The organism is Pedobacter ginsengisoli (genome assembly GCF_002736205.1).
GTDB lineage: Bacteria > Bacteroidota > Bacteroidia > Sphingobacteriales > Sphingobacteriaceae > Pedobacter > Pedobacter ginsengisoli_A.
In genome coordinates this window covers 4,037,003-4,094,673 of record NZ_CP024091.1, presented here as the reverse complement: position 1 = coordinate 4,094,673, position 57,671 = coordinate 4,037,003, and the positions used below count along the sequence as shown (strand labels likewise).

General features: G+C 36.6%; 51 protein-coding genes and 1 pseudogene (2 of these 52 running past the window's edge). 41 read left to right on the top strand and 11 right to left on the bottom strand.

What is annotated here, in order from left to right; translation table 11 throughout:
* The 30 genes and pseudogenes from CPT03_RS23165 to CPT03_RS16675 all read left to right on the top strand — a co-directional run.
* Positions 1-211, top strand: the 3' end of a protein-coding gene (locus CPT03_RS23165) for a hypothetical protein (protein ID WP_245869869.1). 437 nt of this gene lie to the left of the window's left edge; the window shows 211 of its 648 coding nt (coding positions 438-648); the start codon falls outside the window, past its left edge; it ends in the stop codon at positions 209-211.
* The gene (locus CPT03_RS16815; RefSeq protein ID WP_099439920.1) at positions 211-771 is read left to right on the top strand and encodes a hypothetical protein; all 561 of its coding nucleotides are present in this window, start codon (positions 211-213) and stop codon (positions 769-771) included. Before CPT03_RS23165 ends, CPT03_RS16815 begins: the two co-directional genes overlap by 1 nt.
* 219 nt (positions 772-990) lie before the next feature.
* Positions 991-2,073: a hypothetical protein gene (locus tag CPT03_RS16810; RefSeq protein WP_245869868.1), complete on the top strand. Its 1,083-nt coding sequence runs from the start codon at positions 991-993 to the stop codon at positions 2,071-2,073.
* Positions 2,074-2,107: 34 nt separating this feature from the next.
* Positions 2,108-2,965: a tail fiber protein gene (locus CPT03_RS16805; protein WP_099439919.1), complete on the top strand. Its 858-nt coding sequence runs from the start codon at positions 2,108-2,110 to the stop codon at positions 2,963-2,965.
* 312 nt (positions 2,966-3,277) lie between these two features.
* Positions 3,278-3,598, top strand: a complete 321-nt coding sequence (locus tag CPT03_RS16800) for a hypothetical protein (RefSeq protein WP_157766482.1) — start codon at positions 3,278-3,280, stop codon at positions 3,596-3,598.
* A gap of 33 nt (positions 3,599-3,631) precedes the next feature.
* Positions 3,632-4,330: a hypothetical protein gene (locus tag CPT03_RS16795; protein WP_099439917.1), complete on the top strand. Its 699-nt coding sequence runs from the start codon at positions 3,632-3,634 to the stop codon at positions 4,328-4,330.
* A 180-nt stretch (positions 4,331-4,510) separates the two neighbouring features.
* On the top strand, positions 4,511-5,647 hold the full coding sequence (gene gmd / locus CPT03_RS16790) for a GDP-mannose 4,6-dehydratase (protein ID WP_099439916.1): 1,137 nt from the start codon (positions 4,511-4,513) through the stop codon (positions 5,645-5,647).
* A 26-nt stretch (positions 5,648-5,673) separates the two neighbouring features.
* Positions 5,674-8,244 (top strand): SLBB domain-containing protein, encoded by a 2,571-nt coding sequence (locus CPT03_RS16785; RefSeq protein ID WP_099439915.1) that lies wholly within the window; start codon positions 5,674-5,676, stop codon positions 8,242-8,244.
* Positions 8,245-8,280: 36 nt separating this feature from the next.
* Positions 8,281-9,348: a lipopolysaccharide biosynthesis protein gene (locus tag CPT03_RS16780; RefSeq protein WP_099439914.1), complete on the top strand. Its 1,068-nt coding sequence runs from the start codon at positions 8,281-8,283 to the stop codon at positions 9,346-9,348.
* A gap of 21 nt (positions 9,349-9,369) precedes the next feature.
* Entirely contained in the window at positions 9,370-10,386 is a 1,017-nt protein-coding gene (pseB, locus tag CPT03_RS16775) for a UDP-N-acetylglucosamine 4,6-dehydratase (inverting) (RefSeq protein WP_099439913.1), read from the top strand.
* Positions 10,386-11,573 (top strand): UDP-4-amino-4,6-dideoxy-N-acetyl-beta-L-altrosamine transaminase, encoded by a 1,188-nt coding sequence (gene pseC / locus CPT03_RS16770; protein WP_099439912.1) that lies wholly within the window; start codon positions 10,386-10,388, stop codon positions 11,571-11,573. The genes pseB and pseC overlap by 1 nt, the downstream gene beginning before the upstream one ends.
* Complete coding sequence (gene pseF, locus CPT03_RS16765) at positions 11,566-12,264, top strand: pseudaminic acid cytidylyltransferase (RefSeq protein WP_099439911.1); 699 nt, start codon at positions 11,566-11,568, stop codon at positions 12,262-12,264. Before pseC ends, pseF begins: the two co-directional genes overlap by 8 nt.
* Positions 12,257-13,447, top strand: coding sequence for an acetyl-CoA carboxylase biotin carboxylase subunit family protein (locus CPT03_RS16760; RefSeq protein ID WP_099439910.1), 1,191 nt, complete (start codon positions 12,257-12,259; stop codon positions 13,445-13,447). Before pseF ends, CPT03_RS16760 begins: the two co-directional genes overlap by 8 nt.
* A gap of 5 nt (positions 13,448-13,452) precedes the next feature.
* A complete protein-coding gene (locus tag CPT03_RS16755) occupies positions 13,453-14,136 on the top strand; it encodes a class I SAM-dependent methyltransferase (protein WP_099439909.1) in 684 nt (227 codons plus the stop codon).
* Complete coding sequence (locus tag CPT03_RS16750) at positions 14,117-15,064, top strand: hypothetical protein (protein ID WP_157766481.1); 948 nt, start codon at positions 14,117-14,119, stop codon at positions 15,062-15,064. Before CPT03_RS16755 ends, CPT03_RS16750 begins: the two co-directional genes overlap by 20 nt.
* Positions 15,061-16,101, top strand: coding sequence for a pseudaminic acid synthase (pseI, locus tag CPT03_RS16745; RefSeq protein ID WP_099439907.1), 1,041 nt, complete (start codon positions 15,061-15,063; stop codon positions 16,099-16,101). The genes CPT03_RS16750 and pseI overlap by 4 nt, the downstream gene beginning before the upstream one ends.
* Positions 16,102-16,487: 386 nt before the next feature.
* A pseudogene (locus CPT03_RS23400) lies at positions 16,488-16,658 on the top strand (DapH/DapD/GlmU-related protein); the annotation flags it as partial.
* A 119-nt stretch (positions 16,659-16,777) separates the two neighbouring features.
* Positions 16,778-18,160, top strand: a complete 1,383-nt coding sequence (locus CPT03_RS16735) for a hypothetical protein (RefSeq protein WP_157766480.1) — start codon at positions 16,778-16,780, stop codon at positions 18,158-18,160.
* 80 nt (positions 18,161-18,240) lie between these two features.
* Complete coding sequence (locus CPT03_RS16730) at positions 18,241-19,320, top strand: polysialyltransferase family glycosyltransferase (RefSeq protein ID WP_099439904.1); 1,080 nt, start codon at positions 18,241-18,243, stop codon at positions 19,318-19,320.
* Positions 19,310-20,293 (top strand): hypothetical protein, encoded by a 984-nt coding sequence (locus CPT03_RS16725; RefSeq protein WP_099439903.1) that lies wholly within the window; start codon positions 19,310-19,312, stop codon positions 20,291-20,293. Before CPT03_RS16730 ends, CPT03_RS16725 begins: the two co-directional genes overlap by 11 nt.
* Positions 20,294-20,296: 3 nt before the next feature.
* Positions 20,297-21,505, top strand: coding sequence for an O-antigen polymerase (locus tag CPT03_RS16720; protein WP_099439902.1), 1,209 nt, complete (start codon positions 20,297-20,299; stop codon positions 21,503-21,505).
* 84 nt (positions 21,506-21,589) lie between these two features.
* Positions 21,590-22,198: an acyltransferase gene (locus CPT03_RS16715; protein ID WP_157766479.1), complete on the top strand. Its 609-nt coding sequence runs from the start codon at positions 21,590-21,592 to the stop codon at positions 22,196-22,198.
* A 35-nt stretch (positions 22,199-22,233) separates the two neighbouring features.
* Complete coding sequence (locus tag CPT03_RS16710) at positions 22,234-23,043, top strand: glycosyltransferase family 2 protein (protein WP_099439900.1); 810 nt, start codon at positions 22,234-22,236, stop codon at positions 23,041-23,043.
* Positions 23,040-23,612, top strand: coding sequence for an acyltransferase (locus tag CPT03_RS16705; RefSeq protein ID WP_099439899.1), 573 nt, complete (start codon positions 23,040-23,042; stop codon positions 23,610-23,612). Before CPT03_RS16710 ends, CPT03_RS16705 begins: the two co-directional genes overlap by 4 nt.
* Before the next feature lie 14 nt (positions 23,613-23,626).
* Positions 23,627-24,763 carry an NAD-dependent epimerase/dehydratase family protein gene (locus tag CPT03_RS16700; RefSeq protein ID WP_099439898.1) on the top strand — a complete coding sequence of 379 codons (1,137 nt, stop codon included), beginning with the start codon at positions 23,627-23,629 and terminating at the stop codon, positions 24,761-24,763.
* Positions 24,763-25,755: a lipopolysaccharide biosynthesis protein gene (locus CPT03_RS16695; protein WP_157766478.1), complete on the top strand. Its 993-nt coding sequence runs from the start codon at positions 24,763-24,765 to the stop codon at positions 25,753-25,755. The genes CPT03_RS16700 and CPT03_RS16695 overlap by 1 nt, the downstream gene beginning before the upstream one ends.
* Before the next feature lie 121 nt (positions 25,756-25,876).
* Positions 25,877-27,025, top strand: a complete 1,149-nt coding sequence (locus CPT03_RS16690; RefSeq protein WP_099439896.1) for an MraY family glycosyltransferase — start codon at positions 25,877-25,879, stop codon at positions 27,023-27,025.
* Positions 27,026-27,146: 121 nt separating this feature from the next.
* The gene (locus CPT03_RS16685) at positions 27,147-27,785 is read left to right on the top strand and encodes a hypothetical protein (protein WP_157766477.1); all 639 of its coding nucleotides are present in this window, start codon (positions 27,147-27,149) and stop codon (positions 27,783-27,785) included.
* The gene (locus tag CPT03_RS16680) at positions 27,782-29,455 is read left to right on the top strand and encodes a capsule assembly Wzi family protein (protein WP_099439894.1); all 1,674 of its coding nucleotides are present in this window, start codon (positions 27,782-27,784) and stop codon (positions 29,453-29,455) included. Before CPT03_RS16685 ends, CPT03_RS16680 begins: the two co-directional genes overlap by 4 nt.
* A gap of 11 nt (positions 29,456-29,466) precedes the next feature.
* Positions 29,467-31,158: a capsule assembly Wzi family protein gene (locus CPT03_RS16675; protein ID WP_099439893.1), complete on the top strand. Its 1,692-nt coding sequence runs from the start codon at positions 29,467-29,469 to the stop codon at positions 31,156-31,158.
* On the opposite strand, the gene CPT03_RS16670 is transcribed toward CPT03_RS16675, so the two are convergent.
* From CPT03_RS16670 to CPT03_RS16635, 8 genes are read right to left on the bottom strand one after another with little or no spacing between them, the layout of a single operon-like run.
* The gene (locus tag CPT03_RS16670; RefSeq protein ID WP_099439892.1) at positions 31,159-32,202 is read right to left on the bottom strand and encodes a hypothetical protein; all 1,044 of its coding nucleotides are present in this window, start codon (positions 32,200-32,202) and stop codon (positions 31,159-31,161) included.
* Between the two features lies 1 nt (position 32,203).
* Positions 32,204-34,540 (bottom strand): SLBB domain-containing protein, encoded by a 2,337-nt coding sequence (locus CPT03_RS16665; RefSeq protein ID WP_099439891.1) that lies wholly within the window; start codon positions 34,538-34,540, stop codon positions 32,204-32,206.
* A gap of 40 nt (positions 34,541-34,580) precedes the next feature.
* Positions 34,581-36,242 carry a capsule assembly Wzi family protein gene (locus tag CPT03_RS16660; RefSeq protein WP_099439890.1) on the bottom strand — a complete coding sequence of 554 codons (1,662 nt, stop codon included), beginning with the start codon at positions 36,240-36,242 and terminating at the stop codon, positions 34,581-34,583.
* Between the two features lie 11 nt (positions 36,243-36,253).
* The gene (locus tag CPT03_RS16655; protein WP_099439889.1) at positions 36,254-37,363 is read right to left on the bottom strand and encodes a DUF1972 domain-containing protein; all 1,110 of its coding nucleotides are present in this window, start codon (positions 37,361-37,363) and stop codon (positions 36,254-36,256) included.
* Between the two features lie 16 nt (positions 37,364-37,379).
* Positions 37,380-38,576: a glycosyltransferase family 4 protein gene (locus tag CPT03_RS16650; protein ID WP_099439888.1), complete on the bottom strand. Its 1,197-nt coding sequence runs from the start codon at positions 38,574-38,576 to the stop codon at positions 37,380-37,382.
* 2 nt (positions 38,577-38,578) lie between these two features.
* Positions 38,579-39,271 (bottom strand): acyltransferase, encoded by a 693-nt coding sequence (locus CPT03_RS23300; RefSeq protein ID WP_099439887.1) that lies wholly within the window; start codon positions 39,269-39,271, stop codon positions 38,579-38,581.
* A 40-nt stretch (positions 39,272-39,311) separates the two neighbouring features.
* Positions 39,312-40,424 (bottom strand): glycosyltransferase family 4 protein, encoded by a 1,113-nt coding sequence (locus CPT03_RS16640; RefSeq protein ID WP_099439886.1) that lies wholly within the window; start codon positions 40,422-40,424, stop codon positions 39,312-39,314.
* Positions 40,417-41,775: a hypothetical protein gene (locus tag CPT03_RS16635; RefSeq protein WP_157766476.1), complete on the bottom strand. Its 1,359-nt coding sequence runs from the start codon at positions 41,773-41,775 to the stop codon at positions 40,417-40,419. The genes CPT03_RS16640 and CPT03_RS16635 overlap by 8 nt, the downstream gene beginning before the upstream one ends.
* A 113-nt stretch (positions 41,776-41,888) precedes the next feature.
* On the opposite strand from CPT03_RS16635, the gene CPT03_RS16630 reads away from it, so the two are divergent.
* The 4 genes from CPT03_RS16630 to CPT03_RS16615 are packed head-to-tail and all read left to right on the top strand — an operon-like array spanning position 41,889 to position 45,171.
* Positions 41,889-42,674, top strand: a complete 786-nt coding sequence (locus CPT03_RS16630) for a sugar phosphate nucleotidyltransferase (RefSeq protein ID WP_099439884.1) — start codon at positions 41,889-41,891, stop codon at positions 42,672-42,674.
* Positions 42,675-42,683: 9 nt separating this feature from the next.
* On the top strand, positions 42,684-43,691 hold the full coding sequence (locus CPT03_RS16625; RefSeq protein ID WP_099439883.1) for an NAD-dependent epimerase/dehydratase family protein: 1,008 nt from the start codon (positions 42,684-42,686) through the stop codon (positions 43,689-43,691).
* Positions 43,688-44,233, top strand: a complete 546-nt coding sequence (rfbC, locus tag CPT03_RS16620) for a dTDP-4-dehydrorhamnose 3,5-epimerase (RefSeq protein ID WP_099439882.1) — start codon at positions 43,688-43,690, stop codon at positions 44,231-44,233. Before CPT03_RS16625 ends, rfbC begins: the two co-directional genes overlap by 4 nt.
* Before the next feature lie 2 nt (positions 44,234-44,235).
* A complete protein-coding gene (locus CPT03_RS16615) occupies positions 44,236-45,171 on the top strand; it encodes an NAD-dependent epimerase/dehydratase family protein (RefSeq protein WP_099439881.1) in 936 nt (311 codons plus the stop codon).
* On the opposite strand, the gene CPT03_RS16610 is transcribed toward CPT03_RS16615, so the two are convergent.
* Positions 45,168-46,121: a glycosyltransferase family 2 protein gene (locus CPT03_RS16610; RefSeq protein WP_099439880.1), complete on the bottom strand. Its 954-nt coding sequence runs from the start codon at positions 46,119-46,121 to the stop codon at positions 45,168-45,170. The two genes, CPT03_RS16615 and CPT03_RS16610, sit on opposite strands and share 4 nt — an antisense overlap.
* Positions 46,099-47,373 (bottom strand): lipopolysaccharide biosynthesis protein, encoded by a 1,275-nt coding sequence (locus CPT03_RS16605; protein WP_157766475.1) that lies wholly within the window; start codon positions 47,371-47,373, stop codon positions 46,099-46,101. Before CPT03_RS16605 ends, CPT03_RS16610 begins: the two co-directional genes overlap by 23 nt.
* A gap of 144 nt (positions 47,374-47,517) precedes the next feature.
* Between CPT03_RS16605 and CPT03_RS16600 the strand changes: the two genes are divergently transcribed.
* Positions 47,518-48,909: an undecaprenyl-phosphate glucose phosphotransferase gene (locus CPT03_RS16600; protein WP_099439878.1), complete on the top strand. Its 1,392-nt coding sequence runs from the start codon at positions 47,518-47,520 to the stop codon at positions 48,907-48,909.
* A gap of 6 nt (positions 48,910-48,915) precedes the next feature.
* On the opposite strand, the gene CPT03_RS16595 is transcribed toward CPT03_RS16600, so the two are convergent.
* A complete protein-coding gene (locus CPT03_RS16595) occupies positions 48,916-49,644 on the bottom strand; it encodes a tyrosine-protein phosphatase (RefSeq protein ID WP_099439877.1) in 729 nt (242 codons plus the stop codon).
* Between the two features lie 204 nt (positions 49,645-49,848).
* Between CPT03_RS16595 and CPT03_RS16590 the strand changes: the two genes are divergently transcribed.
* From CPT03_RS16590 to CPT03_RS16565, 6 genes are all read left to right on the top strand, one after another.
* Entirely contained in the window at positions 49,849-50,625 is a 777-nt protein-coding gene (locus CPT03_RS16590; RefSeq protein ID WP_099439876.1) for a polysaccharide biosynthesis/export family protein, read from the top strand.
* A 9-nt stretch (positions 50,626-50,634) separates the two neighbouring features.
* Entirely contained in the window at positions 50,635-53,037 is a 2,403-nt protein-coding gene (locus tag CPT03_RS16585; protein ID WP_099439875.1) for a GumC family protein, read from the top strand.
* A gap of 12 nt (positions 53,038-53,049) precedes the next feature.
* Positions 53,050-54,351: a nucleotide sugar dehydrogenase gene (locus CPT03_RS16580; protein ID WP_099439874.1), complete on the top strand. Its 1,302-nt coding sequence runs from the start codon at positions 53,050-53,052 to the stop codon at positions 54,349-54,351.
* A gap of 109 nt (positions 54,352-54,460) precedes the next feature.
* Entirely contained in the window at positions 54,461-55,648 is a 1,188-nt protein-coding gene (locus CPT03_RS16575; protein WP_099439873.1) for a glycosyltransferase family 4 protein, read from the top strand.
* Positions 55,649-57,109 (top strand): oligosaccharide flippase family protein, encoded by a 1,461-nt coding sequence (locus tag CPT03_RS16570; protein ID WP_099439872.1) that lies wholly within the window; start codon positions 55,649-55,651, stop codon positions 57,107-57,109.
* A 6-nt stretch (positions 57,110-57,115) separates the two neighbouring features.
* Positions 57,116-57,671 carry the 5' portion of an acyltransferase gene (locus CPT03_RS16565; RefSeq protein WP_099439871.1) on the top strand. It continues 5 nt past the right edge of the window, so only the first 556 of its 561 coding nucleotides appear in the window; it begins with the start codon at positions 57,116-57,118; its stop codon lies off the right edge, out of view.

The window sequence follows — 57,671 nt, the reverse complement described above, 5'->3', positions numbered from 1 at the left end:
GTTTTCTACACTCAGTGACCGAATATCATCTAAGGGACTTCTGCCGAAATGGATTACGAATTCACAAAACGAACAGATGGAAGGAGTCGAGCAGGCGAGGACGAGAGGTCAATACAAAGGAGGCTATGGAGGGCATGCAGTAGATACTTGGTTAAACGATCTAATTAATTATTGGAGGTCATCTGGTATAAAAGTAACCGTTATAGAGTAATGAAAAGAATTTTATTGTTTTTATTGATTTTTTGTTTATTTTCTTGTAAAAGAAAAGTCTATTTCACTGATTTCGAAAATGAGATATTAAAGGTGTATACTCCTGGTGATACCCTTATTTTCGAATCCAACACAAAGAAGAAGGATACTTCGTATGTATTAGATAAAAAAATAAGTTATGCAAAATGGAACCCTTTTGCTCATAGTGGAAAATATAGTTATCTAAATGGGATTGTTTATAATGGTTCTGAAAAAAAAAGATATGAGGGAAAACCTTATCCATATGTTTTATTAAATTTAAGTAAAACACAACCAGATAGTACGATTTTATTTATTCATTATAAAAAAGCTTTTGTCTTGAGAAAATTTAGAGATTTCAATAAAGCAACTCTCGATCAATTTAAGATAGCGGATAGTGTATATAAGTTTACAGATGTATATCAGAAAAGTGGTAAGACGATCAATGTTGACCTGTATTGGCATATTAAATATGGTGTAATTAAATATATTGAATCGGATACTGAAACATGGCAAAGAGTCAATATTTCGGTCAATAGATAATTTTACAGTGTTTCAAGGTGATGCTAGTTTATTTATATCTGCTGTTGACTATTGGTTATTTTGATTGTTTCGATTCATTTATTACTTTAGTGCTAACTAAATTATCTTATTATGCTCTCGAACCCACCTACTAAGGAATTCTTATTGGAGGATATGAATTCTCAATATTTTTCTCCGGAATCAGTTTCTTAAAATTCTTTTTTAATAAAACGCTTTCTTATGAATAAGAAATTATTTAAGGTTTTAGTAACCTCTTTGTTTTTTGTATTTGCTTTTTGCCTGAACAAGAGCCAGGCACAAAATTTATTGGATTTAACCGGATGGACGGTTGGATCAGGAACATCAGGTATTTTTACCATGAACGGTCAGGCTTCAGAAAATGTTAGGGAATGGGGGGAGGGGCCAAATGGCAACCGTGTAATACTATGGAAAGCTCAGCCAGATGGAACTTCTAATGCAGATGGGGGATGGAATACTCAGGCATTCCCAATTATTCATACCAATATGTATCGTTTTTCGGTGTGGTTAAGAAAGACAAATTCTAATAGTGGTGCATCATATTTTGGATGCAGAAATGTATCTACTTTGTCCAGTGTCGTAACTTCTAACCCATACTTTTGGCAGGGAGATCTTCCGCAACTTAACAAATGGTATTTGTTGGTTGGTTATATTCATGGTAGTGGTGATACTTCAATTATCAATTATGGTGGACTTTATGACGGATTGAGTGGTGCAAAGGTGGCAGATGCGGTTGATTACAAGTTTGAAGATGGGACGACAACCTCAGTTCATAGAGCATATCTATTTAATGATCCCAATCTAAATGATAGGCAATATTTTTATGCCCCTAGGGTGGATCTTGTGAATGGGAATGAACCTTCATTGTCGGAATTGCTGGGGTTACAAAACTTAATGTCTGATCAGGCATATTTTGCCGGAAAGGTTGGAATTAAAACAGCCAATCCCGGAGATTATGATTTAGCAGTAAACGGTAAAATCAGAAGTAAGGAGGTTAAAGTGGAGGCGGCAAACTGGCCAGATTATGTTTTTCAAAATGGATATAAATCTATGCCCTTACCCGAGTTGAAGAAGTTTATTGCAACAAATAAACACCTTCCTGAGATACCCTCTGCTAAAGAAGTAGAGTTAAAAGGTGTGAGTCTGGGTGAGATGAATAAGTTATTGGTAAAAAAGATTGAAGAACTCACACTTATGTTCATAGATCAGTATGAACAAAGCAAAAAACAAAGTGAACAAATAAATGAACTTAAATCAGAGATTGCTAATCTTAAAGAAAATTAAAAGCCATGAAAAAATCTATACCCTAATTTGCTTTATGCTATCAATTTCAGCATCAAAAGCGCAATTCTACGATGTGTTAAGTTATAACATTAATGGAACGCCCGTTAATGGACTAAACATTAAAACAAATCTTCCTTTTACAAATAGTACTCAAATGGTCAGCTTAAAAATCGAAGGATACGCTTATGGGCCGTCCGAGATTATTGATCTTAATATTTCATGGTATATATTTGGTGGAGTTTTTAGAAATACTTCTATATCTTCTGCAGCTAGTTACACTCCTGAAGTCTTCCTCACCAACAATAATGGGCTCGTAAACGTTTTTATCAACGATAGAGCATACTTTACTAGGTTCAGAATAACTGCTTTTGCAAAAGGAATGAGTGAGCAGAGTGTATGGTTTCAGGGGTGGACCGTAGCTGACGAAGCTATGCAAGGAACCCAAGTGCTAAATCTTGCTTACAAGAATAATTTTAGGGGTACAGTAACAAATGAGGGGAATCTTTATTCCATGGGAAATTTAGGTATTGGCACAACTGATACCAAAGGGTATAAACTTGCAGTCAATGGAAAAATTCGGGCTCAGGAAATTAAAGTTGAAGCTACCAACTGGCCAGATTATGTATTTGCCAAAGATTATAAGCTTCCTTCTCTAGAAGAAACTGAAAAACATATAAAACAAAATGGGTATCTCCCGGGAATCCCTTCTGCAGCAGAAGTAAATGGAGATGGGATAGATCTTGGTGAAATGGATATCAAGCTTTCAAAGAAAATAGAGGAATTGACTATTCACTTGATAGAAAAAAATAAGGAGATCACAGAACTTAAGAAACTAAATAAGAGGGTAGAGCAATTAGAATTACAAATAAGAAATAGGACTAAAAACGAATAATAGTTAAATTTCTGATATTCAGTATAATCGGTTTTGTAATGTGCTTTCGTCTTATACATACGGATAACTCCTCGGTTATGCTACCCCTTCGCTCCCAATGCTTTGATCACTTATGATTCTCCTGATGTGGGGTTGAACACAGGGGCAACACAGCTTTCTATTCCTTTGTTCCAGATAAAGAAGCAGATATTCTCCCTACCCATACGCTTAGATACGTAATAATGGGTTAAAAGTACGAAATAGCTTCCATAACAGGACAAAATTGGATACTCTTATGAAGTGTTATCACCAGATCGATTAATGTCGAATCATATGGATACTGTACAAGTGTATATTGAACAAATTGGTCTTGATCAATCTAAAATTGATGAAAAATATGCCGGATTAATTACTTTCCTTAAAGAAAGTAACCCAAATGTTAAAATCCTTGCAGCAGGATCTTTTTGGGGAAATGATTCTGCTGATGAAGTCACGAGTAAATACTCTAAATTTGTTTTCCTTAAAAAGTTATCTATTGATCAAACATACAAAGCCACTGGATTATTTGATAATTATGGCGTGTCGGAGCCTCCATCTGATAGTGGCATGAAAGCAATTGCAGAATTTATATGGAACTCCCTACTTTTTATGTAGGTTTGATAAGGGATAACCTTCTTAATTGTTTATATGAAAAAACCTCTACTACTAATTTTATTCTTGTTTACTACCATTACCGCATTTTCACAAATGAATGGCGACTATAATTATAGTATTGCTTTTAGGGGGTATAGCATGGTAGAAATGCCTAAGGTATTTAATGAAACCAGTTCAGATAGGTTTACTGATGCCTACTTAAATGGGGTGATGGTTAAGTTTAACGACAACCAGTTCAGCTATCGTTTAAATGGAACGTATTATAATAAGTCGAAAAGGTTTTTCAATGAATGTGAAACTTGTCAGGAAGCCAATGGTAAGCTGCTCGATTATTCTTTTAAAGTAGGCTTTGAAAAAAACTTTAATTATTCTCGTGTACAGCCCTATTTCGGATTTGATCTCGGCTATCGATACAGCAGGTTTAAAGGTAGTTTGCAGAATAAAAACCAATTGAGGGCAATGAGTTCAGATGCAGCAATTGTGGGGCAGGATATTGAATCCATTAAACAAGGTATCGTAGTCTCACCGGTTTTAGGGGTTAAAATAAGCCCGATCCCGCAGTTATCTGTTTTTGCTGAAGGCAACCTGGATCTTTTCTATTCTTTTGAGAAGCAAAAAACGATTTTGCAGGATATTGACAATACACGGACGGTTAATAACGACCGGAAGACTGAATTTTTGCTGAACCCATTTTCTGTGGGTATTCAAATCCATTTGGGCAGCAATAAATAGCTTTTTACTTCATATCTGCCTTTATTCGGTGTTTATCTTTTGCTTACAAAGTAAATAATTCCGTATGTTTGCGTGAATAAATTGAACACACTTATCAATGAAACTGCATGAGCTTACCGCTCAGATCTAAATAAACAAGTCTCATGCAAGCTTCATAACACCTAAAGCGTAGATATACAGATGAAAATTGCCTTAATTACGGGAGTAACGGGACAGGATGGAGCCTATTTAGCTGAATTTTTGTTAAAAAAGGGATATTTTGTTCACGGACTGAAAAGAAGGTCGTCATCTTTTAATACAGAGCGTATAGATCACCTTTACCAGGATCAGCACGAAAATAATGTAAACTTCAAATTACATTATGGCGATTTAACTGATTCAACCAATCTAATCCGTATTGTTCAGGAAATTCAGCCCGATGAGATTTATAACCTTGCGGCAATGAGCCATGTTAAGGTAAGTTTCGAATCTCCGGAATATACTGCAAATGCCGATGGTGTTGGAACGCTAAGGTTATTAGAAGCGGTGCGCATATTAGGTCTTACCAAAAAAACCAAGGTATACCAGGCCTCTACCTCCGAGTTATACGGATTGGTTCAGGCTGTACCTCAAAGTGAAACTACTCCTTTCTACCCAAGGTCGCCATATGCAGTAGCAAAAATGTATGCTTACTGGATTACGGTAAACTACAGAGAGGCTTATGATATGTTTGCCTGCAACGGTATTTTGTTTAATCACGAAAGTCCGGTTCGAGGCGAAACCTTTGTTACCCGTAAAATCACACGTGCAGCATGTAAAATAGCATTGGGCTTACAGAACTGTCTGTACCTTGGTAACCTATCAGCACAACGCGATTGGGGACATGCAAAAGATTATATCGAAGCCATGTGGTTAATTCTGCAACAGGAAAAACCGGAAGACTATGTGATTGCCACCGGCGTTACCACTACAGTCAGGGATTTTGTTAAAATGAGTTTTGCCGAATTGGGAATTGAAATCGAATTTAGTGGAAAAGACCAATATGAGCGCGGCGTAATTATTGATATTGACCAGGATTTGGTTGCGCAGCTCGGATTAAATGATGAGTATTTAAAACCAGGTACTGTTGTGGTGCAGGTTGATGAAAAGTATTTCAGGCCAACAGAGGTTGATCTGTTACTTGGCGACCCAACCAAGGCCAATACAAAATTAGGCTGGAAACCTAAATATGATCTTCCCCTTTTAGTAAAAGATATGGTTCATTCAGATCTGCATTTGATGAAAAAGGATGAGTACTTAAAACAGGGCGGATTTAAAACATTGAACTATTTCGAATAAGTAATTTCGTACTCTACTAATCTCCTATGAAGTTTAAAAAAATATTTACAATACTACTTTTCTTTTTTGCCATTGTTCTTTCTCAAACGGCATTTTCGCAAACCAATTATGCGGATGTAAAAGTAGATGACCTTACAGATACCCAAATCAGGCAATTAATCCAGAGAGCAGAGTCAGTAGGCTACAATGATGCACAGTTAGAGCAGATGGCAGCCGCTCAGGGCATGAATGCCACTGAAATTGAGAAACTCCGGCTAAGGGTAGAGAAGATCAGGAAACAGGATGGTGGTCAGGGTAATGATAAGTCAGATAACAATGGCGCTAATAAAAACCAGCAAAATGGAAATGAGTTGGATAGAAGCAGGGGTTTTGATAAACAAAACTTGCGCGATACTGCCAAAAACAACAATAAAAAGACCGATTTAAACGGTAACCTGAAAGATAAAAAGACCCTGGAAGAGGAAAAGCTTGAGGAGATGAAAAAGCTTTTTGAAGGGCTTAAACCAAAAATATTTGGTGAAGACTTGTTTAAAAATGATAACATGACTTTTGAACCAAATCTTCGTATGGCTACACCAAAAAGTTATGTAATTGGCCCTGATGATGAATTGTTGATCGACTTAAGTGGCGATAATGAAGCTAATTATAAGCTTAAGGTAAGTCCTGATGGTACTATCCGTTTGCAATATGTCGGCTTAATATCGGTTGGTGGCTTAACTATTGAACAGGCCATTTCTAAAATTCGCTCAAGCATGGCCAGCACTTACCCAAGTTTAAAATCCGGCCGAACCAGCGTTGCTATTACACTAGGCAATATCAGAAGCATTAAAATAACGGTAATAGGAGAAGTGGTTAAGCCAGGTTCATATACAGTTCCTTCGTTATTTACGGTATTTAATGCACTATATGAATCAGGAGGGCCAAACAGAAATGGATCATTCCGTAAAATTCAGGTAGTAAGGAACAATAAAGTAGTATCTACTATTGATGTTTATGATTTTCTTTTAAACGGAATCCAGAAAAACAACATCAGGCTTCAGGATCAGGATGTGATCAATGTACCGGTTTATCAAACAAGGGTTGAAATGTCTGGCGAGGTTAAGCGCCCGGCATTGTATGAAGCTTTAAATACAGAGACTTTAGAAGACATGGTCCGCTTTGCAGGTGGTTTCTCTAATGATGCCTATACTGCGCAGATCAAGGTACTTCAAAAAACAAATAAAGAGCGTAAAATCACCGATGTGCAAGCTGATGATTACAATAAGTATAACCCATTGAACGGCGACAAATATGTTGTGGAGGCTATTTTGGATCGCTTTGAAAACAGGGTAGAGATTTCAGGTGCTGTTTTTCGTCCTGGACAGTTTGAGCTTGACGAGAACTTGACCTTAACACAGCTGATTGCTAAGGCTGATGGTTTAAAAGAAGATGCATTTTTAAACAGGGGATACATCTCAAGGTTAAATGCCGACAATAGCTTATCACTTTTATCATTTGATGTGGCGAAAGTATTGGGCGGTACACAGGCAGATATTAAGTTGCAGCGAGAGGATAAGGTAACCATTTCTTCAATATTTGATTTAAGGGAAGAGTATAAGGTGACGATTCAGGGTGAAGTTAGGGAGCCTGGTACTTTTGAGTATGGCGACAATATGAATCTTGAGGCTTTGATTCAAATGGCAGGTGGCTTTAAAGAAGGAGCGACGCCTAATCGTATTGAAATTTCCAGAAGGATTAAAAATAGCGATGCGACTTCGGCATCTGCACAGACAGCAGAGGTGTTTACGGTGAATGTTGATCAGAACCTGAAAATTCAGGAGAAGGATTTTACATTAAAACCATTTGATATTGTTTCAATCCGTAGTTCCGAAAGCTATCAGGTGCAAAGACAAGTAAAAGTGGAAGGAGAGGTGCTTTATCCGGGAACTTATACCATTACTAAAAAGGACGAACGCATTTCTGACATTATAAAAAGGGCAGGAGGGCTAAGTCCTTTGGCTTATGTAGAGGGAGCATCTTTAAAACGGACGGGTGGAGCTGAGGCAAGAGCAGCAGATAGCTTGGAGAGAAGAAAGGAAGAGAAGGAAAAATTGATGAATTTGCAACGTTTGAAACAGACCGGTGCCAAAGATACAACAACTATAGAAAAAGACTTGCAGGTTTTGCGCAGTGACTTGGTAGGGATTGATTTAGAGCGAATTTTAAAGAAACCATTATCTAGAAATGATTTGATTGTTGAAGATGGAGATGTAATTCGCGTTCCCAAAGAACTGCAAACAGTAAGAGTTACTGGAGAGGTTTTGAAACCCAATAGTATAGTCTACATTAAGGGAAGAAGCTTTAAGGGCTATGTTGATGGTGCCGGAGGGTTTAGTTATAATGCCTATAAGAGGGGTGCATATATTGTATATTCAAATGGATCTGTTGCTGCTGCAAAGAAGTTTTTATTTTTTAATAATTATCCGCAGGTTAAACCAGGTGCGGAGATTTTTGTTCCCAAACGTGCGGAGAGGGAGAAAATAGGTATTCAAGGTATTGTAGGAATATCTACTGCAATAGCATCGCTGGCAGCGATTTTTATAACCTTACTTAAATAGGTGAGGTATTAAATGATAAGCTTGTAAAAGCAGAATATGGAAGAAAAAGTAAAAGAAAATAACGAGATTTCATTAAAGGATCTTATCCTTAAATTTCGTGAGTTGTTTAGATATCTTTTATCTAAATGGGCGGTTATTCTTTGTTATGGTATAATAGGTGGAGTTTTAGGATTTACCTATGGATGGTTTAATAAGCCTGTTTATTCAGCCGCAACGACTTTTGTTTTAGAGGAAGGTGATAAGGGTGGTGGGATAGGACAATATGCTGGTTTGGCTTCGATGGTTGGTATTGACCTTGGTGGCAGTAGTGGTGGAAGTATATTTCAGGGTGATAATATTTTGGAATTGTATAAATCTAGAACAATGATTACCAAGACCTTGTTGACTCCGGCTGAGTATGCTGGGAAAGCACAGTTATTAATTGATAGATATATTGATTTCAATCAATTAAGAGAGGGGTGGGCTAAGAGACCAGAATTGAAAGATATTGAATTCAGAAATAGCTCACAATTTACTCGCTTACAGGACAGTGTACTTGGGGCAATTGTAAATGATATTAATAAGAATTATTTGATTGTTGATAAACCAGATAAGAAGTTAAATATTATTAAGGCAGAAGTTAAAGCCAAGGATGAATTCTTTGCAAAAAGTTTTAACGAACAAATTGTAAAGAATGTAAATGACTTTTATATCCAAACAAAAACCAAGAAATCATTGCTAAATATAGGTGTTCTTCAAAGAAAGACAGATTCTGTTCGAACCGTAATGAATGGTGCTATTTATACTGGGGCAGTGGCAACAGATGCAACACCAAACTTAAATCTTGCACGCCAGGCTCAGCGTACAATTCCAGTACAACGCTCACAATTCAGTGTTGAGGCTAATAAAGCCATGTTAAGTGAGTTAGTTAAAAATTTAGAACTTTCCAAGATAGCTTTGAATAGAGAGACCCCATTAATTCAGGTGATTGATAAACCCATTTTTCCTTTACAGAAGGAAAAAACAGGAAAGATTAAAGGTTTGATATTAGGGGGATTTATTTTTGTTTTCTCTGCCAGTCTATTTTTATTGATAAGAAAGATATTCAGGGATATAATGAATTAATAACAATACTAAAAATCGAAGATGTTAAATTTAGATAAGAAACAAGTTTTAATCACAGGCGGTACAGGATCTTTGGGCAAGGCACTTACCAGAAGGATACTAGCTCAATGGCCAAATATATCACGGTTAGTAATTTATTCGCGGGATGAACAAAAGCAATTTGAAATGGCCCAGGAGTTTCCTAATCATTTATATCCACAAGTGAGGTTCTTTATTGGTGATGTTAGAGATTCAGAACGTCTTATACGGGCATTTAGAGGAATAGACTATGTTATTCACGCTGCTGCAATGAAACATGTCCCAATTGCAGAATATAATCCTATGGAGTGTGTAAAAACAAATATAAATGGAGCTGAAAATGTGATAAATGCAGCGCTAGATAGTGCCATTAAGAAAGTAGTGGCACTATCTACGGATAAAGCTGCAGCACCTATAAATTTATATGGAGCTACGAAATTGGCATCTGATAAACTTTTTGTTGCAGCTAACAATATAAAAGGAGATAATCCGATAGTGTTTTCAGTAGTAAGATATGGAAATGTTATGGGGTCAAATGGATCAGTTATTCCTTTTTTTCTTAAGAAGAAGAAGGAAGGAGTTCTACCTATTACTGTGCCCAATATGACGCGATTTAACATTTCCCTAGACGGTGGCGTGGACATGGTTCTTCATGCATTAGAAACAGCATGGGGAGGAGAGATATTTGTTCCCAAAATTCCATCATATAGAATATTGGATGTTGCTACAGCTATCGGGCCTAATTGTGAACATAAAATTGTTGGTATTAGACCAGGTGAAAAAATTCATGAAGAAATGATTACAGAATCAGATTCTTTTTTCACCTATGATTTAGGCAAATATTATGCTATTTTACCTCAGAGAGCAAAGTGGAATCTGGAACATTTCGTTGAAGAATTTAATGCTAAAAAGGTTGAAGAAGGATTTAAATACAATTCTGGTGAAAATACTGAGTGGGAAACCATAGAGAGTTTAAGAATTTTGATTAAAGAACATGTAGACCCAACATTTGAGAGCTAATGAAAAGTATAATTATTCCTTACGGTAGGCAGGACATAACCGAAGAAGATATTCAGGCAGTAATCCATACTTTGAAGTCTGATTATCTTACACAGGGTCCTAAAATAGCAGAGTTTGAACACGCATTTGCAGAGTATGTTGGAGCAAAATATGCCGTAGCAGTTTCAAATGGAACGGCAGCTTTGCATTTATGTACATTGGCCTTAGATGTGAAAGAAGGGGATAAAGTTATAACTACACCTATTACATTTGCTGCTTCAGCAAACTGTGTGCGATATTGTGGCGGTGAGGTTGTGTTTGGGGACATTGATCCTACTACTTATTTGTTAGATATCCATTCTGTGAGGGTACTTTTAGAGTCTTCGCCAAAAGGAACATATAAAGGAATTATACCCGTCGATTTTGCAGGAAGAGCAATTGATTTGGAGGCGTTTAAAACATTAGCTAACGAATATGGCTTATGGATCATTGAAGATGCTTGCCATGCCCCTGGTGGATATTTTATCGATTCAAAAGGCGGTAGGCAAACCTGCGGGAATGGTATTAATGCAGATCTTGCAATCTTTTCATTTCACCCAGTAAAACACATAGCCTCTGGAGAAGGAGGCATGATAACGACTAATGATAGGCATTTATATGATAAACTTTTACAGCTTCGTACCCATGGGATTGTAAAATCTGAAGATGCTTATACTAATAATATTGAGTTTGCCGGAGGAATAAATTCTTATCCTGGATGGTATATGGAGATGCAGATGCTGGGGTATAACTATCGGTTAACTGACTTTCAGGCAGCCCTGGGGATTAGCCAACTGAAAAGAGCCGAAGATGGGCTCGAAAAAAGAAAGGCGATTGCGGCGGTTTATTTTGAAGCTTTTGATGGTAAAGAATTTATCAAGGGACAATCGGCAGTTGTCGATGGACACGCTTACCATCTCTACATTTTGGAGGTGGAAAATCGTCTTGGCCTTTATAATTATCTTAAAGAACAAAATATCTTTGCTCAGATTCATTATATACCCTGTCATCTCATGCCATATTACAGGGAGCGAGGATGGGAAGAAGGCGATCGCCTGTTTGCAGAAACTTTTTATAAACATTGCATCAGTCTGCCAATGTATCCAACATTAACCAGAGAAGAGCAGCAATTTGTGATTGATAAAATATTAACCTTTTATAATGACTAGGCTAGCAATTATTCCGGCTCGTGGGGGTAGCAAACGTATTCCCCGAAAGAATATTAAGGATTTTTTAGGTAAGCCAATAATTAGTTATTCAATTGAGGCCGCCTTAAAATCCAATCTCTTTGATGAAGTAATGGTTTCAACGGATGACGAGGAAATTGCATCAATAGCGGACAGTTGTGGGGCAAGTGTTCCATTTTTGAGATCGAATCAGAATTCAGATGATTTTGCAAGCACCGCAGATGTTTTAAAAGAAGTAATAACTTATTATGAGAAAAACAATAGGATTTTTGAATACGGTTGTTGTATTTATCCTGCCGCACCTCTAATTGCTTCCGAGAAGTTGACGGAGGCATTTCAAATGATGGAGAATAGCAAATTCTCTACCGTATTTCCGGTTGCAGAATTTTCTTCTCCAATTCAAAGGGCGCTGAAGGTCGAAAGGGCGGGGGTTTCTAATTTCTTTCCGACACATATGCAGACAAGAACACAGGATCTAGAAAGAGCATATCAGGATTGTGGACAGTTTTATTTCTTTAAAGTACAGCCTTTTATGGAAAGAGGATTTTTACAGGGAGAGAATACTGGTGCTATTTTTCTTAATGATTGGGAATATCAAGATATTGACAATGAGCATGATTGGAGGATTGCCGAATTTAAATATCAATATTTTAAACAATTAAAACATGAATAAAATTGATACATCTTCTGTTTGGTTATTGTGTATTGGTGCTGGGTCAGAGCAGGAAGGTGGAATTATTGCGGCAAAAAAAATGGGTTATAGCGTTTTGGCAGTTGATTATAATCCAGATGCTGTTGGTTTTGCTTTAGCAGATAAATACGAGGTTATTGATATTAAGAATAAGGAAGCAATTTTAGCTATAAGTAAAGAATTTAATATAGCGGGCGTTATTCCAGTACCTTTGGGGAGGTTTTTGACTTCCGTAGGATATATAAATGATGCTTTAGGGCTAATTGGACCTTCTGAAAAAACATGCCAAATTTGTACAGATAAAGCTGCATTTTATGATGCTGTTCAAGGTTTAAATATACTTGTACCTGCCCAAACTTCATATCGCAACCTAAAAGAAGCTAAAGATAATGTTAACATTGAAAATTCGACTCCTTTTGTGATAAAACCTACTCACGGATCTGGATCACGCGGTGTAAAAGTTATCATGAGAACTGCAGATTGGCTGGAATTGTCAGATGAAATTTATCAAGATGGCGTTCTTATTGAAGATTTCATTACCGGGATTTCTTTAGGGATTGATGGATGGGTGGAGAATAATCAGGTAAGTGTGCTATGCGTTAGAGAAAAGAAATTAACTCCGCTACCCTATCGGGTAGAATATGCTTTTGGAGCACCTATGGAACTTCCAAAAATAGTTCAAGATAAGATTTGTGTCCTCATGGAAAATGCGGTAAGGGCAATAGGGCTTGCAAATGGCATTTTTCATGCGGATCTTATTCTGGATCCAAATAATGATGTGTGGCTGATTGAGATGGCGCCCAGGCCTTCGGGACTAATGATCTCAAGGAATCTTGTGAAAAGGGTAACTGGGGTTTCAATATTGAATGTTGGCTTGCAAATAATTACAAATCGACCTGTTGAAGCTAAAATCCAAAACCATGGCTCATTTGTATTGCAATATATTATTCCTCAGAATTCTAAACATAAAGCTGTAAGATTTGGAATTGACGAACAATCTCGTCCTCAATATGTTATTGAATATAATTCTGGGTTAATTGCTAATGCGCATAGTACCCCCACCAGCATGTCTGATATAATAGAGAATGGATATTTTATTGTTAATGGTGAAAACTTAAATAGTGCATTTTTTAATGCCAAAGACTTTTTAAAAAAATTAACATAGTAACTATGAAACTTAAAGAAATCGACCAGTCAACCCATGCTGAATCAGCCAAGCATGTAAATTCAAGCCCCATTACTTATCCTGATGAGAGATTAGTGGCTTTTTTACAGCGAAGTTTTGGAGATAGAGACAATAATAAAACAAAAAATGCCTTAGACATTGGATTTGGTTCGGGACGTCATATACAACTATTAATTGATTTTTGCTTTAAAACCTATGGGATTGAATATACTGAGGAAGCTATTGCTGTAACAGCAAAGAGGTTCAGAAGTGAAAATAGCCTGCAAAAATTATTATTGGGAGATTATAGAACATATAAATTTGATGTGAAGTTTGACCTTGTAATAGCTTGGGGACTTATATTTTACAGTACATATTCCGAAATGCAAAAAGATCTGATCGCAATGGCAAATGCTGTAAATGATAATGGCCGTGTGATTTTAAACTTCAGAACAACTGAAAATTGGTTTTATGGTCTTGGGAAAGAAGTAGATAAAAATACGTATTTGTTAGATGAAAGAGCTAGGGCTTATAAGGGTTACGTTTATACTTTTTTAAGTCTAGACGAGATAAAGACTTTAATTTCTGAAGTTGGGTTGAAAATCGAGTGTATAGAGAGGATTGATCTTTGGAAAAATCAATTAGAGGAGAGAAATTCATGGTACATTTGTGAGCTTTCAAAAAAATAGAAAAATACTTTTTATAATCCAGACAGGCTATAGTGTCGGTTTGGGGCATCTCTATAGGATGAAGAGCCTAATGGAAATGCTTCCTGTCCATTGTGAAGCTGTAATAATAATTTTGAAAGAAAAGGAATTTGTTACCCCATCTGTATTTCCTGAAGGTGCAATATTGAATTCTTATCTATCTATTGATGATGTACCAAGGGATGTATATGAGGGTTTTAACGCGCTTGTAATAGATGTATATAATTTAAATGAAAGAAATTTGAAAGAAATAAGGAGCTGGCTAAACATTCCTATTGTAATATTTGGATATTCAGGTAAAAAATATAAAAACACTCTTGTTGTGAATGTTGCAGAAGGGCGTGGACCGTTTCCAACCTATGTAGAAAAGGATATTTTAGAGGGATCTGCCTATTTTGTTTCAAATCCTATTTTGGAAAGTATTCGAAATTCTTATGCCCGAGAAAACGAACTGGACAAAATTTTATGTGTATTTGGAGGAACTGATCCTGCTAATTTATCCGCAAAAGTCATATCTCATATCAAAGAACTTGATTTGAATTACGACTTTACTATTGTTTCAAATAATATTTTATTAGAAGAAAAGAAAATTCCTGGTAATGTTAAAATTATTGGTCGGCAGGATAATCTTCCTGCAACATTTTGCTCATATGATCTTGTCATCACCTCGCCAGGCAATATTTATTTTGAAGCAATGATAGTAGGAATTCCGGTTATTGCAATAACTCAGAGCGTGAAGCAGGAGTCCGATTTTAAAGGCTATCCATGGATATACAAACCTAATGAAATGAGAGACTGCCTTTCTTCATTAAAAGAAATACACAAGAGATCAAAAAGCTCAAAAGATGGAATTAATCCGGGATCAGGTATGCCGCAGATTGTTAATTATATAAATATAAATTGTCAATGAAAATAGGGAATCATGAAATAGGAACGGGAAGAACCTATATAATTGCTGAATTGTCAGCTAATCATAACCATTCTTTTGAAACCGCAGTTAAAACAATTGAGGCCGCAGCAAAAGCAGGGGCCGATGCTATAAAACTGCAAACGTATACAGCTGATACGATTACGATAGATTGTAATACCAAAGATTTCTCCACAAAGGAAGATGGCCCTTGGGCGGGACAAACTTTATATGAATTATATCAAAAGGCATATACACCGTGGGAGTGGCACGCTGACTTACAAAAAGTTGCCCAAGAAAATAACCTGGATTTTTTTTCTTCTCCATTTGACCCTACAGCGGTAGAATTTCTGGAAAAATTAAATGTTCCAGCCTATAAGATAGCTTCGTTCGAGATCACTGACATTCCTTTAATTGAACTGGTTTCTTCAAAAGGAAAACCAGTAATTATTTCAACTGGAATCGCTTCAGAAGAGGATATCGAGCTAGCTTTAGATACTTGCAAAAGAATGGGCAATGATCAGGTTATCTTGTTGAAGTGTACATCTTCTTATCCAGCTCCCATTGAAGAAGCAAATATGAGCATGGTTAAAGACATGGCAGAAAAATATGGTGTTTTAACAGGACTTTCCGATCATACTATTGGCAGTACGGTGCCAATAGTTTCTGTTTGCTTTGGTGCAAAGGTAATTGAAAAGCACTTTATCTTGGACAGGTCAATAGGCGGACCTGACGCATCCTTTTCTATGAATGTACAAGAATTTACCGAAATGGTAAAAGCTGTGAGGGAGGCTGAAAAAGCAATTGGAGGGATAGATTATTCTCTAAATGAAAAACAACAGAATAGCAGAAGCTCTTCTAGATCCTTGTACGTTGTTGAAGACATTAAAGCAGGCGAAGTGGTTACTGCTGGAAATGTACGGTCGATACGTCCTGGTTTCGGATTACATCCTAAATATTATAAAGAAATTCTTGGAAAAAAAGTAATCCGAAATTTAAAGAAGGGTGACAGACTTTCGTTAGATGATGTTAATCAATAAATTTATTAAACTGTAATAACTGTATCCTTAAATAGTAATCATATCTAAGCATTAAGAATATGAATGTGTTTATCATTTTTTGTGGCCGTATTTTTAATTTTTTTGAGAATTGCAAATGGAAGTACGTTTATCACGAATATAAACGAAAATATAAGCTGCCGGAATCGTTCTCATTTAGCCAAGGGGGAACTAATATTTATGGTGCGGGCATTTTTGAAGGAGGAGAGTACTCATACATAGGGCAGGCTTGTATACAGATTTCAAAGAATAACATAGTAAAAATTGGAAGAAATTGCAGACTTGCCTATAATATAAGAATTTATACAATAAGTGCCGATCCAGATGATAACTTAGATGTAAATCCAAAAGGAAATAATAGTAGAAACCCAAAATCTGGAGACGTAATTATAGGTAATGGTGTTTGGATTGGAGCAAATGTTTTTATTAACCCTGGAATTTTGATTGGGGACAATTCTGTTATTGGTGCAAATAGTGTAGTGACAAAAAACGTTGCCCCAAATTCTATTGTCGGAGGAGTTCCAGCAAAATTAATCAGGTACAAAAAATAGGTTAAGATTTCTTTATGATGAAATTTATAAGGTCAATGTTCAATAATAAAGTATTTAGTTTTATTTTTACTAAATACTTGACGTTTGGCCTCCAGCTTGTTAACTCTATGTTAATAGCGAAATATCTTGGCCTCTATTTTTTTGGGATATATGGCTTCACTACGTTGGCCCTTCAATATATTAATTACACAAATTTTGGAATATATTATTCGTATCAGGTTATTTTTTCAAATGAGAAGCAGATCTCAGCGATCCAACAGAAAAAATTAACTGCAGCTGCACTCTGGAGCCTTTTGAGTGTTAGTCTTCTTATCGTTTCGGCCTCTATTCTTATATTTTCGTTTAAAAGTTTAAACTTTTTTGAAAAGTACAATTTCGGAGGACTTGGGCCTTTGATAATTGCAATTGGTATCCTGGTCCATTTTAATAACTTATATATTACGATTTTTAGATTGTATGGGAAAGTAAAGGCGATCAATATTTATTCCTTAATCCCTCCTGTTTTGCAACTTATAGCAATTTTGCTTTTCAGGGAAGAATTATTATTATGGGCTATTGTGTTAGCATTATTAATTTCAAATGTGATAGGATTAATCATGTTTGTTTCCTATAGTCCAGTTAAAGGTGCCCTATGTCTTATTCCTGCAATAGATTTAGTCATGCAGCTGTTTAGACGTGGTTTTTTCCTATTATGTTATACACTCAGTTTTTATGGTATTATTATTACAGCTAGAACTTTAGTTGGTTATTTTTATTCAATAGAAGATTTTGCTCTTTTTAACTTTTCTAATAGCATTTCTCAGGCAATTTTTCTGCTGCTGGGGTCATTAAATTATCTATTTTACCCAAAGCTCATCAATGTTATAAGTCATAAAACAGATAGTACTGAATTGATAGATTTTATTGAAAGGATAAGGAAGCTTTATTTGACACTTACCTTACTGATTGTTTTTGTCAGTCTGCTTGCGATGCCTGTACTTTTCTTTTATTTGCCAAACTATTATAAAGCTTCTTTATCACTGCAATTACTTATGCTTGGACAGTTGTTAATAGACAATAGTTATGGTTATTCAACATTGTTAGTTCAAAGGGGAAAAGAGAATTTACTTACAGGTATTGCTTGTTTTGCTGCGGGCTTAGTAGCGATTCTTTCGGTGATATTTCACCACTTTCACCTTCCTTTTGAATCAGTTGCTCTCGCGGTTGTAATAGCAGTCCTGGTGTATAATTTCTTAGTAATTTATTATGGTAATAAGCTGACACAGCAGTTTAGTTCTTTTTTTTCTTTGCTTAAATATATTTACAAAATAGAGCTGTTTGCCCCAGTATTATTTTATATCTTTTTATCATTCCTAATAAAAGGGACGTATTTAGTTATTTCATTAACCATAGGCCTTTATTTAATATTAAATTATAAAGATTTAAAGAATATAATTAAAGATTGCTTCAAGATGCTAAATAATGAAGAGATATTAATTCTTAGAAAGTAACTTAAAATTTAGAAAAGACAATTTAAAAGGTAAATAGGATCAAAGTATTTACATTTAGCTTTCTTTATATATAACATATTGTGAAAAATATTTTTTTAGTCCATTCTCCAATTACGTTTTTAGTATCAAAGGCGGTTATCACTCATCTTGGCATTCCAGACAAGGATGTTCTGATAATCACTAATGCCTTTACAAACAAAGATCATAATTTTAAAATGGTTGATATCAGCTCATTTTACAATAGTAACAGTAAAATAGGGACTATTATTAATAGCTTTAAATTTTTCAATAGAAATAAGTTAATTGATTCAATAATAAGAGATTTCGTGGGATCAGAGAAATTTACTGCATATGTTCCGGTATTAAACTACCTTGAGAAAGTTGTAGTCACCCATGAGAAATGTATAAATTTCAATTTTATAGAAGAGGGATTAGTTCATTATTTCCCTGAAGAAACAATCGATAGCCACACTGTAGCATATGCCAGAGATTCATGGCGTACTTCGAGTTTCGATTTGAAACGAATGATCCCCGCTATTCTATCATTGTTAAGAGGGTATAGCCCCCGATTACAATCATTGCCCTTTTCATACTCATGTTATGCGAATTTTAAACAAGTCAATTTTTTCGGGATTACAGAAGAGGTTTTTCCGCTGATAAACCAATCAAAAAAGCATACAGTAAAAATTTCCGATGACAGAACTTTGCAATCAAATGGTTATAATTTCAATAATTCAATAGTTTATATTGGGGACTGCTGTGTTGATTTTTATTATTATAGCTGTGAATTATATTTACGTGGAATTGAACAAGGTGTTATTAAATACTTAATAAAAAATAACATAAAACAAATTTTTATAAAATTTCATCGTTTAGAAAGTGAATTCGTTAGGCAGGCGCAGAGAGATTTATATACTAAGTTTAATATTCAGATTCAGGAAATCTCCAACCCCACAATAATGGAACTTGAATTAAATAAATCAATCAATTCTATTTTATTTGGCACCTATTCAAGCTTACTCTATTATGCAAGCATAATGGGCCACAAGGCCTATTCAATTTATGATCTTTTAGAAGATAAGGACAAGTATAAAGGAATGATTGGCCGTAATATGGATTTCTATTGGGAAAAAGTTACTTTATTAAAGAATGATGAATAATATGGGACACGGCCTGAGGGGAAAGCGGATTCTATTTGTAGGGCCGGTATTCCATGATTACCATCTGATAATTATAAATAAGTTGAAGGAAATGGGGGCTGAGGTGTCCTTTTTCCCAGAACGTAGCTATAAAATGGGCTTTAAACTAATTAATAATTTATTGCCTCAGCAGTTAGGGACTTATCAGAAAATACACTACAGGAAAGCGAATCTTTCAAGTAATTATGATTATTTATTTGTAATCCGAGGCTTTATGATGCCTGCTGAATTTGTAAATAAATTTAAAGAACTAAATCCCTTAGCTAAATTAATTATGTATCAGTGGGACTCTGAGATAGCTAACCCTTTTTCTCACTTACTTGAACTGTTCGACTTCACTTACTCCTTCGATTTTGAAGATTGTAAAACTTTTCCTGGATTGAAGTACTTACCTTTATTTTACTCAGATGATGTAACTAATTATGCAAAGAATAAAACCAATGCTGAATTCGACTTTTTTTTTATGGGATTCTTTTTCCCTGAAAGATATAAAGCACTTCTTAGATTCCGCGATTTTGCTACGGCCAATAATTACAAGCTAAAGGGTTTTCTGTATATGCCTTTAACTTCTTACATTAAAGAAATATTAAAGGGCGCTAAAATAGACAGGACTGTCGTATCTTTAAAACCTATGAGGAGAAATGATTATTTAGCATTTCTTGGAAATACAAAAGTCATGGTGGATGTAAGTAATCCTAATCAGACTGGTTTGGCAATGAGAGTAATAGAATCATTGGCAACAAACACAAAGGTGCTCACTAATAATTTTAGGCTCATGGAGGATTCAAAAATTTACGACCAGACATCTATTGCTTTTTTTGATGATAACGCTCCCATCGTGGATAGTAGCTTTCTAAAGGTCGATCAGGAAGATTTAAGAAATCGTGTTTTATCTATAAAGCACTGGCTGGAATTAATTTTTATGAAGGGTTGATCTATGAATACTAAATGGCTGACTAATCCTTTCTTTATTTATTCATTAGGGTTCTTACTAGTATTTTTGGTATACACCCTGCGTTGGTCTGACAAATATCCAGCCCTTTCAGCAAATCTTATTTTGTTTCTTTTTACAACATTTTTAATTTCATTTTTTCTTGCCTTCATTCTCGAAAAATTTAAAAGGAATGAATTTGAGAAAATTGATCCTGATAAAAATAGAATGTTTATTGTGTTTAGTATATATGCAGGATATTTCTTAGAATTTGTATATTCAGGTGGTATCCCAATTATTCTAACAATAATAAATCCAGCCTACAGCTATAAGGATTTTACAGGAATTCCTACTTTCCATGTTATATTAGGGACATATGGTATTTTTTACAGCATTTATTTATTCCACCAATACATCTGCTCAGAAGAAAAAAAGAAAGCGTTTATTTTATATTTAGTTTCTGTGATACCCAATATTTTGGTAATAAATCGAGGGGCTGTTGTGATTATCTTAATCGCAAGCCTTTTCATTTATTTAATGGAAATCGGTAAAGTGGGAATTAAGAAGGTGTTGACTATTGTACTATCACTATTTCTGCTGATATATTTTTTTGGAATTATAGGAAATATAAGGTATAAGGCAAGTAAAGAAGATAAAGCCTATATTTTGAGGATAGGGGGGGCATCAGAAGAATTTATAAGGAGTAATATTCCACCCGAATACTATTGGGGTTACCTATATATCGCCACGCCGATTGGCAATATGCAAAATATAGTTAATCAGAGAAATGAGCAATTTAATCCTGGAAACATTCCTTATTTTGTAGGTACTGAATTATTGCCCGATTTTATATCAAAAAGGGTAGTCTCATTATTCTCCTTAGACAAGAATAGAGGGGCAGATCGTGCCGAGGATTTTTATGTCATTAGAATATTGAACGCCCCAACCGTTTATTTTAGATCTTATTATCTGCTGGGTTGGTTTGGAGTATGGTCTATGTATATTTATTCTGCATTAATTATGCTCTTTTATTCTTTTGCGATTAGCAAAAGTTCGAAATATTATATAACAGGGTGGGCTTGTTTGGCAACCATCATATTATTGAATATATTTAGTAATATGTGGGCTACTGCAGGGACAATATTATTTTGGCCGATATTAGCAACGCTGATATCAAAAATAAAATTCAGAGATTTGTTAAAGAGAGCAAAATAGATTTATGAAATGAGAGGTAAATGTTTAAGATTTTTTGGAGAAAAGTAGATGAATAATTTAGTCTTGCTTTTCAATCGATGCCGTATGTCTCAAAGCAATTTTTTTATAGTACTATTCAGAGCTTTATTTGTTAAAATACTTTATAATAGATTTTTTATACTTCATCCAAGAGTTAAGATTAAGGGTATAAAGAATATTGAGACTGCCTATAGATTGAATGTTGGTGTAATGGATGTTGGGTTTAGCCACAGATCGGATAAAACGTATCTTAATATAAGGGGCAAGCTAGTTTTAAATGGTGATTACTATATTGGAAGAGGTAGTCGATTAGATATTGGAGTAAATGCAGTTGTGAAAATTGGAAAGGGAGGCTTCATTAATGTGAACAATACCCTTATCATTACCAGGAAATTGGAAATTGGAGATAATTGTATAATTTCCTGGAATTGCCAATTTTTAGATGATGATTTTCATGAGGTCCAATACAAGGGAAAGAAGAAAACAGAGAATGGAATTATAATTGGAGATAATGTCTGGATTGGTTGTGGTGTTTCTATTTACAAGGGCACAGTTATTCCTAGTGGCTGTGTTATTGCATCAAATTCAGTTGTAAGAGGTGTTTTTGCTACTCCAAATTCGATTATTGCTGGGAATCCGGCTAAGGTCATTATGAACGAGGTAACCTGGAGTTAAGATTTTCAATGTTGAATAAAGAATTTAAATAAGTTATGTTGCTTAACAACAACCAAACGGTTTCTGTAATAATACCAATGTATAATGCAGCTGATACAATCGAAGAAACGCTACATTCTGTAGTAAATCAAACAAATAAGGCATCTGAAATCATTGTTGTTGATGATGGCAGCATAGATAATTCATTGGGGATTGTAAGGGATTTTGCTGCAAGGCATTCAGATCAAAATATCAAGGTGATTGAGAAAACAAATGGAGGTGTGTCATCTGCCAGAAATGCGGGTATGCAAATTGCAAAAAGTAGCTTCTTTGCTTTGCTCGATTCAGATGATGTTTGGTTGCCTAATAAATTAGAAAGACAAATGAAGGTATTACTAGACAATCCATTAATTGATTTTCTTGGATCTAGTAGGAATAATGAAGTATTGAAAATATTTTTCAAGAAGATTGAAGTATTACATAAGGCCTCTATAAAAGAATTATTGATTAAGATGTATCCTCAAACTTCAACTGCCATTTTTAAGAGAGCACTTTATGAAAAATTTGGGGGATATAATGAAGCGATGACCCATGCGGAGGATGGGAATCTTTGGATACGGTATTGTGCTAACTCTAATTTCTACTATCTACCAGAATCATTGGTTATTACGGGTGGGGGGAAGCCAAGTTTTGGGCACAGTGGGTTATCCGCCAACTTAATTGAGATGCAAAAAGGTAACGAGTTTACTTTAAAAGAGGCAAAAAAAGCTAAACTAATTAGTCTTCCTGTTTTCAGTGTTTTGTACATATTTGCAAAACTAAAATATGTAAGAAGGCTGTTGATAATATTAACCAGAACAAAATGATTTATAAGCTGTATTGGGGATTTATTTCTATTTGTTATGCTCCGTTCTTTAAAAAGTTCTCATTCCCATCTTACATTGGTTTGCCTCTTTTTACATTAGGACTTAAAAGAGTTATTGTAAATAAAAGGGTTAGGATATTTCCCGGATTAAGGATTGAGACACATGGCGAGGGGACAGTGACATTTGAACAGGGGGTTTCGATCGGGCAGAATTTTCATATAACTTCTGCGGGAAATCTCATAATTGGGAGCAATACTACAATTTCTGGAAATGTATTTGTTACAAACATTGATCATGATTATCAAGAAATCGGGACACATATTCTTGATCAAAAAATGATAGTAAATGATACTAAAATAGGCAGCAATTGCTTTATAGGATACGGTGTAGCAATTCAGGCCGGAACCGTACTCGGTAAACAATGTGTGGTGGGTGCAAGTTCAGTTGTAAGAGGATATTTTCCGGACTATTCAGTAATTGTGGGCGCTCCTGCAAAGGTTGTCAAAAGATATAATTTAAATACCATGAAATGGGAAAGAACCGCCCCGGACGGCTCATTTCTTATTTAAGAGAGGAATAAAACATGAATAGAATATTAATAACAGGTGGAGCAGGATTTATAGGTTCTAAATTGGCTTTGAAACTGATGGGTAAAGGATATGAAGTTACTGTCCTTGATAATTTATCCCGGCAAATCCATGGAGATAATCCCGCTGAAACTTCTCCGCTTTACAGGAGTATAAAAGATAAGGTTAACTTTGTTCAGGGGTCAGTGACTTCAAAAAATGACTGGCAACGAGCCTTGAACGGGCAGGATGTTGTGGTTCATTTTGCTGCAGAAACAGGAACCGGTCAGTCGATGTATGAAATTCAGAAATATGTTGACGTCAATATTAACGGGACGGCAATTTTGCTTGATATTTTGGCAAATCAGGAAAATCAAGTAAAAAAGGTGATCATTGCCTCTTCACGCTCAATTTATGGTGAGGGGAAATATAATAGTGATGAACATGGAATTGTCTATCCTAAGCATCGTGTTGCACGATATATGGATAATGGTGATTTTGATGTTAAATATGGCGATAGTGGAGAGCAGTTAATAGTAATGGCCACAGACGAAGAATCGAAAATTCATCCATCATCAGTATATGGCATAACAAAACAAAATCAGGAACAAATGATTATGACTGTTTGTCCAACACTTGGAATAGCACCTGTGGCATTCAGATATCAGAATGTTTACGGACCTGGCCAATCCTTAAAAAATCCATATACTGGCATACTCTCAATATTCTCAACCCAGATAAAAAACGGTAACGGAATAAATATCTTTGAAGATGGAAAGGAAACACGAGATTTTGTTTTTATTGATGATATAGTTGATGCAACTATTTTGGGTATAGAGAGTTCTGAAGCAGATGGAGAGGTTTTTAACGTAGGGTCAGGTGTTGCCGTTGATGTGGTGACTGTGGCAAAAGAACTGCTGAAAAATTATGAAGTCGAAGTTCCTATCACTATAACTGGAAATTATCGCTTAGGCGATATCCGTCACAACTATGCTGACCTAACTAAAATTAAGTCAAAACTGGGTTTTGAACCAAAATTCACATTTAGTGAAGGATTGAGGTTATTTACTGATTGGGTAAATTTGCAGGAAGTAGAGTCAGATAATTCTGCTGAATCTATAAATGAGATGAAAACCAGGGGTTTATATAAATGATGGCCGGTCTTGCAGATAAAAAAGTATTATTGTTTGCTCCAAATTTCTTTGGTTATGAGTTGGAAATATCTAATAAGCTTAAGAAGATGGGTGCGGAAGTCGATTACTTTGATGAAAGGCCGAAGAATAATTTTGTTACAAAAGCAAGTATCAGAATAAATAAGAATCTGCTTAGGAGGAAAATTCTTTCTTATTATGGGACTATATTTAAGAAAACTGAAAGAAAACGGTATGACTATGTTTTTGTGATTAATATTGAAGCGATGCTTCCCTCACTTTTAAAAACATTGAAACAGCAACAATCTTCAGCAATCTTTGTTTTATATATGTGGGATTCTCTTCAGAATAAGAAATATACTTTAGACTATTTGCCATTTTTTGATCGTATATATTCATTCGATAAAACTGATGCTGACGCCATTCCAGGAGTTAATTTCAGACCCCTTTTTTATATAGATTCATATGCTGAGATAAAAACCAATATTCCAATCAAAAATGCCCTTTGCTTTATTGGGACAGTGCATAGCGATAGATACCAACTCATATCTGAGATCAGAAAACAATTGGCACAATTATCATTGAACACTTATTTTTTTATGTTTTTTTCTAGCCCCATTCTCTTTTTTTATAAAAAGATGGTGGATATAAAGTTCTACAATGCCAGGTTTAAGGAATTTAGTTTTCGGTCTTTTTCTCAACATAAAACAATCCAGTGCATCGGTGAGTCATTCGCGGTTTTAGATATTCAGCATCCATCTCAAACTGGATTAACGATCAGGACAATAGAAGCTTTGGGAGCCAATAAAAAGTTGATTACAACAAATGTTCACATAAAAGAATATGATTTTTATAATCCTCACAACATATGTGTCGTAAACAGGGATCGTCCGGTGATCCCTAAATCTTTTTTCGAAACTCAGTATTGTCCCCCAGAGCATGCATTGAAATGTAAATATTCATTAGAGGGTTGGTTAACTGAATTGTTTGCTTAAAAAATGATTTAAATAAGGCTTATAACTTGTCTTAAGTAAAATAAAGGATATATAATCGCTTTTCTGATTAAAAAGATTAACTTTGGCATTAATCTAGTTCTCGGCTCTCAAACAAACCATTATGCCTATGCTTTTTACGCTGATCTATTTAACCAGCTTACTAATAGTAGCCTTTGCTATTCCGCCTATTATTACTGTATCTCTTAGAAAGCGGTTATTTGATGATCCAAATGAGTCTCGTAAGATCCATAAACGCATTATTCCAAATTTTGGTGGTGTAGCAATTTTTACAGGATTTCTTTTTTCCTGCTCTATATTTATTCCATCTCAGGTGCTTCCTGAAGCAAATGTTTTGATGGCCGGTGGTCTCGTGCTTTTTATGATTGGTTTAAAGGATGATATTATAGGTTTAGGCCCGGGTATCAAATTTGTTGCACAATTCTTAAGTGCTTGTATAGTAGCTATAGTAGCCAACATAAGAATTAGTGATTTGCATGGTGTTTTTGGGGTTTATGATATTCCTTATTATGCAAGTATAACCTTAACCGTTTTTTTTATTGTGGGCATTGTTAATGCCTTTAATCTGATAGATGGTATTGATGGATTAGCCGGTTCTATAGGACTAGTTTTGAGCATGATATTTGGTGTCCTTTTTTATAAGTCCGGAGACCTTGGTTGGGCATACCTGGCCACCAGTTTGGCAGGTGCACTATTGGGCTTCCTGTTCTTCAATGTTACCCCAGCCAGGATCTTTATGGGTGATTCAGGCTCACTTCTTCTGGGCTTTATTGCAGCAGTCTTGAGTATTAAATTTATAAATGTCAGCCTTTCAGAGAATGTAATGACAGGCCCCTTTCAAATTACCTCAGGGATAGGACTGGTTTCTGCAATTTTGATCATACCGGTTTTTGATACCTTACGTGTTTTTACTCTAAGAATTCTGCGTGGCACATCCCCATTTACTGCAGATAGCAACCACATTCATCATCGCTTGCTTTCTCTGGGTTTAAGCCATGTGCAGGCTACATTAGTACTTTCTTCTGTAAATGTTGTTTTTATTATTGCGGCGCTTTCACTACAAAATATGGGTGATGCGGAATTAGTCAGTTTTACAATGCTCTTAATGCTAACCTTGAATGGTATTCTAAGCTTATTTATAAATAGGTTCAAAAAAACCGCATCATTGGCTGGCTCCGTGAAACGTACTAAGCCGGCTAGATCTGAAAAGAGTTTTGCAGAGCGTGTTTTGGAGAAAATCTCAGAAAATTAAAATCCTTCCTTATTAAACGCTAAGTTTGCCGCAGCTAATCAGCTGTTTTTGTTTTTTAAAAACGGCACTATAGTTGTGTGTGGCATTTGATTGATATTTTATGCAAATAAAAAAGTGATTGATGAATAAAAATATACTAATTGTACTTTGCCTCATTTTGTTTTCCTCCTGCACTAAAGATGTTACCAGTCGGGTGAATGTTTATAGCAATGATTTTGAACAAGGTGACCTTAAAGGCATCACTGGTGGAATTTTAACAACCTACAATAATTCTAAAGTTCTGGGCCAATATAATAATGGTGGTTTTGAACTTTCACTTACTGATCTGCCTAAGCATGATCTGGTAGAAGTTACTTTTGACCTCTACATTCATGACAGCTGGGATGGGAATCAAAATAATGACAATATAGACGGACCGGATATCTGGAAACTAATTTTAGATGGCAAGGAATACATTAATACCACATTTTCAAATAATACCTGTGGAGTTGGAATGAATTGTTCTCCACAATCTTATCCTAATGATTATCCAAATTTTAATAACAATCCTAAAACAGGGGCTTTCAAAATAAATTTACCAACAGTATGTCATACTGTTGGTAAAACGACTTTGTACAGAATAAAGAAGCGCATCTCACATTCAAAATCAAGCATCCTGATAAAGTGTATGGATAAACTGGTACAGACCAATACGAATGATCCACTTTGTGACGAGAGTTGGTCTATTGATAATATTAATGTTAAAGCGATTGGCTTATGAGGTGGCTAAATTATCTTGTATTACCCTCATTAATGTTAAGCACTATTTTGCTTAATGCTCAAACTTTACCGGTAGGTACAAAGGCGCTTGAAGATTATTACCGTAGAGAACAGTTGAAAGGAGATCTGGATTCTTCGGTTTCCTTTACAGTGAGGCCATTGGTGCCATATTCAGCTTTTAAGGTAAAGGATGGAGCCTATCCAGATTCTACCGAGATAAGGTATAACCTACTCGAGACAGATAGCGAATGGATAGAAGGCAAATTTCGAGCGAAGCTTTTACCTTTTAGTTTTCAAACCCAGTTTAATACACATCACCCATATGGATGGAATGATGGTGCCATGATTCCGGCAAAAGGACTCCAGATGTTGTTAAGTCCTGGCATATACGCAGAGTACGGTCCATTAAGTATTCAATTTCAGCCAGAAATCGTAGTAGCGGGAAATCCGAAGTTTGTTACTTTAAATGAAGATCATTATGATATTATTTTTGCCCGTTACTATGATTTTTATAACAAAATAGATCTTCCGGCAAGATTTGGGAATAAAGAATATTCTAAGGCCTACTGGGGGCAAAGCAGCATCAGGCTAAATTATAAAGGGATGTCTGTAGGTGTATCAACCGAGAATCTTTGGTGGGGGCCTGGAATGAGAAATTCTCTTTTGATGAGTAATTCAGCACCAGGGTTTAAGCACCTTACTTTAAATACAACCAAACCAATCAAAACTTCTATCGGATCATTTGAAGGACAATTGATCGCAGGCCGATTAGAAGGTTCTGGATTTGGGCCTTTGGAGCCGGATAAGATTTATATGGGGTCGAATCTCTATATACCCAAGCCAAAAGACTGGCGTTATTTATCCGGAGTAGTTTTAACCTGGCAGCCTAAATGGGTTCCCGGATTATTTTTAGGCCTGACAAAAAGTTCGCAAACCTATAGTAAAGATTTGAAGGGCTTCTCTGATTATTTGCCACTTTTCTCTTCCAACAAGGTTGTCACTGCCGATGAACCAATTAATAAACGTGATGAGAGAGGGTCAATATTCCTAAGGTGGTTGTGGCCGGAAGAAAAAGCCGAAATGTATTTTGAATATGGGCATAACAACTATTCTGGTGATTTTCTTTTAGATCCGGCCACTGCAAGAGCATATATTTTTGGGGTTAGGAAATTGCTGCCATTTAACCGTTCCCGTAATGAAAATATTTTATTAGGGGTCGAGGTCACACAAATGGGTGACCCTTCTTTGAAGAATGTGTTGAAGGCTTCAGGATGGTACAATAGTTCCGGCATTCCTCATGGTTATACGAACAGGGGAGAAGTTTTAGGTGCTGGCATTGGTCCTGGTGGCAACATGCAGTCTATTGAGGTGAGCTGGATCAGTAGCTTAAAGCGCCTGGGACTACAGCTGGAACGTTATGTGCACAATACTGATTTTTATTATTATGCCTATATCGATTCTAAAGACTTTAGACGAAACTGGACTGATTTTAGTCTCGCAGCCAACGGAGAATGGAATTATAAGAATTTCATCTTTAATGCAAAACTTCAGGCCATACAGTCTTTAAATTACCAATGGTACCTCATTCAGAAGCCAGGGGAAAAATACATGGTTCCGGGGAAAGATGCATTTAATTTACAATTACAAGCGGGTTTAACTTATAGATTTTAAGGGCAAGACAGATGAAGAAGTTATTTTTTTTAATTCCCGGATTTATTATTTTCAGTGGACTGTTGAGCATTGTCTCTGCCCAAACTATACCTGTGGGTACGCAAATATTGGAAGATTATTACAGAAGAATGCAAATGATAGGGAAGTTAGATTCCGGCATTTCATTTAGTGTTCGTCCCTTATCTGCAGAAGGGCTAAAGGTAAGCAATGTATTTGATCCTAATAGTACCCTGGCCGAAGAAAGCTGGTTGAATTTTAGTAAACCCTTTACCTTTGCCAATGGGAAGGGTAAATTTCAGATCCTGCCTGTTAGCTGGCAGCAGCAAATTAACTCGCAAAGACCTTATGGATGGAGTGATGGTGCGATGATTCCGGCTAAGGGATATCAGACCTTGGTTTCCGGAGGTTTTTTTGTAAAATTTGGTCCATTGAGTATCCAACTTAGGCCGGAATATGTTCATGCTATAAATACTGATTTTGATGGCTTTGCAAAAGGTAAATCTGATGCCGAGATTCAGAGGTATTATAATGCGTATAATACAATAGATGCACCTGAAAGATTTGGAACCGGGGCTTATAATAAACTGTTATTAGGGCAAAGCAGTATTCGTTTAACCTTTGGTCCTGCCTCTTTTGGATTTTCTAACGAGAATTTATGGTGGGGGCCTGGCGTGCGTAATTCTCTCATTATGGGTAATAGTGCACCGGGTTTCAGGCATCTTACTTTGAATACGGTTAAGCCTGTAAATATCTATATTGGTTCCTTGGAAGCTCAGGTAATAGGAGGCAGGTTAACTTCTTCGGGATATTCTCCTCTGTTGCAAACAACATTATCAACAGGGAAAAATGTATACAGGCCTAAGGATGGAAGCTGGAGATATTTAGCTGGGTTTAACCTGGCATATCAGCCTAAATGGGTTCCTGGCTTATTTCTTGGTTTTACCAGAACATTTGCCGCCTATGGTAAGGATGTTAATAGCTTTGGCGATTATTTTCCATTTTTTGTTCCATTTCAAAAGAATGCAGTTGCCACTTTTGATGATCCATTTGACCGGGATCAGAGAACCTCTTTATATGCCAGATGGGTTTTTACCAGGGCTAAGGCTGAAGTTTATTTTGAATATGGAAAAAACGACAACGCATACAACTTCAGGGAATTTTTAACCTCACCGGACCATTCAAGGGCTTATTTGTTTGGTATCAGAAAGCTGGTGCCTTTAAAAGGAAATGATAATGAGTTTATTCAGATTAATGGAGAGCTTACGCAATTATCGCAGCCTCTAATCCGTACAATTAAAGATGCAGGTAATTTTTATACCCATTCCAGAGTTCATGAGGGGTATACCCATCTTGGACAACGACTTGGTGCAGGAACAGATGGTAATTTACAGTCTCTGGATATTAATTGGGTTAATGGCTTAAAGAAACTCGGGTTTACCTTTGAACGTTATGAGCATAATATGGATTTTTATAATAATTCAATTGGAGATCTTAATGGGGTAAGCCGCAAATGGGTTGATTTTGCACTTGCTGCCCAGGGCGAGTGGAACTATAGGAATTTATTGTTCAATGCCAAATTCCAAGCCATTAAATCTTTAAATTCGCAGTGGTACATGAGAGGTTATACTCCCAATGCCTATTATATACCTTATAATGATAAGTATAATATCCATGGTGAATTTGGTGTTAGCTATCGTTTCTAGTTAATTGCAGTCTTTCTTAATCAGAGTTAAATAAACCCCAAATAAAACACCAGAAAGTAGCATTCCGATAAGGATGGTATAGGGATATTTTAGTTTATTTTTTTTAAGCGGAAGCTCAGGTTCATCAACAATTTGTACAGTTGGCGTTTCCTGAGCAAGCATTGTTTTACTCAATTCCAGGTTCTTAACAGTTTCTGTAAAAATAGTATTTAATATAATTTTATCTCTTTCTTTTAGTTCAGCAGTAGCATTGGGGGCTGAATAAGCTGGGTTTAGGTCTAAAAGACTCTGGTTAGCTGCCGAAGCAGCATAAGTTTTACGGTTTAAGATCATGCTTATACTATCAGCACGGTGTTGAAGCCTGCTCACATTATTCCTCAAACGCAGGGTTTTTGTACTGATAAAGAAATCCGCTGCCTGCGCCAGCATCCTTGCACCAAATAAATGCGCTAGTCTCTCGTCGCGCATAGTGGTATTTATCTCAAAAAAGCTTAATTTTTTGTCGGTTTTTGAAATCCCAAATTCATCCTTTAAAATAAGGATCGACATTTCATGTAACAAACTATCCTGTAACCGGCTATTGTTCTTGCCTCCAACGGGGAAAGTTAGTCGTTCACCTGATTTGAGGTATTTGCTCCATTTCTTATCCAGTTCATACACCTTGGTGTAACGATCTGCAATGGATTGTTTACCCGTCGAATCATAAGGGGTTAAAAGTGTCGCTTTAATCAATTTCCGGCTTTTTAAAAGCTCCTGTACGTTATCTCCGGCAAGTACGCCCCCCGCACCGGAAAGTCCGTCCAGATTAAAGCCCAGCTGACCGGCAAGTCCGGCCAAACCGGCACCGGCACCTCCGGCTTTAGAATCATCCACTACAAAAGTTAATCGTGCGGTATAATTGGCAGGTTTCATCCATGCCAGTAAAGCACCCAGTATACCACCGGCCAAAACAACAATAAATAATTGTTTCTTGAACTGAAACACATATTTCACATCGTTTATGCGTTCGCGGATTAAATTGCGTATAGAAAATTCCTGAGTCATTTTATTTTGCTAAAATTGCGATCAATCCTATTAATGCGGTAATTGCAGAAGTAATTCCACTTATTTCAGCAAAACCAAGCCTGAATTTATTGTTTGGATCTTTTGCCGGAACAACAATTTTACTTCCCGGCTTAACAGGAGGGTAGTTTCGGAAGAAGAGAAAATGTCCTACCGGTTTATTCAACCCATCAGGATATTGCACATATGCGCCTTTCAAACGGGCATTTTCTGTAGTCCCTGCCGCCGCATTGATATAATATTTAAAGCGCTTTCCTTTATAACTAATTAACTGCGGATTATTTACAGCTCCCGAAACTTCTACCAGAGAAATGGCCCTTGGTATGAAAATGCTGTCGCCGGGTAATAAGATCATTGTCCTTTTTACATTCGGATCATTGGTCTTATTGGTTAAATCCAGGTTCAGTCTAACACCTTTTCTGTATACCTGGGCATTTTCAAGCGCGCCATATGGGCTAAGTCCGCCTGCTCTTTGCAACAGGTCCAATGCGGTTTCATCTCTTCTCTGGACCGCATAGTCACCCGGGAACAATACCTCTCCCTTTACGCTAATGTTACCTAGCGCACGGTAATTTACCAGTCTTGGTACATAAATGTAATCCATAGGCTCCAGTTCCAGCTCCTGATCTGCCAGTGAGTTATTGTTTACGTCTATGGTAAAGGTTTTTACCAACTGGTTTGCTACACTGTCGGAAGTATTTTTAATGATTCTTGAAATTTCAACATGATGCTCTGCCGCTTCATCCTGAAAGCCACCGGCCATTGCAATAATATCTCCTAATTTCATTCCTTTTCGGTAAGTAAAACTAGCAGGTTTCTTTACAAAGCCATTAACGGTAACATTCTGCTGAGAAACAAAAACGGCCCGGTCGGGAATCGTAATTGAATCCTCTCTCATCAAGGGAATATCGTTTTTTCCATTAATAATATCTGTAGGAATAAAAGAGATCATTTCCCTTTCCAGGTTGGGAAGGGTTCTTTTAATATATCCTCTCTCCATATACGCTTCAACCTTTAAGCCCTGGGCTGTTTTTAGGAGCTCTGACAAGCTTAAACCTGCCGTTAACTCATAGACGCCCGGTCTGTTTACAGCGCCCTCCAGAACAACTCTATTGGTGTATCTATTGGTGATGGCCCCAATCTGGATCAGGTCGCCATTATGAGGGGTAAAGTTTCCGAACAAATTTGCAGGTACGTCCTTTACTTCTCTTTCCAGTTCATTAACCTGATCTACCTTGGCAATTCCACGGTACGCAATATCCGTAAAGCCTCCGGCGTACTTAATCAGGTCTTCCAGCTGCTCATTTTCTTTAAGTTCATAAATTGCCGGACGTTTAACTTCACCCTTTATACCAACCCTTTTTCTGTAAACAGGAATTCTGATCACATCCTGGTCTTCAAGCCTGATATTGCCATCCATCAGGCCATTTTGCAAAAAGCTATAGAAATCGATGGTTTTATAAACCTTATTGTTTCTCAGCAACTCAATGTAGCGCAGTGAGCCATTGGCATTTGGACCTCCGGAATTGTACAATGCATTAAATACAGTTGATAAAGAAGATAAAGTGTATGATCCCGGGGTTTTTACTTCACCCACCAATGTGATCTTAATACTTCTTGTATTGCCCAGATTTACCGCTACCTGGGTTTGTCCACCCCGTATGGCAGGATAGACTTTTGTCAGTTTAGTACGGATCAGATTTGTGGCCTGTTCTATGGTAAAGCCATTTAGGTATACTAGTCCTGCATATGGAATCTGCAGATTGCCTTCAGAAGATATTTTTGTACGGATGCTGCTTTCATTAAGACCCGTTACCAATACAATCAGCTCATCTCCCGGACCAAGCACATAGCTTTTAGGTGTAGCCAGGCTAAAGTTAGGTTCAAATTTAATCGAGGTCTGGTTAAAGAATTCCAATCCATAAATATTTAAAACCGGCTCTGGAGCAGGTTTTTCAACTACTATTGGCTTAGGTTTTACCAGGGTATTGGTCGTATCACGACTAAAGTCTATTTTTTCTTTTTCTGTATTTGCAGCTCCAACTGCCGCTTTTTTATTCAATCCAAGCAACGTTACACGGTCTTTAAATGCCTGCACCTCAGTTGCCGGCATGCCCTTCTGTAACATCATTTTGTAAGCTTCCTGTTCCGGAACCCCGCTTTCCTTTAATTTATTCCAGGCCTGGGTAATCTGATCGTCAGATAATTGGCTGACTTTCACATTCTGAATGTCACTCATTGAAATTGTTTGTGCCCGGCTGGTGGAATAGCCAATAACCAGTAAAATCAATAGGATGTAGTAACGGAATTTAATATTCATGAAGATGTTATGATAAACGACAAATATAAAGTATTAAGGCTTAAAAGCCATATGATACACCGAACTTAAACTCATTAGGAACTGCTGAGGTTTGTATATCAGGGCGGATCACACCATTTTGATGCATAAAGGCTGCTTTTACCTGCAATTTGTTTAACAGCTGATAGTTGGCTTCCAGTAAAAACTGCTGTTGATTTTCAACAGGTCCCTGGCTCAAAAATCCCGGCTGTGGTTCCGCAAAGTATTGATCTTCAAGGCTGCCATCCCTTCCTTTTCTTATGGTATTAAACTCAAATCTGGTGATCAGTCGTGGTATAGGGGTATAACTTAACCATGCTGTAAACCTATCTGCATTCTGGCCTATCCAATCGCCAAGAGCATAGCTCTGATTGGTATACGTCTGCGCCTGCATTACATTGTTGTAAACAAAAGGATTGATATGCGTGTATTCAGCTCCGATAGTCAGATAGGAGATCCCTGCTACATCAGTTAGCGATGCTCCTAAATTATAACCAAGCTGGTTTCTGCTTTTTGCTTTATTAAAAATTTCAGCTGTCCGTATTTCGTCAATAAACAGCGTTCCGTAAAGGTGCGTTTTGGGCAGATGGTTTCTTGAACTTACTGAAAAGAAAAACTGGCTGTTAGAGCCCGTAGTTAACTTATAACGGCTCTGGTATTGGTCGTACGCTTTAAAAAACATGATTGGAATAAGGTATCCTGCATCAAAATTGTCGCTATATACCATTGATTCTCCTACACTCAGGTCCAGGCCTTTAACCGGTAAAAAACTCAGCGTATGAGAAGCCATATATTTTTGTACATAGAGCTCACGTTCAGTGCCGTATACACCATTTCCTTTAGGATAGGATCTGGCCGAATCAATTACCGCAGAATTTAGCCATGCATGTGTATAATTGAAGCGCAGCCAGGCAAGGGGCTGATAATCCAATCTGATATTCGGATAGGCGGGAACTTTGTCAGATAAAACCATCCTTCCGCCCTGGCCATAGCCCCAAAGCAACTGGTCTTTCCCTATACTAAAAGATCCGTTCTTCCAGCTGTAGGTTAAATTTCCCCTAAAATCACTGTAATTAACAGTTTTTGCATTTGGGTTTATATTGGCAGTTCTGATAATTCCGGTTTCAGGTGTAAATATTCTGTTGCTGTCAATTCCTTTTCCGCGGTCTGTGATGTCCTGAAAATAAAACTGAAAGCTAATGTGCTTACCTGCATGTCCCCAAAAGGTTAGTCCTGTACCTACACGTGCAACACTTTTTCCCTTGCCCTGAAAAGTCTCAAATGTAAGTGCCGGATCTCCACGGAGAAGAAAGTCATCTTTAGTGACAGATAAGAAGCGCCACCTCCCGTATGGGTCGTTTTTGAAAAATGTGGTACTGTCATTAATAGCGGAATCAAATTCACTGAATTCCTGAAGGTAAAATGTCAGTTCCTTTTGTTCTGTAAGCGAAAGTTTATCCGTTGAATCCTTTAAGGTATGCAATAAGGAGGCGATTTGCTTCCTGCTAACAGGTTGAATGAGGTCATTAAATTCTATATTTCCTTTTTGGGCCTGTCGTGAAAGGTATTTGTAAACAGGGTTATTTGGGTTTTCAAATACAACCTGAGCGTTAGCCGTAATTCCGGCACCAAGCAGCAGGATCAGAATAATGACTTTGGTATACAGCGGTAAATTTAGTTTCATATATAGGTAATTTATTTTGAAGGCCGTATTAATGCCTTTATTGTTTCATAGTAGTTGTCGGCTACATGATCCCAATTATATTTATCTGTTAAACCGGAACTCACTTTTGATCGTAATGTTTCCAGCTGATCGGGATGCTCTTCCAGCAATTGTAAGCAAGTTGCAACAGAATTCTCACGTTCCCCAAAAAACAGACCAAATTCTCCATCACTAAGCATTTCACGGTTAAACACCGTGTCAAGAGCAAGAATGGCACATTTATTAGACATTGCTTTTAGCATAGCCGGATTGGTTCCACCGTATTTGTGACCATGAATATAGGCAAATGAATTTTGATACAATGCAGCAAGCTCCTGCTGGTCAGTAACATATCCTGGAAATATTAATCTTTCATTTTGAAGGCTTTTCAATCCTTCTGCAAATACATCTGCATAAGGCACATCTCCAACAACAACCAGTTTTTTTGTCGATTTTGAATTAAGAAAACCCTTAATGATCAGGTCTGCGTTATTATCGGGGATGAGCCGGCCAACAATCAGGTAATATTCGCCTTTGTTAAGCCTGAACCGTTCAATCAGCTCCTCTCCGGCTGGTTTAAAGGGAGGTGCTCCATAAGCAATTACCTTTGAATCTGTATGGAACTCTTCCAGATATATTTTGCGCATGGCTTCCGCATCTGTAATGATGCGGTCAAATAATCTGACCGCCATTTTTGCTGCAAAATAGAAGTACATTCCACCCAATCCTTTCCATTTGGGGCGCAGCCATTCCAGTCCGTCTACATTTATGATTGTTTTTTTACCGGTCAATTTAGGAATCCATCCCATAGGGCCGGCAGCCAGGTTCACCACAAAAATAACGTCAGCAGAACTGAATGTGGCATGGATAACAGAAAGAAAGCAATGTATAATTTGGTTTACAGACTTTCCCTTAATGGTTGGCAGATAATGTAAATGCACACCATTCACCTGGGGCGGACGGGGATTAAATAAATTCTTCTGACAATAAACATGGACTTCAACATCTTTTTTTACGAGACGTTCACTCAGCTCTCTCACCATTGTTTCGAAACCACCATAAACGTATGGATAGCCTCGTGTACCTATAATTGCAATCTTCATCTGTAACAGGAGGAGTTTAGTCCTGTAAAATTAAGGAAATATCCTGTACCGGCTCTTTTCTTACCGGTTCGCGTTTAGGAGCACCGGTAAATGTTTCAATAATGGCCATTTCAAATGCTTTTTCAGAAAACAGTTTTCTTACGCGTATAGCAGCATTGTTACCCATCCGTTCCCGCTCTTGTGCGGAATTGATCAATTGGAACATTTTTACAGCTGCGGCTTTTGCATCGTCAATTGGAATCAGCAATCCGCTGTCGCTATCTGCTATCATTTCTACAGCACCACCTTGTCTGGTGGCCGCAATAGCTTTACCAGCTGCCATAGCCTCCAATACAACCGTTGGAAAAGGGTCAGGTAACAAGGAAGGCAGAACAAAAACGTCCAGAGAATTCATAATGTTAACAATATCCGTTCTGTATCCCAGGTTAAAGATCTTGTCGTTGATGCCTTTTTCGTCTATGATCTGTTGATTTTGCTTGTACAGGTATTCATATCCAGGGAAAGCATCTCCAGCCATAACGAATTTGGCATTCGGAGCTATTTTCAGTATTTCAGCAGCTATTCTGATAAAATAATCCTGTCCTTTCCAGAAGTGGACACGGCCTATCATTCCGATAAGCAAGGTCTGCTCTGAGAGGTTAAGTTCCTTTTTTAAATCCCCGGTTTTATTTGTAAAAGGACTACAGTCCAGTCCATTGTAAATGGTTTTCAGTTTTTTAGGTTCCACCCATTGCGACCAGTGGGCTTTCACGGCATCTGATGCGGTAATTACTGAGGTACTGTATTTGTTCAAAAGCCAGCCCATCGTGCGGACAAAGAATAGTGGCTTTGTGGTAATTTCCAGCACATGCCAGATGTGCTTTAATTTTAATCTGTGCGCAACCAATGCACCAACAAGTACCGCAGTAGTATGAGAATAAACCAGTTTAATGTTTTTTTCAGCGATCAGCTCACGCAAGCTCTTGTCTGCTTTCCTGAGTATAAGCAGTCTGTTGATTATTCCGGTCAGCGAGAAATATTTGCGTCGCAGAATTCCCAGCCTGATGATGTGCACTTCAATATGGTGATTGCGTAATTTGTCTGAAAGCGGGCCTTCTTCAGAAAGTACCACAATGGGGTTGTTTCCATTGTTTTTAAGTACTTTAATGACATTAAAAAGTACGTTACTTGCTCCGTATAAATCTGATGAACTATGCAGTATAAGTATATTCATAATTAAATTCTGGATTTTATAACAGTTGCCGGTACCCCCGCAACTATACTATATGGGGGAACGTCGCGCGTAACTACGCTCCCTGCTGCAATTATGGATCCTTTTCCTATAGTAACGCCAGCCAGAATGATGCTATTGGCAGCAATCCAGCAATCGTCTTCAATTTTAACGAATTCTCTTTTCACACCCTGATCCTTAATGGTAATGTCTGTTCTGTCAAAAACATGGTTTTCGGCATATATACTTACCCGCGGAGACATCATTACATTGTCGCCAATTTCAATCATGCCTGAGCAGCCAATATAAGCATAGGGGCCGATGCTGGAATTGTTTCCAATTTTAAGACCTTCACCAATAGCTCCTCCGTAAGAATTTGTAGGTCTTACCAATGCAAATTTTCCTATAGTTACCCTGTCTCCGATCATAATTTTTTTATACGCCATGCAGTTCACTTCTGCGTAATCCTCAACAATAAAGTCTTTGCCCACGTTCAGGTATTTTGCATAACGTATCGATGCTCCCTTCCCAACAAAAACCAGGCCGCTTGCTGAACCGAAAAATAATCGGTGCCAGAAACCCCTTAATAAGTAGATGAGCATTCTGTATAAGGTGATTGCCGTATTGCTTTTGCTCCACTCATTGTTAAACCTGGAATTGATGTAGGAGAAGTAAGATTTTTTTTGATCTGGCGGCATCTAGGTAGTGTCGTTTTATAGGTTAGATTCTGCAAATCTACTATTTTACTTTCTTAAATAAGTTCAATAATTCATTTGCAGTCTTTTCCCAGGAGAAATCCTCGAGGCGTTTTCTTCCTTTTTGGATCATTTCCGATCTTAGTGCTGCATTGTCAATAATCATTTTCATTTTGTTAAGCAGATCGGTAACATCATAGGGGTCAAACTGAAGTACTGCATCTCCGCCAACCTCGGGCAATGAAGTATTGTTGGCAACAATAACCGGAAGATCGTGCTGAAAAGCCTCTAAAACAGGCAAACCAAAGCCTTCATTTACGGATGGAAAAACATATAACTCCGCATTTAGATAATAAGCGGCAAGATCCCTGTCGTGAATATAGCCGGGCATAAGCACATAGTCCTGTAGCTGGTAATGATTTATGGCATTAATAATTTCTGCACTTCCGTCCATATCACTTTTTGGACTAAACTGTCCGGCCAGTACTAAGGAGAAATCCAGGTATCCTGCAGTGCGGAGCATGGAAAATGCCTCGAGCAATACAATCAGATTTTTCCTTTTTTCAAAAACCCCGATATGCAACAGGTACTTTCCTGTTTTTAGCGTAAGACTTTGAGTTGCATTGCCGCTAAGGCGCATTAGTGTTTTTGGTGCCTCCGGGATTGGGATCACTTTATCGGCCGGGATCTGCAAATAGCTTAGCACGGTAGTTTTTGCATACTCGGTAGGTGTGGTAATCACTGCCGCTCTTTTGGCTGCCCATACCCCTAAAAAATTAAAGGTCATGAGCCAGTACTTGTTATAATGTTCGGGGTACTCCCAAAAGAAAGCATCGTGAAAAACCGGGACTGTTTTATAGTTCAGGGTCATCACAGGAACAAAATAGTCAGTACAAAAGAGGATGTCGCAACCATATGCAGCAGCTTTCGCCGGCAATACTATCTGCTTCCAGAAAATAAACCGCGCCTGCTCTATTAGTTTGAAAAATTTATTACGTCCGGTATATACAGGAATTGAAGTGTCAAAAAAATGAAACCTGAAACCCGGACGGCCTTTCTGAAACTCTTTGTAAATCTCTTCAAGATAAGTTCTGGCGCCTGTTTTGGCAATCCTCAGGTCTCTAATATCCAGGCCTACTACAATTGTTTTAGCCATTGGAAATACTTTTAGCGGTGATGCTGTTGATAAAAATACCCGACAAAAACCAGCTGATATAAATTACATAAGAATAGTTTTCGAAGTTTGTGGTTAGCAGGGGAACAATACTTCCAATTTTAAAAAGGAAGAGCATGATCGCAATTTTTCTTTCGTTCCCTTTTAATATTTTAATCCATTTATAAGTGTAAACCATCAGGTAGGCATGTATTAGCAAATAAAGTATCAAAGCAATTATTCCGGCCTGCACACCAATAATGATAAACTGGTTCTCGCCACCAACATTAAGCCCAAGCATACCGGCTACTTTTCCGGAACTTCCCAATCCCAAGCCTAATGGCTGTCTTATCATTGCATCTATTCCGGCAAGCCATTCTATAATGTGTCCTACGCTGGATGCGTTCTGAAAGGTGATTGTATCTACTACGAAACTATAAATGTCCTCATTTTGGATCAGAAAAATAAAATAAAGCACAGCTGCTATAAACCCGTAATGGAAAGTTTTCAGGATATTACGCTTGCTGGTAATAAATGCATACACATAAATCATGGCAAAGTAGCTGGCGAGGGGAGCTCTTGATAAGGCGGCAACAATAGCGATAAAGCTTGATGCCAGGGCGAGCTGACCAAATGCACTGATTTTTAAATTATTGTCATCGTCTGTATATAATGCTGCAATAACGGCAAGCGCCAGGAGTGTGGCAGCGGCATATTCAAGCGGATTGGAGAAGAAACTGGCAAATCTGCGAAATCCGGTTTCTGTTTCAAATGTCCATGTTAAGCCGTAGTTACCGGTTGGTTCCTGACCAAAATAATAGAAGTTGTAATCAGCATACCCGGTAACCGTCTGGAAATGCTGATCTGAAATCAGCTCATAAATGAGTACCCCTGTGGCTGCAACGGCAACAATCAGGATATAATGGAAGTATTTGCCCAGGTTTACTTTTTCGGCAGCAATGAGTCGTCCGGAAGCGTAAATTAAAGGAAAAAAGGACATGCTCTTGAAAGCCGATAAGCGATCTGAAAGGCCAAAATCGCCAAGAGGTATTACTACATACAGTAAAGTGTAAAAGAAATATCCCCCCAGAAGGTAATCCACCATGTTCAGCTTAATTTTTTCTTTCATCTGGTAAATACCCAATCCTAAAATGGTAAGCACCAGCAGTTCTTTAAAAGGCTGAAATACGGGAATCAAAAACTTAAATCCCAATACAAAAGAGAGGGACATGGTTGTGGTATAAATAGAGAGCCCGAAAATGAAAAATAACAATACGCCCTGTCTGTTGCCCTTAAAAATGTCTGCAGTAGCATACATAAAGGATAAAAGAAATATCAGGGGGAAAATTATCATTACCGGTTTTTTTGTCCTCTTTATTTATAAGTTTTGCAAAATAAGTTAAAACTATACGATAAAACCTAAAACTATAAATATATTGATCAGAATAAATAACTTTACCGGCGCTTATGAGAAACAATATTCCAATTTTTATATTATGCGGAGGCCTTGGAACACGAATCAAAGAAGAAACGGAATTTCGTCCGAAACCAATGGTTCCAATTGGAGAAAACCCAATCTTAATTCATATTATGAATTCTTATGCCAAATATGGCTTTAAGAGATTTGTATTGTGTACCGGGTTTAAATCGGAAGTTATAAAAGACTATTTTTTGCGTTATTCTGAATTGAACAGCGACTTTTCTATTGATTTCAATACGAATACCAAAAAGATTTTATCTATAGACCATAATCTTGACTGGGATGTTACCCTTGCTTATACAGGTGCGGAAACCATGACCGGAGGAAGGATTGCGATTGCGGCAGAGAAATACCTGAACGGATCAGAACATTTTGGTGTTACCTATGGAGATGGTTTATGCGATGCAGATCTGAACGAACATTTCGACTATCATTTGTCGCACAATAAGATCGGTACCGTGCTTGGGGTAAATCCACCATCAAGGTTTGGAGAAATTAAGCTTGATCAGGACACGGTAGTGGAGTTTTCTGAAAAGCCTGCATTTAATGAAAAGTGGATTAACGGGGGGTTCTTCTTTTTTAAAAAGGAATTCTTAGGATACCTTTCTAAAGATAAAGACTGCGTGTTAGAGAAAAATCCGCTTGTAAATCTTGCTAAAGACAGTCAGCTTAACCTTTTTAAACATAAAGGATTTTGGGCATGTATGGATACCCAAAGAGACAGAGATTACCTCACAGAGCTTCTTGAAAAAAATGAAGCTCCCTGGATTTAATTAATAATTATGAATGTATTTGTAACCGGCCATCTGGGATATATAGGTGTGCATTTGGTAAAGCAGCTAAAGGACCTTGGGCATCAGGTAACCGGATGTGATATTGATCTTTTTGAAGGATGTGAATTTGAACCTTTTACAAGACCTGATAAGGAATTGATAAAAGACATCCGGGATTTAACCCCTGAAGAGCTGAGCGGGCATGATTGTGTGATGCATCTTGCGGCAATTTCTAATGACCCGATGGGGGATCTAGATGAACAAATCACTTACGATGTGAATTTAAAAGGATCGGTTGAGCTCGCCAGGCTGGCAAAGCAGGCAGGAGTTAAAAGGTTCCTTTTCTCGGGCAGCTGTTCGGTTTATGGAAAGGGCGATAAGCTTGACCTTTCGGAAACAGATCCGCTTAATCCGGTATCTGCCTATGCGGTATCCAAGATAGAGGCTGAGAAACAGATCTCTTTAATGGCAGATGATGATTTTACACCGGTATATCTTAGAAATGCTACTGCTTATGGGTATTCGCCAATGCTGCGGATAGATCTGGTAGTGAATAACCTGCTGGGTTGTGCCCATTCGAAAGGAGAGATCAGAATTATGAGTGACGGATCACCATGGCGCCCTTTGATTCATTGCAGTGATATTGCAAAGGCATTCGTTCATTTGATGATGGCCAATAAAGAACTGGTATTTAATAAAGCAATCAATATTGGTGACAACCGGGAAAATTACCAGGTAAAAGATGTTGCCGACTATGTTCAGGAGCTTATGCCATCGGCACTTATTAAATTTACCGGAGAAGTGGGTGACGATCCAAGAAATTACCGGGTCAATTTTGACCTGTTAAATACGCTGGTACCTGATTTTAAACTTGATTATACCTTACGTTCGGGAATGGATGAGCTGTATAAAAAATACATTGCGAACGGTTTTAATCAGGATGATTTTGATGGCGACAAGTATGTAAGGTTAAGGAAATTGAAACACACCATTAATAAGATCAAAGCAGAAGCATGAAATTTGTAGAAACACCACTTAAAGGAGCTTACCTGATCCATTTGGAAAAGCGGGAAGATGAGAGGGGCTTTTTCGCCAGGGCTTTTTGTGTAAACGAATTTGAAGCACATGGGTTGAATCCGGCAATAGTACAGATCAATAATTCTTTAAGTAAAGATAAAGGGACACTTAGAGGGATGCATTATCAGCTTGCACCAAAAGCGGAAGTAAAAATGGTACGCTGCATTAAGGGGGCTTTGTATGATGTGATATTAGACCTTAGAATAGACTCAGAAACCTTTGGCCAATCGTTTGGTCAGGAGCTTAGTGCCGAGAACAGGACCATGATGTATGTGCCTGAAGGATTTGCGCATGGATTTATCACTTTAGAAGAAGATACAGAAGCATTTTACCTGAGTACTGGCTTTTATGCACCTGAATATGAAAGAGGAGTTCGTTACAACGATCCTAAATTCAATATACAGTGGCCTGCAACGCCTGTTGTGGTTTCAGAGAAAGACCTGAATCATCCTGATTTTAATGAAGACTATCATTTGAAGTAATCATGAAGATATTATTAACCGGTGCCAGCTCTTTTACAGGATATTGGTTTGCGACTAAACTGATTTCTGAAGGGCATGATGTTACTGCTATTTTTACCAGGGAAAATGCAGGGGCATATCCGCCAGAACGTTTAAAAAGGATCGGGTTATTAGGTAAAGATGTGCATGCGGTGTATGGATGTAAATTTGGCGACAATACATTTATTAAACTGCTTAAAGAAGAAAAGTTTGATGTGCTTTGTCACCATGCAGCAGAAGTTACCAATTACAAGCAAGCAGATTTCGATATTGTAAAAGCAGTTGCTGCAAATACCTTAAATATCCATACTGTTTTTGTAGCGCTTAAAGATACGGGCTGTAAACTTGTTATTACCGGTTCCGTATTTGAAGATATTAACAAGGTTGATGATAGCAACCAGTCCCAAAAGCATTTTTCGGGCTATGGACTTTCAAAATCTATCAGCTCCGATCTTTTTCATTACTATGCAAGGCAGTTTGATGTAAATATTGGCAAGTTCATTATCAGTAACCCATTTGGTGCCTTTGAAGAGAAGAGGTTTCTGAATTACCTGATCACGGGTTGGTTAAATAATGAAAGCAGGTCAGTAAATACTCCTGACTATGTAAGAGACAACATTCATGTGGAATTGCTGGCTAGTTATTACGCTTATTTTATAGAGCAGGTAGCGGTGTCAAAGGATCCGGTAATGAGCTTAGCTCCTTCAGGATATATAGAGACACAGGGTGACTTTGCTGCAAGGGTAGCTTATGAAATGAGTACACGGCTTAATAAAGACTGTATAGTGCTGAACAATGAGCAGAAGGATTTTTCTGAACCCTTAACCTTGTTTAATTCAGATAAGATTGTGGAAATAGAAAGCCGTTTTGATGCCCAAAAAGCATGGGATGAGCTTGCCGCTTTCTATATGGCAGGTTAAACTTCAGGATCGAAAGCGTATTTATCAGTCATGTTTCCACTTAGGCCATCTTTAATTGCTTTCAGGTAAGTTTTAAATTTTACCAGACGCCACCTTAACAGGAAATAAACAAGTACAGCCCCAAAGTACATAAATGTATAAGGATATGCAGTGAGCTTTTGCAAGGGGGTTAAATACCTTTTGATCATCCATATTTGATTGCGTGCATTATGATAATGCACAATAGGATTTACAATTCCCTCTTTGGTTTTCTTTTTTGTTTTATAGGCAGCCCCCGCAATGTGGTATATAACGCTATCGGGCACGTACATTAATTTAAGTCCTGATTTTTTTATTCTGAAAGACAGGTCAACATCCTCATAATACATAAACAGGCTTTCGTCTAACAGTCCTGCAGTTCTTAAAAGGTCCGTATGTACTAAAAGGCCACAGCCGGTAATCCAGTCTACCTCTTTAAGTTTATCTGAATTGGGTGTTGTTCTTTTGTTGTAACCTTCTGTTGATGCCTGGCCTGTCCAATTGTTAAAATAGGAACCTGCATTCCATAACAGACCCCTGTCGTGCTCAAAATAAATTTTAGGTTGTACGGCAGCCACATCAGGATTGTTTTCTATGTAGTTGTAGAGGACCTCTAAAAAGTCAGGTTCAACAATAGTATCATTGTTTAACATCATTGAATACTTGTACCCTCTGTTAATGCAATAGTTTAGCGCAAGGTTATTGCTCCCTGTAAAGCCTATATTGTGTACTATCTTCAGAAAAATAATGTCCGGAAAATCTTTAACCAGTTTGTTATCCGAACCATCCATTGATCCATTGTCAACAAGTATGATGTCAAAATCTTTAAAACCCATATTGTTTAAAGACCGGATGCAGTTGTGGGTATATTCATAACTATTCCAGTTTATTAAAATAACGGCGATTGATTTAGGCAAGTTTGTGGGCGTCATAGTTTACGGATTTTTTTATAACATACTCGTACATTGCTAAAGCACTGCATTCTACGATTAAAGTATATAGCCCCAGCCAGTGGTAGTTGGCAATGTTCATCAGAAAGAAACAGGCAACGCATGCTATAATAAAAAGAATTATAGAGATGTTAAAAATAGACCTTGTATTGTTTTTCAGAAGCAGATCAACAACGTTGAGTGAATTAAAGGCTGCAACAGCGGGAACAAAAGCCATAATTCTGAGAAAACTGATGGCCATATCATTATGTTCACCCGAAATTAAGTGAATAAAAAAGCCGGGCATAATAAACAGCAGGAGTGATCCGAAAGAAAATATCATTGCCATCAAGCCTTTCATGCGCTTCATATATGCCTCCCATAATTTGGGTCCTTCCTGATAAAACTGGGCTGCTTTAGGGTAGATGGCGTTTGATACAGAGATGATCATGATCCTGGACGACCATATAATTTTATCACAAAGCGAGTAGGCGCCAAGCCAGGCCGGGCTTCCCCATTTGGCGAGGGCAAAAACCATTAAGGATTGCTGAAGCTGAACGGAAACGCTATTGATGGTTAAGTAAAAGTTCTCCTTGCCGATTTTTAACATTTCCTGCTTTTTGGGAATCAAAAAAGTGAGTTTATGCTGATACATGGCATATCCCAAAAGCGCGATATAGGTTAAGGATGAAGAGGTACCCATAATCAGGTTTACCCATTTAGCATCCTCCGGCCCTTTTATCACTACAATAACCAATACAATGATGGCCGCTTTAGAGATCAGGTTGGCTATATTATATAGTTTTAGCTTTTCGGTTCCGGTAAAGAAGAATAAAGGATTTAAAACCTCGGCTATAACTATGGGTATGGCTAAAACAATAAATGTATAATATTTAATGTTTAGCCATTGCATTCCAATAACTGTTAATATAAACAGGATAAAAATGAGGACTCTCATCCAGAACGTTACATAAAAAACATTTCGGAGCTCGTAAGGATTTTTTATATTTATCGCGACGTCTCTTATTCCTGATTGATTGGTACCATAATTGATAGCGATACTAGCGAGCCCTGAAAAGGTATTGGCAAGCATAACAAACCCAAAGGCTTCAATTCCTATAATATGCGTAATTATAGGATAGATCAGCATGAGTAACAAGGCGTTGGAAAGCTGTATGCTACTTAGGTTGATGAAGTTAGATAAAATGTTGGTTTGTTTAAGGCGCTTGTAAGAACCTATAAAGTATTGCTTCAAGTTTTTTATAATAGATGACGGACAAATTTAGGATATTATCAGCAATAATTAATCCATATATTTTGCCTAATTAAAACGCTTCATTTGTGGATTTAATCCATATTTTTGGCCAAATAAAATTAAAATAGAACAAAATTCAGATAAATGATAGATAAGTACGGTACTTACTACAAAGCCATAAGTATATTATTAGATCTTTTTCTGGTTAACCTGTCTATCTTTTTTGGATATTCAATTACGCACCATACTTTAGGGTATACAGGTGTAGATCCGAGCCTGCTTCATATTTTGCTGATTAACTTTGTCTGGTTTAATGTAACCCAGATCACCCGTTTGTACAATGACATTTTCGTTAAAGATGCCATCCCAACCATCAGGCAAACTTTAGGGTCATTATTGCTTTTTATAGTCGTTATTTCAATTTTATTATTTGCAATAAAAGACTTTAGCATTTCCGGGAAGCTGATGGGAATTGCATTGCTGGTATTTATTCCATTGCTTTTGTTTGTGAAAATAGGGTTCCTTTTACTTCGCCGTTCGCGCAGGACAAAAATGATCAATTACAAAAAGGTGGTTATAGTGGGGGCAGGGCCATTGGGCGTTGACCTGAGAAAGTACATGGAGAAGAATACGCATCTGGGATACCGGGTGGTTGGCTTTTTTGATGACAATCCGGCTCTTAAGAGTAACGAGGTGAATATTCTTGGAAGTGTTGAAGAATGTATTGATTATGTGCGTGAGAGCAGTATAAGGGAAGTTTATTGTGCTTTGCCCGATCGGGCTATTGGTAAAATCAACCAGTTGATGCGCCGTGCGGATAAGGAAATGATCCGTTTTAAACTGGTGCCAGATGTAAAAGACTATTTTAAGAAGAACGTAATGGTTCAGTTGTATGGTCATTTGCCGGTGCTTAGTCCGCGAACAGAGCCTTTAGAGATCATGATCAACCAGGTTGTGAAGAGGATTTTTGATATTGTTTTTTCGTTGCTGGTTGTAATTTTTGTGATGAGCTGGTTGGTACCGTTAATGGCTATTTTGATTAAGATGGAGTCGAAGGGTCCTGTTTTTTTCAAGCAGCTAAGGTCAGGAAAACATAATGAACCTTTCTATTGCTGGAAGTTCAGGAGTATGTGTGTGAATGGTGATTCTGATATTAAGCAAGCAAGTAAGGAAGATAGCAGGATTACAAAGATCGGGGCTTTTATGCGAAGGAATAGTATTGATGAGATGCCACAGTTCTTTAATGTGTTAATGGGTGATATGTCGGTTGTAGGGCCAAGGCCGCACATGTTACAGCATACCGCAGAGTATTCGGCACTTATAGATCAGTTTATGGTACGCCATTTTCTATTACCTGGAATAACCGGATGGGCACAGGTGAATGGATTGCGTGGTGAAACCAGAGAGGATGGCTCTATGGAGGAACGGGTTGATGCAGATATCTGGTACCTTGAGAATTGGTCGCTCCTTTTGGATCTAAAGATTACTTTCTTAACCATATGGCAAATTCTTGTTGGGAATAAAAACGCCTGGTAAATGCTTTTATATTAATTCTCTGTTTTTAAGTAACCCGCTTTCTACCAATTTTGCAAAGTGTTTGCTGGTTGGGACTTTCTTTAGACTGTCCAAGTGTCTCACATGATGAATATCTGTACCGATAAAATCAATCATATCCTTTTCGATTAACTTTTCAGCAATTGCTTTGATGTGCTTACCATAATGCTCAGTAAAGGATAATGCATTAACCTGCAATTCTACTCCCATTTCTTTAATTCGTTTGTAATAATCGAATTGTTTGTGAAAGAACAAATATCGTTCTGGGTGAGCCAGTACTACTTGATATCCTTTAATCCCTAGGTCAAAGAATACTTCTTCAAGATCGTGAGGTCTTGATATTTGACTAAATTCAACCAATAACCGGTTGCCATGTAGGGGCATTATACCACCCTCATTTAGCTGATTCTGAAACTGTTCATCAAGGTAATACTCTGAGGAGAGATTTAATGTAATTCCATCAGGTAGTTTACCTTCCAATTTTGAATGTCCGTCCTTTAAGGTTTCAGAAGTATTGGGATGTATGTCTTGTAAAGTATGCGGTGTAGTAATGAGATGTTGAAAGCCTAACTCTTTTAATCCGGAAATTAATTGAATACTATCTTGTACGTCCTTTGCACCATCATCCACTCCTGGAATCAGGTGTGAGTGCATATCAATGCCAATTGAGCTAAAATCTGTGTACTTGGATTTACTGGATCTGTTGAAAAAAAACATGTTCTTTTTTTTAGAATAATTAATCAAATACGAAGCTAAGTATAAAATTTAAGACTTTATGGTATGGAATTTGTGAATGGGGGTTTGAATTATAAACAAAGACAATTTGTATAGTGTTGTACTCTGAATTAATGATTATTTATCATTAATGAGTAAATTTTAAGTGTTATCTTTGAAAAATTTAAAAAATGTGCTAGAAAGCCTATGAGAAAATCCTTTTACTTGATTGCTGCAATTCTATTTATGAGTTCTTGCGGCGTAAAATATAAGTCGGTGCCTTATTTTCAGGACTTGCCAGTTGATAGCGTACTTACAGAACAGATTAGCAATAAAACTGTATTAAAGATCGAGAAGAATGATATCTTGGCAATTACAGTTTCTAGTTTGAATCCAGAAGCATCCGCAATTTTTAATTTAGGTAATACAAGTTCTTCTCAAGGAAATGGATCGTCATCCATTGATCCAATGCTTACAGCAAATGGATTTGCAGTAGATCAAGAGGGGGCTATTCAGTTGCCTTTAATTGGTGATATTAAAGTAGAAGGTTTAACAACAATAAAAGCTCGAGAGTTAATTCAAAATAAGTTGTTAGCTTATTTAAAAGAACCAGTAGTGAGCCTACGCTTAGTGAATTTTAAAGTTAATGTGCTAGGAGATGTGGCGCGTCCCGGGGTTTATCCTATTCAAAATGAGAGAGTTACTGTTTCTGAGGCTATAAGCATGGCGGGTGATTTAAATATTACAGCTGTTAGAACTAATGTGCTTCTAATTAGGGAGAAACAAGGCAAAAGAGAATACATTAGATTAAATATGCAAAGTAAAGAACTCTTTAATTCTCCTTATTATTATATGCAAAATAATGATCTGTTATATGTTCAGCCTGGTAATGCTAAATATGCTAGTGTTGATTCAAGTTATAGGAATGTAAGTATTATACTTTCTGCTTTGTCTGTACTTGCATTATTAATTTCCCGTTTTTAAGATTGATTTATGAATAGTGAAGATAATGTCAACGGTAATTCCGTTATTACTGAGAATGAGCAGACAATTAATATCAGAGAAACTCTAAACAAATATATTTTTCATTGGCCTGTATTTATGTTGAGCATATTGCTATTTCTAGTGCTCGCATTCTTTTATTTGCGATATGCTGAGCCTGTTTATGTAGTAAATAGTACTTTACTTATTAAGGACGACAAAAAAGGTGGTGTGCCTAGTGGGGGGGATTTATTAAATGAGTTAGATCTTTTCGGTAGCTCAAAGGTGGTTGATAATGAGATTGAAATCCTTAAATCTAAAACGTTAATGCGTAAAGTTGTAGATAGGCTGAATCTTAGTATTGGTTACAAAGCAGAGGGGCGCGTGATCAATTCCGATGCATATTCTATTAAGCCAGTGGATATTGGTGTAGTTCAAATGGATAGTTTGTGGTATGGTAAGGTATTGGCTTTAACTTTCCCATCTAAGGATACTTATTTATTGGAAGAACAAGAGACTGGAAAAAGAATAACCGGAACCTTAAATGAGTTGCAACGTAACTCGCTAGGTATTTATAAAATATCAACTAATCAGAATTTTAAGGGGTGGAAGAAGAAAGAACTAAATATAACCATTTATGATCCGCAACTTGTTGTGGATCGTTATTTAGGCTTTCTGAATGTTGCTTTATCTAGCAAGCAGTCAACTGTACTAAATTTAGGCTTTGAAACAACTGTTCCTAAAAGAGGGAAAGATATTTTGAATACTTTGATCCAGGTATATAATGAAGCTTCGCTAGCAGATAAAAATAAAACTACCCAAAGTACCATGGTATTTATTGATGAGAGGTTGAAGCTTATTAGCGGGGAGCTTAATGATGTGGAAAAAGATGTGGAAGGTTTCAAAAGTAGTAGAGGATTAACAGATCTAACTAGTGACGCCCAATTGTATTTGGAAAATGTTAAGTCAAATGATGCTAAGATTAATGAAGTTGAATTGCAAATAAGTGTTGTTAAAGATATTCAAAGGTATGTGACATCTAATTCTGCAGGAGAGAAATTGCCTAGTATTATGGGGATTAATGATCCTGTATTGTTAGGCCAAGTCACTCAATTGAGTGACTTGCAACTCAAGCATGATAAATTATTGGCCACCACTCAACCCGGGAATCCATTGTTAGGGCCAATAGAGAAGCAAATTGAAACTACTAGAGCAGGAATTCTTTCAACAGTAGAAAATATCTCAAATTCACTACTTAATACCAAAAGGGAACTCCAAGGCTATAATGATCAATATCAAAATTCTATCAAACGATTACCTGGTCAAGAACGTCAATTTATTAGTATTAAACGGCAACAATCAATAAAGGAAACACTATATCTTTATTTGTTACAAAAAAAGGAAGAAGCTGTGTTATCTTATGCCTCTACGGTTGCGGATAGTCGAACTGTAGATCCTGCATTTGCATCAAAAACTCCCATTAATCCTAAGCGAAAAATTGTGTTTTTAACTGCACTGATTCTAGGAGTTATTTTGCCTATTGGTTATTTATACGCCAAGGATTTATTGAGCAATAAAATAGAAAGTTCATCTGATATAAATAAATTAACAGAAGCACCTATCTTGGGGGAAATTTTGTACAATGAAGGGACCGAATCGATTGTTGTCAATGCACATAGTCGTAAAGCAATTGCAGAACAGTTTCGCGCAATTCGTACTAATATGCAATTCTTGCACGGAAAACAAAATCCTTCAGGTAAGGGACGTGTCACACTATTGACATCTAGTATGTCTGGGGAAGGGAAGAGTTTTGTCTCTACTAACATTGCGGCTGCTTTAGCTATTAGTGATAGAAAAACAGTACTGTTAGAGTTGGATTTACGTAAACCCAAGGTAAGTAAGTATCTTAATTTAGCAAATAAAACTGGCTTAAGCAATTATTTAATTGGGAAGGCCGAAATAGAAGATATAATTCAGCCTTCTGGAATAAATTCGAATTTATTCGTAATAGGATCTGGTCCAATTCCGCCTAACCCATCTGAGTTGTTGATTCAACCTGAAATCGATATTTTGATAAATTACTTAAAGGAAAACTTTGATGAAGTATTTATTGATACCCCACCAGTTGGGTTAGTTACAGATGCACAGATTCTTGCCAAGTTAGCAGATGCTACATTTTATTTAGTTAGACAAAATGTAACCTTTAAGAATCAGATAAGTAATATGAATGTATTATTTCGCAATAAAAAATTTCCTAAGCTCAATATAATTCTAAATGGGGTAAAATTGGGAGGAAGCCATGGATATGGATATGGATATGGATATGGATATGGTTACGGTTATTATTCTGATGATAACCAATATAGTAATAGAACAATCAAGGCTATTTTTAAAGATATAATTAAACGATTTTAATATTAATCAACAATGCAAATAACTGTTCGTAGTTCAAAAATTGCCGTTATTGGCTTAGGATATGTGGGATTGCCACTAGCGATAGAATTTAGTAAAAACTATGATGTCTTGGGATTTGATATCAACAAGTCTAGAGTTTATGAGCTTAGTCAGGGAGAAGATCGAACTAAAGAAGCAAACCTTCAAGACTTGAGTAACGCAATCAATAAAAAAAAGGAGACATTAGGTATTGGTCTGTCGTTCTCTTTTAACAAGGAAGACTTGAGGAATTATAACATATTTATAGTTACTGTACCCACGCCTATAGATCAATTTAAAGCACCAGATTTGAAGCCATTGATTAAGGCTTCAGAGATGCTAGGGAGCATTTTGAAAATAGGAGATTTAGTTATCTATGAATCTACTGTTTACCCAGGTTGTACAGAAGATGAATGTGTTCCTGTATTGGAAAGAGTTTCAGGATTGAAATTCAATAAAGATTTTTTCGCGGGATATTCGCCAGAGAGAATAAATCCTGGCGATAAAATAAATACATTGACAAAGATTAAAAAGGTCACCTCTGGCTCAACAATTGAGATTGCCAATCTTGTTGACGATTTATATGGATCTATAATAACTGCTGGAACACACAAAGCTCCTAGTATCAAAGTAGCAGAAGCTTCTAAGGCAATTGAAAACGCACAACGAGACGTAAACATTTCATTTGTTAATGAATTGTCTTTGATTTTTGACAGAATTGGGATCGATACTAATGATGTAATAGATGCAGCGGGAACTAAATGGAATTTTCTCAAATATCAACCTGGATTGGTAGGTGGCCATTGTATTGGAGTTGATCCTTATTATCTGGCTCATAAAGCTCAGTCATTAGGATATCACCCCCAAGTGATTTTATCGGGACGTCGTGTTAATGATAATATGGGCCCCTTTGTCGCGGATAAAGTAGTCAAATTAATGATCCAGAAGGACCATAAAATTAAAGGATCAAAAGCGTTAATATTAGGAATTACTTTCAAAGAAAACTGTCCCGATGTACGCAATACAAGGGTGGTTGACATTTATCATGAACTAGTTCAATTTGGATTGGATGTTGATGTTTACGATCCTTGGGCGGATGCTAACGAGGTTAAGCACGAGTATGGAATCGATATTTTAAATAGTTTAATAGATGGAAACATCTATGATTCTATTATAGTTGCTGTTGCACATAGTGATTTTTTAAAAATTGACTATAACAAGATAAAACGAGATAATGGGGTAATTTTTGATACAAAGGCGTGCCTAGATAGAGCGATAGTAGACGGCAGGCTATAATTTCAGTAGTATATTATCTCTTGAATCTTTATTTATAGCGTTTTGGTGATGTAAGTTACTACGAAAGGGTGTTTATCCATGTGGTAGTATTATATGGGAAAAAAGGAATATGAAAATTTTATTAGTCAGCCTATATTATTTTCCAAAAGTCGGGGGTGTAGAAACATCTTTAAGGTATATAGCCAAGAGTTTAAAGGAGCAGGGTTATGAGGTTGCTATATTAGCTTTTGATGGAGCTTATGAATATCCAAATGTTGATGGAATTCCAGTTTATAGGTACGCATTTGAGAGCAGTAAAATTTCATATATTTTACATAAACGGATAAAAAATATAGCGTCCATAGCAATTGAAAAAGTAATAGATTCATATAATCCGGACCAAATTTGGTCTAGAAATTCGATTGTTGCTGCTGGACTTATAAGATGTAATAGAGTTAAGGTGGTTAAGCATATTTTTTCTACTACAAGTAACTTAAACGTTGATGGCTTGTATTCAAACTTAAGTAGTTATCGTTTTTTTAAGAGAACTATTTTTAAGGGGTTAAAAATTTTGGACAGATATTCGTTATCGCGTATTGATAGGAACCTAATGGGATCCCCAAAAATAATTGGTGTTGTTTTTAGTAAGATGATGAAAAAACAACTTTTAGAAGAAACAGGAATTAAGAGTAAAGTAATTCATGTTATTCAGCCAGGTGTAGATAGAACTATTTTCGATGTACAGCAATATCCTGAGGAAGTACTGAATGAAATTCCTCTAATAAAGGATAAGTATGTTCTATATGTTGGAAGAATTGCTCCAGCGAAAAACTTAGAAATATTAATAGATAGCTTTATAAATTTAAATGGTGTTAGATTAAATATTGTGGGTGATGGGCCTTATTTACCTTTTTTAAAACAGTATGTTCAGAGTAAAGGAATGAAAAATAAAGTTTTTTTCTTGGGAGCACATAAAAAGTATTTACCATTGTTATATTCAAAGGCCGAACTTACTGTTTTACCGACCAAAATTGAGACTTTTGGACAAGTCCTTATTGAATCGTTATCTTGTGGAACACCAGTAGTTGGTTTTGGGAAGAATCCTGACTTTAAAACTGCCATCGATGAAATTGTCATTAACGATTATAATGGAATCGTTGTAAACGAATTTTCTGCAATAGAATTATCAAATGCCATACAAGCATTAATAGCGATAGATCCTAGCATTAAAGAAAATATGCGGGCCAAAAATATCGAATATATTGAAAAACATTTTTGCTGGAATACTATGGTAAATGAAACGTTAAAGTTGGAGTAAATGACAAATATTACAAAAGAAATAAAAAGGGGAGCTTTTTGGGTATTGTTATTTTCTTTCATTGGAGGTCCAATTGCTATATTACGAAATTGGCTTTTTACTTACTATGATCCAACAGGATCATATGTTGCTGATTTTGCCTTAACAATGATTCTCTTTAATTTGATAACTTCTTTTTTTGTTTTCGGTGGATCATCAGTTTTAACTAATCTTGTTCCTAAAATAGACCTAAAGAAGGATAGATTCTCTTTTTTGACATTTTATTCTGCCGTATGCATGTTGCTGTTATTAATTTGCATTTTAGTCTTGTTGTTATTCCCTCAGTCTATTGAATATCTGACGAATAATAAGATTAAGTCATCCCAAAATATATATGTATTATTAATGTCGGTGCCTGTAATTGTTGCGCAGATTTTGGTTTATTTTTTGCAAGGGGAAGCAGATTATAAATCAGCTTCGTTTATAACTCAACTGCCTAATTTTTTAAATACAGGAATTATATTGCTCCTAATTTTCTTGAAAATACCAATATTGAATTTGAAATATCAAGATTCGCTGATAATGTTTCTATCAAGTATTATTATCCTGTCAAGTGTGTTAATGATTATTATTGGAACCTTCAAGATTCGAAGGCATTTTAATTCAAACTCTGTTGGTTTCTTTATTCCTAGGGGTTTTTGGTCATTTTCACTTTTTATTCATTTAATGACAATAATTACGTTTTTATATCAAAATATAGATCAAATCTTTGTCTTAAAAATATTAAATGTTAAAGAACTAGGAAGATACTTTATTATAATACAATTAGTCGAAACAGTAAGATTTATTCCGCTAAAAATTGGGCAAGTTTTATTAGCATCATTTTCTAAAATAATTCATCAAGGAGATGAAAAACTTCTAATTCAAACTTATAATAAGGTTGGGCGCATAATTATTGTTATAAATTTAGTTATATCTGTAATTTTAATGTGTTTTTCTTCCTATATCTTAAACACTTTTCACATTAAAGGACGGATTTATGATTTGTCCTTTTGTGTATTATTAATTGGATACAATATTGCCTGTATTGGGAATATAAATAGTATGATCTTATTGGCTAAAAATCTTAGTAAATCTTTCTTTCTTAATAGTTGCCTAGTTATCATCACTTTAATGGGGAGTGTTTATTTGTTGAGTACTTATAAATTGATAGGAATTGTTATAGGTAAATCTATTTCTATTTTTATTGGCCAAGTGGGACTTTTTTATTTAATTAATAAATATATAAATAACAAAATAGGGATAAATCGAGATTATTTATTTAGTCAAGCTATTCTAGTGGTTATTGCTGTTTGCATTTTTACAGTTGCGGATATTAATCTTCTTTTCCGATTAATTATACTAATGAGCTCACTTATAATAGTTTTCAAATATTATAAATTTTCGTTCGGAGAATTAAGATCGTTAATAAAATCAAAATAATACATCATGATAAAAAAAATATTAGTTTTTATTTTTGGGTTACTTCTATCATTCAAATACTTTCCTTTAAGATTTATTGAATTGTTTGGTCAGTTGTTCCCAGAAAATTCTTACGGATGCATGATTAGGGGATTTCTGTATAGACCTTTTTTAAAACAATGTGGTTCTAATTTTCAAGTTGGCCTGCAAGTTAAACTCGAACATCTAAATAACATTAATATTGGGAATGATGTATATATAGGTCACGGGTCTTGGATAAGCGGGTTGAGAGGGGGGGTAACTCTTGAGGATCAGGTGCTTATAGGGCCATATGTTAGAATAATTAGTAGTAACCATACCTTTAAAGATGGTAGTGCTCGTTTTGCCCCAGGAGTAGGTGAGGCTATCATAGTTGGTTTTGGTTCTTGGATCGCTAGTGGGGTTACCATAACTTCTGGTGTTAAAATTGGAAAATCATGTTTGTTAGCCGCATCGTCTGTAATAACAAAAAACATAGAAGAGGATTCAATCGTTGTTGGTATTCCAGGTAGAATAATAGGTAAAGTATCAGAAAAATATTGTA

What these genes read in the sequence shown, in the direction of transcription:
- pseB (WP_099439913.1), top strand. Translation starts at nt 9,370, where the DNA reads ATGTTAAATTTAGATAAGAAACAAGTTTTAATCACAGGCGGTACAGGA.
- CPT03_RS16610 (WP_099439880.1), bottom strand. Translation starts at nt 46,121, where the DNA reads ATGACGCCCACAAACTTGCCTAAATCAATCGCCGTTATTTTAATAAAC.
- CPT03_RS16710 (WP_099439900.1), top strand. Translation starts at nt 22,234, where the DNA reads ATGTTGCTTAACAACAACCAAACGGTTTCTGTAATAATACCAATGTAT.
- CPT03_RS16725 (WP_099439903.1), top strand. Translation starts at nt 19,310, where the DNA reads ATGATGAATAATATGGGACACGGCCTGAGGGGAAAGCGGATTCTATTT.
- CPT03_RS16625 (WP_099439883.1), top strand. Translation starts at nt 42,684, where the DNA reads ATGAATGTATTTGTAACCGGCCATCTGGGATATATAGGTGTGCATTTG.
- CPT03_RS16705 (WP_099439899.1), top strand. Translation starts at nt 23,040, where the DNA reads ATGATTTATAAGCTGTATTGGGGATTTATTTCTATTTGTTATGCTCCG.
- CPT03_RS16690 (WP_099439896.1), top strand. Translation starts at nt 25,877, where the DNA reads ATGCCTATGCTTTTTACGCTGATCTATTTAACCAGCTTACTAATAGTA.
- CPT03_RS16735 (WP_157766480.1), top strand. Translation starts at nt 16,778, where the DNA reads ATGTTAATAGCGAAATATCTTGGCCTCTATTTTTTTGGGATATATGGC.
- rfbC (WP_099439882.1), top strand. Translation starts at nt 43,688, where the DNA reads ATGAAATTTGTAGAAACACCACTTAAAGGAGCTTACCTGATCCATTTG.
- CPT03_RS16590 (WP_099439876.1), top strand. Translation starts at nt 49,849, where the DNA reads ATGAGAAAATCCTTTTACTTGATTGCTGCAATTCTATTTATGAGTTCT.
- CPT03_RS16650 (WP_099439888.1), bottom strand. Translation starts at nt 38,576, where the DNA reads ATGAATATACTTATACTGCATAGTTCATCAGATTTATACGGAGCAAGT.
- pseC (WP_099439912.1), top strand. Translation starts at nt 10,386, where the DNA reads ATGAAAAGTATAATTATTCCTTACGGTAGGCAGGACATAACCGAAGAA.
- CPT03_RS16805 (WP_099439919.1), top strand. Translation starts at nt 2,108, where the DNA reads ATGCTATCAATTTCAGCATCAAAAGCGCAATTCTACGATGTGTTAAGT.
- CPT03_RS16720 (WP_099439902.1), top strand. Translation starts at nt 20,297, where the DNA reads ATGAATACTAAATGGCTGACTAATCCTTTCTTTATTTATTCATTAGGG.
- CPT03_RS16580 (WP_099439874.1), top strand. Translation starts at nt 53,050, where the DNA reads ATGCAAATAACTGTTCGTAGTTCAAAAATTGCCGTTATTGGCTTAGGA.
- CPT03_RS23300 (WP_099439887.1), bottom strand. Translation starts at nt 39,271, where the DNA reads ATGCCGCCAGATCAAAAAAAATCTTACTTCTCCTACATCAATTCCAGG.
- CPT03_RS16700 (WP_099439898.1), top strand. Translation starts at nt 23,627, where the DNA reads ATGAATAGAATATTAATAACAGGTGGAGCAGGATTTATAGGTTCTAAA.
- CPT03_RS16660 (WP_099439890.1), bottom strand. Translation starts at nt 36,242, where the DNA reads ATGAAACTAAATTTACCGCTGTATACCAAAGTCATTATTCTGATCCTG.
- CPT03_RS16800 (WP_157766482.1), top strand. Translation starts at nt 3,278, where the DNA reads ATGGATACTGTACAAGTGTATATTGAACAAATTGGTCTTGATCAATCT.
- CPT03_RS16780 (WP_099439914.1), top strand. Translation starts at nt 8,281, where the DNA reads ATGGAAGAAAAAGTAAAAGAAAATAACGAGATTTCATTAAAGGATCTT.
- pseI (WP_099439907.1), top strand. Translation starts at nt 15,061, where the DNA reads ATGAAAATAGGGAATCATGAAATAGGAACGGGAAGAACCTATATAATT.
- CPT03_RS16755 (WP_099439909.1), top strand. Translation starts at nt 13,453, where the DNA reads ATGAAACTTAAAGAAATCGACCAGTCAACCCATGCTGAATCAGCCAAG.
- CPT03_RS16630 (WP_099439884.1), top strand. Translation starts at nt 41,889, where the DNA reads ATGAGAAACAATATTCCAATTTTTATATTATGCGGAGGCCTTGGAACA.
- CPT03_RS16815 (WP_099439920.1), top strand. Translation starts at nt 211, where the DNA reads ATGAAAAGAATTTTATTGTTTTTATTGATTTTTTGTTTATTTTCTTGT.
- CPT03_RS16785 (WP_099439915.1), top strand. Translation starts at nt 5,674, where the DNA reads ATGAAGTTTAAAAAAATATTTACAATACTACTTTTCTTTTTTGCCATT.
- CPT03_RS16575 (WP_099439873.1), top strand. Translation starts at nt 54,461, where the DNA reads ATGAAAATTTTATTAGTCAGCCTATATTATTTTCCAAAAGTCGGGGGT.
- CPT03_RS16600 (WP_099439878.1), top strand. Translation starts at nt 47,518, where the DNA reads ATGATAGATAAGTACGGTACTTACTACAAAGCCATAAGTATATTATTA.
- CPT03_RS16665 (WP_099439891.1), bottom strand. Translation starts at nt 34,540, where the DNA reads ATGAATATTAAATTCCGTTACTACATCCTATTGATTTTACTGGTTATT.
- CPT03_RS16635 (WP_157766476.1), bottom strand. Translation starts at nt 41,775, where the DNA reads ATGATAATTTTCCCCCTGATATTTCTTTTATCCTTTATGTATGCTACT.
- pseF (WP_099439911.1), top strand. Translation starts at nt 11,566, where the DNA reads ATGACTAGGCTAGCAATTATTCCGGCTCGTGGGGGTAGCAAACGTATT.
- CPT03_RS16760 (WP_099439910.1), top strand. Translation starts at nt 12,257, where the DNA reads ATGAATAAAATTGATACATCTTCTGTTTGGTTATTGTGTATTGGTGCT.
- CPT03_RS16570 (WP_099439872.1), top strand. Translation starts at nt 55,649, where the DNA reads ATGACAAATATTACAAAAGAAATAAAAAGGGGAGCTTTTTGGGTATTG.
- CPT03_RS16685 (WP_157766477.1), top strand. Translation starts at nt 27,147, where the DNA reads ATGAATAAAAATATACTAATTGTACTTTGCCTCATTTTGTTTTCCTCC.
- CPT03_RS16695 (WP_157766478.1), top strand. Translation starts at nt 24,763, where the DNA reads ATGGCCGGTCTTGCAGATAAAAAAGTATTATTGTTTGCTCCAAATTTC.
- CPT03_RS16655 (WP_099439889.1), bottom strand. Translation starts at nt 37,363, where the DNA reads ATGAAGATTGCAATTATAGGTACACGAGGCTATCCATACGTTTATGGT.
- CPT03_RS16640 (WP_099439886.1), bottom strand. Translation starts at nt 40,424, where the DNA reads ATGGCTAAAACAATTGTAGTAGGCCTGGATATTAGAGACCTGAGGATT.
- gmd (WP_099439916.1), top strand. Translation starts at nt 4,511, where the DNA reads ATGAAAATTGCCTTAATTACGGGAGTAACGGGACAGGATGGAGCCTAT.
- CPT03_RS16670 (WP_099439892.1), bottom strand. Translation starts at nt 32,202, where the DNA reads ATGACTCAGGAATTTTCTATACGCAATTTAATCCGCGAACGCATAAAC.
- CPT03_RS16585 (WP_099439875.1), top strand. Translation starts at nt 50,635, where the DNA reads ATGAATAGTGAAGATAATGTCAACGGTAATTCCGTTATTACTGAGAAT.
- CPT03_RS16680 (WP_099439894.1), top strand. Translation starts at nt 27,782, where the DNA reads ATGAGGTGGCTAAATTATCTTGTATTACCCTCATTAATGTTAAGCACT.
- CPT03_RS16615 (WP_099439881.1), top strand. Translation starts at nt 44,236, where the DNA reads ATGAAGATATTATTAACCGGTGCCAGCTCTTTTACAGGATATTGGTTT.
- CPT03_RS16810 (WP_245869868.1), top strand. Translation starts at nt 991, where the DNA reads ATGAATAAGAAATTATTTAAGGTTTTAGTAACCTCTTTGTTTTTTGTA.
- CPT03_RS16675 (WP_099439893.1), top strand. Translation starts at nt 29,467, where the DNA reads ATGAAGAAGTTATTTTTTTTAATTCCCGGATTTATTATTTTCAGTGGA.
- CPT03_RS16595 (WP_099439877.1), bottom strand. Translation starts at nt 49,644, where the DNA reads ATGTTTTTTTTCAACAGATCCAGTAAATCCAAGTACACAGATTTTAGC.
- CPT03_RS16795 (WP_099439917.1), top strand. Translation starts at nt 3,632, where the DNA reads ATGAAAAAACCTCTACTACTAATTTTATTCTTGTTTACTACCATTACC.
- CPT03_RS16715 (WP_157766479.1), top strand. Translation starts at nt 21,590, where the DNA reads ATGTCTCAAAGCAATTTTTTTATAGTACTATTCAGAGCTTTATTTGTT.